At 52.8% G+C, this 57,671-nt stretch carries 56 protein-coding genes and 2 pseudogenes (1 of these 58 running past the window's edge); 8 read left to right on the top strand and 50 right to left on the bottom strand.

Translation table 11 applies throughout. The features are described 5' to 3' along the window. Both rlmD and ACI7RC_RS21925 read right to left on the bottom strand, forming a co-directional pair. Positions 1-1,046, bottom strand: the 5' portion of a protein-coding gene (gene rlmD, locus ACI7RC_RS21930) for a 23S rRNA (uracil(1939)-C(5))-methyltransferase RlmD (RefSeq protein ID WP_408110329.1). It extends 397 nt beyond the left edge of the window; 1,046 of the gene's 1,443 nt are visible here — the first part of the coding sequence; it begins with the start codon at positions 1,044-1,046; its stop codon lies off the left edge, out of view. Positions 1,047-1,083: 37 nt separating this feature from the next. After that, on the bottom strand, positions 1,084-1,974 hold the full coding sequence (locus ACI7RC_RS21925) for a diacylglycerol kinase (RefSeq protein WP_408110328.1): 891 nt from the start codon (positions 1,972-1,974) through the stop codon (positions 1,084-1,086). Positions 1,975-2,106: 132 nt separating this feature from the next. On the opposite strand from ACI7RC_RS21925, the gene ACI7RC_RS21920 reads away from it, so the two are divergent. After that, positions 2,107-3,096, top strand: coding sequence for an ROK family glucokinase (locus ACI7RC_RS21920; protein ID WP_408110327.1), 990 nt, complete (start codon positions 2,107-2,109; stop codon positions 3,094-3,096). Here the strand turns inward: ACI7RC_RS21920 and ACI7RC_RS21915 are convergent. From ACI7RC_RS21915 to ACI7RC_RS21900, 4 genes are all read right to left on the bottom strand, one after another. Beyond that, entirely contained in the window at positions 3,069-3,995 is a 927-nt protein-coding gene (locus ACI7RC_RS21915; RefSeq protein ID WP_408110326.1) for a DMT family transporter, read from the bottom strand. The genes ACI7RC_RS21920 and ACI7RC_RS21915 overlap by 28 nt on opposite strands. 143 nt (positions 3,996-4,138) lie before the next feature. Continuing rightward, positions 4,139-5,323, bottom strand: coding sequence for an ABC transporter permease (locus ACI7RC_RS21910; protein WP_408110325.1), 1,185 nt, complete (start codon positions 5,321-5,323; stop codon positions 4,139-4,141). A 1-nt stretch (position 5,324) separates the two neighbouring features. Further along, a complete protein-coding gene (locus ACI7RC_RS21905; RefSeq protein ID WP_408110324.1) occupies positions 5,325-6,050 on the bottom strand; it encodes an ABC transporter ATP-binding protein in 726 nt (241 codons plus the stop codon). A gap of 97 nt (positions 6,051-6,147) precedes the next feature. Next, the gene (locus tag ACI7RC_RS21900) at positions 6,148-6,897 is read right to left on the bottom strand and encodes a sirohydrochlorin chelatase (RefSeq protein WP_408110323.1); all 750 of its coding nucleotides are present in this window, start codon (positions 6,895-6,897) and stop codon (positions 6,148-6,150) included. A gap of 231 nt (positions 6,898-7,128) precedes the next feature. Between ACI7RC_RS21900 and ACI7RC_RS21895 the strand changes: the two genes are divergently transcribed. Beyond that, on the top strand, positions 7,129-8,001 hold the full coding sequence (locus ACI7RC_RS21895) for a MurR/RpiR family transcriptional regulator (protein WP_408110322.1): 873 nt from the start codon (positions 7,129-7,131) through the stop codon (positions 7,999-8,001). Between the two features lie 91 nt (positions 8,002-8,092). Here the strand turns inward: ACI7RC_RS21895 and ACI7RC_RS21890 are convergent, their stop codons facing one another. The 6 genes from ACI7RC_RS21890 to ACI7RC_RS21865 all read right to left on the bottom strand — a co-directional run bounded on the left by ACI7RC_RS21890 (position 8,093) and on the right by ACI7RC_RS21865 (position 15,358). Continuing rightward, positions 8,093-9,331, bottom strand: coding sequence for a dicarboxylate/amino acid:cation symporter (locus ACI7RC_RS21890; RefSeq protein ID WP_408110321.1), 1,239 nt, complete (start codon positions 9,329-9,331; stop codon positions 8,093-8,095). A gap of 15 nt (positions 9,332-9,346) precedes the next feature. Then, positions 9,347-10,633 (bottom strand): aminotransferase class V-fold PLP-dependent enzyme, encoded by a 1,287-nt coding sequence (locus ACI7RC_RS21885; RefSeq protein ID WP_408110320.1) that lies wholly within the window; start codon positions 10,631-10,633, stop codon positions 9,347-9,349. Between the two features lie 167 nt (positions 10,634-10,800). Next, on the bottom strand, positions 10,801-11,520 hold the full coding sequence (locus tag ACI7RC_RS21880) for a transaldolase (RefSeq protein ID WP_408110319.1): 720 nt from the start codon (positions 11,518-11,520) through the stop codon (positions 10,801-10,803). Positions 11,521-11,547: 27 nt separating this feature from the next. After that, positions 11,548-12,927 (bottom strand): PTS ascorbate transporter subunit IIC, encoded by a 1,380-nt coding sequence (gene ulaA, locus ACI7RC_RS21875; RefSeq protein ID WP_408110318.1) that lies wholly within the window; start codon positions 12,925-12,927, stop codon positions 11,548-11,550. Positions 12,928-12,962: 35 nt separating this feature from the next. Continuing rightward, a complete protein-coding gene (locus tag ACI7RC_RS21870; protein WP_408110317.1) occupies positions 12,963-13,244 on the bottom strand; it encodes a PTS sugar transporter subunit IIB in 282 nt (93 codons plus the stop codon). Between the two features lie 38 nt (positions 13,245-13,282). Further along, positions 13,283-15,358, bottom strand: a complete 2,076-nt coding sequence (locus ACI7RC_RS21865) for a BglG family transcription antiterminator (protein WP_408110316.1) — start codon at positions 15,356-15,358, stop codon at positions 13,283-13,285. 336 nt (positions 15,359-15,694) lie between these two features. On the opposite strand from ACI7RC_RS21865, the gene ACI7RC_RS21860 reads away from it, so the two are divergent. The 3 genes from ACI7RC_RS21860 to ACI7RC_RS21850 all read left to right on the top strand — a co-directional run bounded on the left by ACI7RC_RS21860 (position 15,695) and on the right by ACI7RC_RS21850 (position 18,517). Further along, positions 15,695-16,393, top strand: coding sequence for a GntR family transcriptional regulator (locus ACI7RC_RS21860; protein WP_408110315.1), 699 nt, complete (start codon positions 15,695-15,697; stop codon positions 16,391-16,393). A 61-nt stretch (positions 16,394-16,454) separates the two neighbouring features. Continuing rightward, positions 16,455-17,798 carry an MFS transporter gene (locus tag ACI7RC_RS21855; protein ID WP_408110314.1) on the top strand — a complete coding sequence of 448 codons (1,344 nt, stop codon included), beginning with the start codon at positions 16,455-16,457 and terminating at the stop codon, positions 17,796-17,798. Then, on the top strand, positions 17,795-18,517 hold the full coding sequence (locus ACI7RC_RS21850) for a maleate cis-trans isomerase family protein (protein WP_408110313.1): 723 nt from the start codon (positions 17,795-17,797) through the stop codon (positions 18,515-18,517). Before ACI7RC_RS21855 ends, ACI7RC_RS21850 begins: the two co-directional genes overlap by 4 nt. A gap of 96 nt (positions 18,518-18,613) precedes the next feature. On the opposite strand, the gene ACI7RC_RS21845 is transcribed toward ACI7RC_RS21850, so the two are convergent. The 38 genes and pseudogenes from ACI7RC_RS21845 to ACI7RC_RS21660 form a co-directional block, all read right to left on the bottom strand. Further along, the gene (locus tag ACI7RC_RS21845; protein WP_408110312.1) at positions 18,614-19,357 is read right to left on the bottom strand and encodes a hypothetical protein; all 744 of its coding nucleotides are present in this window, start codon (positions 19,355-19,357) and stop codon (positions 18,614-18,616) included. 29 nt (positions 19,358-19,386) lie between these two features. Next, positions 19,387-20,064 (bottom strand): bactofilin family protein, encoded by a 678-nt coding sequence (locus ACI7RC_RS21840; protein WP_408110311.1) that lies wholly within the window; start codon positions 20,062-20,064, stop codon positions 19,387-19,389. A gap of 17 nt (positions 20,065-20,081) precedes the next feature. Next, positions 20,082-20,705, bottom strand: a complete 624-nt coding sequence (locus ACI7RC_RS21835; RefSeq protein ID WP_408110310.1) for a YhbD family protein — start codon at positions 20,703-20,705, stop codon at positions 20,082-20,084. A gap of 193 nt (positions 20,706-20,898) precedes the next feature. Further along, the gene (locus tag ACI7RC_RS21830) at positions 20,899-21,936 is read right to left on the bottom strand and encodes an ATP-binding protein (protein WP_408110309.1); all 1,038 of its coding nucleotides are present in this window, start codon (positions 21,934-21,936) and stop codon (positions 20,899-20,901) included. Positions 21,937-21,940: 4 nt separating this feature from the next. Continuing rightward, entirely contained in the window at positions 21,941-22,609 is a 669-nt protein-coding gene (locus tag ACI7RC_RS21825) for a response regulator transcription factor (protein WP_408110308.1), read from the bottom strand. A gap of 36 nt (positions 22,610-22,645) precedes the next feature. Beyond that, the gene (locus ACI7RC_RS21820) at positions 22,646-24,814 is read right to left on the bottom strand and encodes an ABC transporter permease (RefSeq protein ID WP_408110307.1); all 2,169 of its coding nucleotides are present in this window, start codon (positions 24,812-24,814) and stop codon (positions 22,646-22,648) included. Further along, positions 24,804-25,583 carry an ABC transporter ATP-binding protein gene (locus ACI7RC_RS21815; protein ID WP_408110306.1) on the bottom strand — a complete coding sequence of 260 codons (780 nt, stop codon included), beginning with the start codon at positions 25,581-25,583 and terminating at the stop codon, positions 24,804-24,806. Before ACI7RC_RS21815 ends, ACI7RC_RS21820 begins: the two co-directional genes overlap by 11 nt. A gap of 257 nt (positions 25,584-25,840) precedes the next feature. Further along, on the bottom strand, positions 25,841-26,191 hold the full coding sequence (locus ACI7RC_RS21810; protein WP_408110305.1) for a hypothetical protein: 351 nt from the start codon (positions 26,189-26,191) through the stop codon (positions 25,841-25,843). Between the two features lie 105 nt (positions 26,192-26,296). Then, positions 26,297-27,409, bottom strand: a complete 1,113-nt coding sequence (locus tag ACI7RC_RS21805) for a mandelate racemase/muconate lactonizing enzyme family protein (RefSeq protein WP_408110304.1) — start codon at positions 27,407-27,409, stop codon at positions 26,297-26,299. Positions 27,410-27,429: 20 nt separating this feature from the next. Further along, positions 27,430-27,602, bottom strand: a pseudogene (locus tag ACI7RC_RS21800) (YfcC family protein); the annotation flags it as partial. A gap of 136 nt (positions 27,603-27,738) precedes the next feature. Beyond that, positions 27,739-29,433, bottom strand: a complete 1,695-nt coding sequence (locus ACI7RC_RS21795; protein ID WP_408110303.1) for an amidohydrolase — start codon at positions 29,431-29,433, stop codon at positions 27,739-27,741. A 171-nt stretch (positions 29,434-29,604) separates the two neighbouring features. After that, positions 29,605-30,324, bottom strand: coding sequence for an SDR family NAD(P)-dependent oxidoreductase (locus tag ACI7RC_RS21790; protein ID WP_408110302.1), 720 nt, complete (start codon positions 30,322-30,324; stop codon positions 29,605-29,607). Positions 30,325-30,378: 54 nt separating this feature from the next. Continuing rightward, on the bottom strand, positions 30,379-30,762 hold the full coding sequence (locus tag ACI7RC_RS21785; protein WP_408110301.1) for a hypothetical protein: 384 nt from the start codon (positions 30,760-30,762) through the stop codon (positions 30,379-30,381). Positions 30,763-30,914: 152 nt separating this feature from the next. Continuing rightward, positions 30,915-32,351, bottom strand: a complete 1,437-nt coding sequence (gene gatB / locus ACI7RC_RS21780) for an Asp-tRNA(Asn)/Glu-tRNA(Gln) amidotransferase subunit GatB (protein WP_408110300.1) — start codon at positions 32,349-32,351, stop codon at positions 30,915-30,917. Next, positions 32,348-33,829 carry an Asp-tRNA(Asn)/Glu-tRNA(Gln) amidotransferase subunit GatA gene (gatA, locus tag ACI7RC_RS21775; protein WP_408110299.1) on the bottom strand — a complete coding sequence of 494 codons (1,482 nt, stop codon included), beginning with the start codon at positions 33,827-33,829 and terminating at the stop codon, positions 32,348-32,350. The genes gatB and gatA overlap by 4 nt, the downstream gene beginning before the upstream one ends. A 23-nt stretch (positions 33,830-33,852) precedes the next feature. Beyond that, a complete protein-coding gene (gatC, locus tag ACI7RC_RS21770) occupies positions 33,853-34,143 on the bottom strand; it encodes an Asp-tRNA(Asn)/Glu-tRNA(Gln) amidotransferase subunit GatC (RefSeq protein WP_408110298.1) in 291 nt (96 codons plus the stop codon). Between the two features lie 120 nt (positions 34,144-34,263). Continuing rightward, complete coding sequence (locus ACI7RC_RS21765; RefSeq protein WP_408110297.1) at positions 34,264-34,683, bottom strand: Hsp20/alpha crystallin family protein; 420 nt, start codon at positions 34,681-34,683, stop codon at positions 34,264-34,266. 166 nt (positions 34,684-34,849) lie between these two features. Beyond that, a complete protein-coding gene (locus tag ACI7RC_RS21760) occupies positions 34,850-35,746 on the bottom strand; it encodes an HpcH/HpaI aldolase/citrate lyase family protein (protein ID WP_408110296.1) in 897 nt (298 codons plus the stop codon). A gap of 14 nt (positions 35,747-35,760) precedes the next feature. Further along, positions 35,761-36,366 carry a Fe-S-containing hydro-lyase gene (locus tag ACI7RC_RS21755; RefSeq protein WP_486303983.1) on the bottom strand — a complete coding sequence of 202 codons (606 nt, stop codon included), beginning with the start codon at positions 36,364-36,366 and terminating at the stop codon, positions 35,761-35,763. Continuing rightward, on the bottom strand, positions 36,330-37,172 hold the full coding sequence (locus tag ACI7RC_RS21750; protein WP_408110294.1) for a fumarate hydratase: 843 nt from the start codon (positions 37,170-37,172) through the stop codon (positions 36,330-36,332). Before ACI7RC_RS21750 ends, ACI7RC_RS21755 begins: the two co-directional genes overlap by 37 nt. After that, positions 37,169-37,912: a succinate dehydrogenase iron-sulfur subunit gene (gene sdhB, locus ACI7RC_RS21745; protein WP_408110293.1), complete on the bottom strand. Its 744-nt coding sequence runs from the start codon at positions 37,910-37,912 to the stop codon at positions 37,169-37,171. The genes ACI7RC_RS21750 and sdhB overlap by 4 nt, the downstream gene beginning before the upstream one ends. 19 nt (positions 37,913-37,931) lie before the next feature. Further along, positions 37,932-39,722 (bottom strand): succinate dehydrogenase flavoprotein subunit, encoded by a 1,791-nt coding sequence (gene sdhA, locus ACI7RC_RS21740; RefSeq protein WP_408110292.1) that lies wholly within the window; start codon positions 39,720-39,722, stop codon positions 37,932-37,934. Between the two features lie 14 nt (positions 39,723-39,736). Then, complete coding sequence (locus ACI7RC_RS21735; protein ID WP_408110291.1) at positions 39,737-40,360, bottom strand: succinate dehydrogenase cytochrome b558 subunit; 624 nt, start codon at positions 40,358-40,360, stop codon at positions 39,737-39,739. Then, complete coding sequence (locus ACI7RC_RS21730) at positions 40,357-41,709, bottom strand: MmgE/PrpD family protein (RefSeq protein ID WP_408110290.1); 1,353 nt, start codon at positions 41,707-41,709, stop codon at positions 40,357-40,359. Before ACI7RC_RS21730 ends, ACI7RC_RS21735 begins: the two co-directional genes overlap by 4 nt. A 1-nt stretch (position 41,710) precedes the next feature. Continuing rightward, positions 41,711-42,622, bottom strand: a complete 912-nt coding sequence (locus ACI7RC_RS21725; RefSeq protein WP_408110289.1) for a succinate--CoA ligase subunit alpha — start codon at positions 42,620-42,622, stop codon at positions 41,711-41,713. A gap of 25 nt (positions 42,623-42,647) precedes the next feature. Beyond that, positions 42,648-43,865 (bottom strand): succinate--CoA ligase subunit beta, encoded by a 1,218-nt coding sequence (locus tag ACI7RC_RS21720; RefSeq protein ID WP_408110288.1) that lies wholly within the window; start codon positions 43,863-43,865, stop codon positions 42,648-42,650. A 104-nt stretch (positions 43,866-43,969) separates the two neighbouring features. Continuing rightward, entirely contained in the window at positions 43,970-44,635 is a 666-nt protein-coding gene (locus ACI7RC_RS21715) for a GntR family transcriptional regulator (protein ID WP_408110287.1), read from the bottom strand. Between the two features lie 93 nt (positions 44,636-44,728). Beyond that, positions 44,729-46,003, bottom strand: coding sequence for a TRAP transporter large permease (locus tag ACI7RC_RS21710; RefSeq protein WP_408110286.1), 1,275 nt, complete (start codon positions 46,001-46,003; stop codon positions 44,729-44,731). Beyond that, positions 45,991-46,482, bottom strand: coding sequence for a TRAP transporter small permease (locus ACI7RC_RS21705; RefSeq protein ID WP_408110285.1), 492 nt, complete (start codon positions 46,480-46,482; stop codon positions 45,991-45,993). Before ACI7RC_RS21705 ends, ACI7RC_RS21710 begins: the two co-directional genes overlap by 13 nt. Positions 46,483-46,572: 90 nt before the next feature. Next, positions 46,573-47,610, bottom strand: coding sequence for a DctP family TRAP transporter solute-binding subunit (locus ACI7RC_RS21700; protein WP_408110284.1), 1,038 nt, complete (start codon positions 47,608-47,610; stop codon positions 46,573-46,575). Positions 47,611-47,722: 112 nt separating this feature from the next. After that, positions 47,723-48,238, bottom strand: coding sequence for a MaoC family dehydratase (locus tag ACI7RC_RS21695; RefSeq protein WP_408110283.1), 516 nt, complete (start codon positions 48,236-48,238; stop codon positions 47,723-47,725). A gap of 143 nt (positions 48,239-48,381) precedes the next feature. Further along, positions 48,382-49,854 carry an SLC13 family permease gene (locus tag ACI7RC_RS21690; protein WP_408110282.1) on the bottom strand — a complete coding sequence of 491 codons (1,473 nt, stop codon included), beginning with the start codon at positions 49,852-49,854 and terminating at the stop codon, positions 48,382-48,384. 133 nt (positions 49,855-49,987) lie between these two features. Continuing rightward, positions 49,988-50,506 (bottom strand): DinB family protein, encoded by a 519-nt coding sequence (locus ACI7RC_RS21685; protein WP_408110281.1) that lies wholly within the window; start codon positions 50,504-50,506, stop codon positions 49,988-49,990. Between the two features lie 76 nt (positions 50,507-50,582). Beyond that, positions 50,583-51,500: a helix-turn-helix transcriptional regulator gene (locus ACI7RC_RS21680; protein WP_408110280.1), complete on the bottom strand. Its 918-nt coding sequence runs from the start codon at positions 51,498-51,500 to the stop codon at positions 50,583-50,585. Between the two features lie 24 nt (positions 51,501-51,524). Continuing rightward, positions 51,525-52,376 carry an archaetidylserine decarboxylase gene (gene asd / locus ACI7RC_RS21675; RefSeq protein WP_408110279.1) on the bottom strand — a complete coding sequence of 284 codons (852 nt, stop codon included), beginning with the start codon at positions 52,374-52,376 and terminating at the stop codon, positions 51,525-51,527. A 144-nt stretch (positions 52,377-52,520) separates the two neighbouring features. Beyond that, on the bottom strand, positions 52,521-54,068 hold the full coding sequence (gene pruA / locus ACI7RC_RS21670; protein WP_408110278.1) for an L-glutamate gamma-semialdehyde dehydrogenase: 1,548 nt from the start codon (positions 54,066-54,068) through the stop codon (positions 52,521-52,523). Between the two features lie 220 nt (positions 54,069-54,288). Further along, on the bottom strand, positions 54,289-54,777 hold the full coding sequence (locus tag ACI7RC_RS21665) for a PaaI family thioesterase (RefSeq protein WP_408110277.1): 489 nt from the start codon (positions 54,775-54,777) through the stop codon (positions 54,289-54,291). 98 nt (positions 54,778-54,875) lie between these two features. Next, a pseudogene (locus tag ACI7RC_RS21660) lies at positions 54,876-56,202 on the bottom strand (APC family permease). A 91-nt stretch (positions 56,203-56,293) separates the two neighbouring features. Here ACI7RC_RS21660 and ACI7RC_RS21655 point away from each other — a divergent pair. The 3 genes from ACI7RC_RS21655 (at position 56,294) to ACI7RC_RS21645 (ending at position 57,556) form a co-directional block, all read left to right on the top strand. Beyond that, a complete protein-coding gene (locus ACI7RC_RS21655) occupies positions 56,294-56,500 on the top strand; it encodes a GntR family transcriptional regulator (protein ID WP_408110330.1) in 207 nt (68 codons plus the stop codon). A 369-nt stretch (positions 56,501-56,869) separates the two neighbouring features. Next, positions 56,870-57,328, top strand: a complete 459-nt coding sequence (locus ACI7RC_RS21650) for a GNAT family N-acetyltransferase (protein WP_408110276.1) — start codon at positions 56,870-56,872, stop codon at positions 57,326-57,328. A gap of 57 nt (positions 57,329-57,385) precedes the next feature. Beyond that, positions 57,386-57,556, top strand: a complete 171-nt coding sequence (locus ACI7RC_RS21645; RefSeq protein ID WP_408110275.1) for a hypothetical protein — start codon at positions 57,386-57,388, stop codon at positions 57,554-57,556. The last annotated feature ends 115 nt before the right edge of the window (positions 57,557-57,671 follow it).

Below are 57,671 nucleotides of genomic sequence, written 5' to 3'. Positions count from 1 at the left end.
AAAAGCGAGATCGTGCCGATGCCGCAGTAGGCGTCGATCACCGTCTGTTCTCCGGTCAGGCCGGCGTACTCCAGGGTTTTCTTGTACAGGACTTCCGTCTGCTGCGGATTTACCTGATAAAACGATCGGGCGGAGATGGCAAAGCGTACCGGTCCAATCGTGTCGTAGATTTCATCCTGGCCCCAGAGGGTGAACGTCTCGTCGCCGAAGATGACATTGGTCCGGTGCGGGTTGATGTTTTGCACGATGCTCTTGACTGCCGGCAGCTGCCGGCAGATGGCTTCGATCAGCAGCTCGCGTTGGGGGATAAACGCCTCCGTCGTGATCAGCACGACCATCACCTCGCCGGTATTCGCTCCGACGCGGGTGACGACATGGCGAAGCAAGCCGGTGTGGCGGTTCTCGTCGTAGGGCTGGATGCCCAGTCGGACGGCGATTCTCTTGACGGCGGCGACGGCCTCGTCGTTGGCTTCGTGCTGGATCAGGCAGTGATCGATGTCGATGATCGTGTGGGAACGCTCGGCGTAAAAGCCGCCGACCAATCCGCCTTCCTGCTCGCCGATTGGCACCTGCGCTTTATTGCGGTAACGCCAGGGATTGGCCATGCCGAGCGTGGGGTGGACGAGGACCGCCCCTTCCCCTTCCGTCGGGATGCCGCCGATGCGCCGAAGGTTGTCGACGACGACCTGGCGCTTGTGGCGAAGCTGCTCCTCGTATGCGAGGTGCTGCAGCGAACAGCCGCCGCAGCGGTCAAACACCGGGCAGGGCGGTTGGACGCGGTGCGGACTTTCCGCCAGCACGTCCAGCAAGCGGGCGAAGCCGTAATTCTTTTTGACGTGAACGACCTCGGCGCGGATGCGGTCGCCGGGCAGTGCTTGCGGTACGAAGAGCGTGTAGCCCTCGTACCTGCCTACCCCCGCCCCCTCATGCGTCAGTCCGCTGATCTCCAATTCCACCGTCTGATTCAGTTGCACCGGCAGGTCGGTTAGTGCGGCTGCCTTGTTTTGATTTTGTACGTGTTTTTTTCGCTTTGACGTCTTTGGCAATGAGACAAACTCCTTTATCATGATAGTTGTTGCGTCTTTATGGAACAAACACTTCCAGATGCCCTGGCAGCGCGATGCATTCGCACGGCAGCTGGCCTCCCAGCTCGCCGTCGAGATTGAGCTGGACTGTTTTGGCATCCAGCGAAGTCGCTTTTACGTAATTCGTCTGAAAGTAGATTACATTGGGGTCTTTGATATGGTCTCCCTTGAGGGCCATGGTTGCCAAACGAATAAATTCAGGCAAACTGGTCTTCTTCAGAACGATGCAGTCCAGTTTCCCGTCTGTGAGGTCTGCCTTCGGCGCGATCCGATTAAACCCTCCGACCGAATGGCTGTTGGCAATGAGAAACAGCATGATCTCCTCGTCGACGACGACCCGTTCCCTCGTCTCCATGCGCACATGGGTGGGGTGGATAAACGGAAGCTTCTCGATGCCTTTCACATAGTAAGCGAGCTGTCCGATCATCGTCTTCATTTTGATCGGCACTTCATAGGTAAGTTCCGTAAGCGAGCCGCCCCCGGCGATATTGATAAAATAGCGGTCGTTAATTTTCCCCAGGTCGATTTTCTTCGTTTTTCCGCTGGCGATAATCTCGCACGAGCGGGTGACCGACTTCGGAATGCCAACCGCACGGGCAAAATCGTTGCTCGTACCGCAGGGGATGATGCCTAGGGCCGGGCGATTTTTCTTCTCCGCAATACCGTTGATGACCTCGTAGATCGTGCCGTCGCCGCCGGCCGCAATCACCAGATCAAAGCCGCGGCGCACCGCCTGCTCCGCTTCCTCGCTGGCGTCATGTTCGCCGCGCGTAGCATGGGCAGAAGTCTCGTAGCCGGCTGTCTCCAATACCTCCAAAATATCCGCGAGGCGCCGACGCACATTCTCCCGACCTGATGTCGGGTTGTATATTAGACGAGCACGCTTCATGAGTGCCCTCCTTTCAGCCAACATGTCCTCCATGTATCTCTTCCATCATATCCTGTATCGCCCAATTTGAAAATTGCTATGCTTTGGATTCATACCGGAAGCATAGTACAGAATATTCTAACGGCAAGGAAGGTGTTTATCTTGGAGCAGAAGATTATTGCCGGAGTAGACGTAGGCGGCACGTCGATCAAAGCCGCTTTGTTCACGATGGAAGGGAAGATGATTCGGAAAAAAACAGCAACAACCCTGGTTGGGGCAGAGGCGGGCAGCGTCATCGCCCAGATGCGCGATCTGGTTGAGGCTCTGTTGGCTAAGACAGGCATCCCCAATTCAAAATTGCTGGGAATCGGCGCAGGAATACCGGGACCTGTCGATCCGGCTGCGGGGATTGTCCTTGAGGCGGTCAACCTCGGCTGGAAGCAGACGATGCTGGTTGACATCCTGGAACAGCAGGTCAACGTGCCGGTTTACGCAGAAAATGACGCAAATCTCGCTGCGCTCGGCGAGATGTGGCTGGGGGCGGGACGGGGTGCCAAAGACCTGGTGGCTCTCACGCTGGGAACCGGCATCGGCTGCGGCATCATCCTCAACGGGCAGATCGTGGGCGGCGCCAGCGGCGGCGGCGGGGAGATCGGCCACATGACGATGGAAACGAAAGGCGGCCCCGTATGCAGCTGCGGACGAACCGGCTGTTTGGAGACCTTCGCATCGGCGACCGCGATCATCCGGGAAGCCGAACGCGCTGCGAGAGCAGGCAGCAGCAAAATCCTCGCCGCCACACTCGCCACGCAGGGAAAACTGACGGCCAAAGACGTGTTTGCGGCGGCTTCGGCCCATGACGAGTCGGCGATCGCCGTCATCGACCGGGCGTCCTATTACCTGGGACTGGCCTGTTCCCACCTTGCCGTCCTCTTAAACCCCGCCAGGATCGTCTTCGGCGGCGGGGTCTCACAGGCAGGCCCCGAGCTTTTTGACCGGGTCCGGCATTATTTCTCCCGGTTTGCCCCCGCTTATGCCATCTGCGACATTCTCCCGGCCGCTTTGGGCAATGACGCCGGGATCATCGGCGGGGCATGGCTTGTCCGCTCTCGGCTCTACGGCATGGGTGCGCCGGGCTGCTGACCGTCGCGGGGCTGCTGCTTCTGACGTCCCTGCCCGACGACAATCCATATCGCCCCGGAGATCACGGCCAAAGCGCCGACCATTTGCAGCCCGGTGAGGCGTTCACCCAGCAGCAAGAACGCCATACTGATCGTCACGACAGGCTCAAGCATGCTGAGGATGGATGCCTTGGTGGAACCGATCAGCTCCAACCCGCGAAAAAAGGTGACCAGTGACAGAATCGTGCAGACGAGCGCTGTCGCTGCCACCGCCGCCCATCCCTGCCCAGACATCTGGAACGTAAGGCTGCCTGTAGACAACCCGATGAAGAAAAACGAAACCGTGGCGAACACAGTGATAAATGCCGTCGTCACGACCGGGGACAGTTGTTTGACCACGCGGTTGCCGATGACGATATACAAGGAGTAGCAGACTGCTGCCGACAGCGCCAGCACTACGCCGAGCGGATTGATTTCGCCGACGATTTTCCCCATCGCCAAAGCCAAGCCGACAATCGACAACACGATGGAAGCCAGTACGTGGACAGTCAGCCGTTCTTTATCGATCAAAAAGGAAAGCAGCGCGACAAAAATCGGAAAAGTATACAACAGCAAGGATGCAAGCCCACTGGGAATATATTGGACAGAAGAAAAAAAGGTGAGCGACTGCAGGGTGTACAGTACGCCGCCCAGGATAAACAGCGGAAAGTAGGGAATCTTGCTCCCGCTTTTCAAGCTGTGCTTTTTGCCGGCAAAAAGGTAGATCAGAAAAAACACTGCCGCAAGCAAAAACCGCAAAAACAGCAAAGTAAACACGCTTACCTCTGCCCGATACGCGAAGGTAGCGAAAATCGGAATCATCGCAAAACCGCTTGCCGACAGAAATACAAAGAATGCCCCCAGATAGAACCGGTTTACCATTGGCAACCACCTTTTTTCGTATATATGTTCTGTTCCCATTATAGTTGGAATATTTCATCAGAAAAAGGAAAATCATCCGACACGAAAACACCCCAAACCAGGTGCAGCGATCTGACCGTTTGGGGTGTTCCTTTTTAAGTTGACTAGCGCATGATCAGCGACTCTTTGCGGAAGAGGCGAGATGCGATGCCGATAGCCAGGCTGACGTAGACCAGCGAAGACAGGATCGCGACTAGCGCATGCCACGCGACCAGATCTCCGTAAAAAATCTCCTTGAAAATCGCGATGCCGTTGAAGATGGGCAGCACGTAATACAGAAACGGAACGTCGACCGGATTGAGCGGCATGATCATGTAGGCGGGGACCATCCCGACAAAGATAATCGGCGACATGTAGGTCTGCGCTTCCTTAAACGACTTGGCTGCAGTACTGATCGCCAGCTCCAGGCCGGCAAACATCGCTGCAAGCAGGAGAAGCATGACGATCAAGACGGCCAGCGAATCGGCGTGGAAAAAGCCAAGCGAGAAGGTGACATTGGCATTGCCCAGCGGCACGGCGGAAAAGATCAGGGTAAGGCTGACCAGCGAAGCGATCGCACTCACTCCGCTCATGATCATCACCGCCAGCAGCTTGGCCGTCAGTACATTGCTGCTGCCGATCGGCGCACTGATCAGCGATTCCAGCGTCCCGCGCTCTTTCTCCCCGGCGACCAGATCGGTGGCTGCCGGCATCCCGCCCGAGATCAGCGAAAGGATCAGCATCAGCGGAATGATCGTGGACAGCAGGCTGCCTGTCATCTTCTCATCGGACGCGATGCTGGAAAACTCGGCCGCGACCGGCTGGATCGCCTCGCGGGTAAGCCCGGCGGAGCGAAGGCGCTGGTCCACCAGCTTTGTTTCATACTCCTTCACCGCCTGCTCGATCACCTCGCGGGCGTAGGAAGACTTCTGGTTGGACGGATCGTAAAAGACAGTCAGCCGGGCCTGCTGCCCGCTCTTCACCCGCTGGTCAAAGTCCGCCGGAAACTGGATCACCGCCCGGACCTCCGCCTGTTTTAACGCAGTTATCGGATCGGCGGGATGCAGCAGGGCGACTCCCGGCAATGCCCGCAGCTGCGAAACGAGCGGGTGTTCCTGCGGTCCGGCCACAGCCAGCGGAATGTACGCCCGCGCTTCCTTCTCCACGCTGCTCATCGCTGAGCCCAGGATCAGAAAGACCAGCGGAATGACGACGATGGGAATGACAAGGGCACCGATCCAGGTCTTCCGGTCCCGCAGCAAATCCGTGAATTCTTTTTGAAATACAAGTCTGATATGGCGTCCGTTCACCTTAGCTCTCCTCTCCGATGGCCCGAATGAAGATATCGTCCAGATCATGCAATTCGTAGGTTTTCCGCAGCGCCGGGACCGTGCCTTCGAAGATCAGCCTGCCTTTGTGCATGATGATGATCCGGTCGCACAGCTTTTCGATTTCGCCCATGTTGTGACTGGAGAAGAGAATCGTTTTCCCCTCCGCCTTCAGGGAGTTGATGAGACGGCGAAAGATGCCGGCCGCACTTACGTCGAGACCGGTAGTCGGCTCGTCGAGCAGGATGACCTGGGGATCGTGCACCAGTGAACGGGCAATCGCCACCTTCTGCTTCATCCCGCGGGAAAACGGCCCCACCCGCCGATCGAGAAATTCTTCCATGCCTAAGGCACGGCTCAGCTGCTTTACACGCTCGGCCAATTGGCGCTCGCCAAGTCCGTACAGTCTTCCAAAGTAACTGATGTTTTCTCTCGCCGTCAATCTGTTGTACAGCCCTACCTCTCCGCCGAACAGCAGTCCCAGGCGGCGCCTGACCTCCATCGGCTGCTTCCTGACTGAAAAACCATCGATGCGAATATCCCCTTCCGAGGGCTCCAGCACCGTTGCCATGATCCGCATCGTCGTCGTTTTGCCGGCCCCGTTTTCCCCCAAGAGGCCAAGCACTTCCCCGGATTGTACGGTAAATGTGATGCCGTCTACGGCGACCACCTGCTTGAAGCGTTTGGTCACAGCCTCTACTTCGATCAATGTACTCCCCTGCCTTTACTACAAAATACCCGGCCAATCCTGCAAAAGGCACCCTGTTTCGCCATTGCGGAGGGTGCCTTCGATTCCTACGAAAATATTATGCTTTGCTCAGTTGATGAGTGATGACATCCTGCATCCAGCGCGCCACATAAGGATGCGGCAAGTAGGTCTTTCCATTATATACGTATTCCAGGCCTACAAGTTTAGCAGGGATCACCTTTTTTGTAAAGTAGCCTTCGCTGAGGAAAATGGGGACGACCAGCGTTCGATTCTTGTGGGTCATCTCCTGGGCTCGTTCACGGACATTGTCCGGATGCATCGTGCCGTAAGCTGCTTCACGGAACCCGCCCTGTTCGCGAATCGTCATCGCCAGCTTTTGCATGACATTTTCCCACTTGGCGTGGTACTTCCCTTCATCTGCTCCGTGTCCGACCAGAAAAACCGTTTCGGAAGCCGGATCCCGGGACAATTCCTTGACCCGCTCGAGCAAAATATCCACGATTAGCGGGTGATTGTCCATTGGATCGCAGTAGACGATGTCCGCGCCGGTCTCGATGCGCTCCAACTCTTCATCCAATTCGATCTTATCATAAACCCCCAACACGTATCCGATCTCATCTATATGCGTACTTCCTGAAGAGACGAACAGCGGTACGGCGATGATCCTTTCCACTCCCTGCCGCTCCAGTTCGCGAATGCCGTCTTTGATCAGCCGTCCTTCGACCATTTCCAGAAAACCGGCTACGACCGGCACCGGTACATCCAGCTGGCTGATCGCATCATCGACCAGTTCCACCCACGATTGGTCGCTGGACCCGTGCCCGATTACTAGCACACCTGTCTTCACTGGTGAAACCTCACTTTCAAGAGGTACTTTATAATAATTATTATAAATGAATCAGACTGAAAAAGGGGGGACATTTTTTTGGGGGACCGGAACCCTTACCAGCACTTGTCTCCTTTTATTGTTCATGATAGCCTTTTTTGGTAATGTACAGTATTTCCCTGTATAATTTATTACACGTCATTCCTTGTGTACGAACGTTAAGAAACCATCCGATTTATGGAGGTCTATCAAATGGACTCGTCTGTAAAGCCATTGAAGTCAATCATCAGCAATTCCCAATTAACCAAAAAGGAAGATTTGGTCGCAGAATATATTTTGGATAACCTGACAGATGCCTGTTTCATAACATCCACGGAGTTAGCCAACAGATTGCACGTGAGCAATGCGACGATCATCCGGTTTTCGAGAAAATTAGGGTTCGCGGGATACAGCGATTTTCAAAAATATCTACGAGAATTGTGCTATGAAAGCAGTCTGGCTATTTCTGACGATGTCACCATCCCTTCTGAAAGATTAAAACTGAGCTACGATAAAGTGAAGGATGCCGATCTGTTAAATGATAATTTAAAAATATTGGAAAAAAATATCCGTTCCATCTCGGAAAAAAACACATTAGATGAGTTAAATAAAACAACGAATTATATTATAAACGCACGGAGAGTTTACATAATCGGCAGCAGAGCCAGAACGGGTTTAACAGATATCATGGGATTATTACTCAATATGATCATCGATCATGTCGTGATAAACAGCAGCAATTCATTCACGCCATTTGATACTTTGGCCAACTGCCGCGAGGATGATTGTGTCATTATATTGTCATTCCCAAGGTATTCACATGTGGATTTTACTGCTGCAAAAATGGCAAGCGAAGCAAAAGCGAAAGTGATCATCATCACGGATAAAGCGACTGCTCCCATCGCCCAGTTTGCCGATGTACTGCTTTTAGTTTCCGTGGACAGCAATGCTTTTTATAACTCGTACACGCCGGTATTATTTCTAACAGAGTTGATTTGTTCTCATATAAACAGAGCAACGGGTATTCAAAACAAGGAAAAGCTTGAAAGAATCAATACATACATCAGTGATCTTGACATGTATTAACACAACCTTCCATAAAAAAAGAGAGGCTGCATGCGTGTTGCAACCTTTCTTTTGTCTCGGATTCGACCTTTTACAACTGCGACAGTTTTTGTCAGACAGCCTTATTTGCAGGCGTAAGATGTTCATTTTCAAACATATTTTCACTGCGCGCGATACATAATGTGCTGACTACGTCACCTGTAACATTCAAAGTGGTATGTCCCATGTCCAGTATTCTGTAGATACCCGCAATCATACCGACGATCTCCATGGGGAGCCCAAGCGACGTTAACAGCATGATGGTCATGACGATTCCGCCGCCGGGAATGCCAGGGGATCCGATGGAAACCAGCGTAGTCAAAACGACGACAAGCAGCTGCTGACTTAACGGCATATCGATTCCGTAGATTTGCGATACAAAGATAACGGCGGCAGAGTAATAAACAACCGCACCATTCATGTTCATGGTTGCCCCTATCGGCAGCGTAAATTGGGCCAATTCACTTTTTACCTTATAGTCGCTTTCCGTAACAGAAATCGTCACAGGCAATGTTCCCGAGCTGCTAGTTGTACTTGCTGTCACCAGCCAAATCTTGCCGATCGATTTGAAAAAGGCGGAAAGGGGGAATTTTGCCAAGAATTTTAACATACCTAAGTACATGAGTACGATGACCAAAATCAGTCCAACATAATCAACCAGGATGAATTTGCCAAGCGGTCCAAATATTTTTAAGCCATATTCTCCGATCGTACAAGCCATGAGTGCAGCGACACCTATCGGGGAAAAGCCCATAATAATCGCGGTCATCTTGTACATGGCTTCCGTCCCCTCATGAAATAACTTCTTCAGCGTTTCCGATTTGTGTCCAATTAACGTAATGGAAATACCCAGGAAGATCGAGAATATGATTATTTGCATGAGGTTGCCGTCAGCCAGGGCCTTTACAGGGTTGGCCGGAAAGATGCCTAATATCGTTTCCCCTAAGGTAGGGATATTGGAAGCTTCATATTGGGATGCAGCTCCGATATTGTCAATCACGACTCCATGGCCAGGCTTTAAGATGTTCGCAACCAAAAGACCGATTACACCGGCTGCCAAGGTGGTCACCACATAATACAACAATGTTTTTGTGCCGATTCTCTTGAGCTTTTGGATATCTCCGATACTTGAGATGCCGGATGTGATGGAGAAGAAAATGAGCGGAACGACGATCATCTTAATCAAGGTCAGGAAGATATCTCCAATGGGCTTCAGGACTAACGCTTTTTCTTTAAAGATGAGACCCAGAATAATTCCTGCGACAAACCCCATGAATACTTTTGAGCCGAGACCGAATTTTTTCTTCTTCATATGGACCCCCCTTGTTTATGAATGTGCAAGCTGTTTCGTTATAGCTAAAAATGTATCGATTTCATCTGCAGTATGGCAGTGGAAAGGGGAAACTCTGATCGCGCCGGTTATGCCAATCGCTTCAAGGATACGTTTGGAATAAACGCTCGTATTGACCCTTTCATAGACGGTGACGCCCCGATCCTGATACTCTTTTCTCAGCTGCTCAAAATCTTTTCCGTCAATCCCCATCGCAACAATCAGATCCCTTTTGGTCAGGTCCGGATCATCGGCAAAGACCTTTACTTTGTCCATATGCCTTAATCCTTCGATCTTATCGCTGCCCTCAAGAAGGCGATGCAGCAGGGCTCTTTCATGAAAAACGATCTTCTCCATGCCCTTTAGATATAAATCCCTTCTAGATAGATCGTCAGCCTCGCCGTTCCAGGAACCAAGCCAGCATACATAGTCCATCACGGCAGACATGGAGGCGTAAAGCGCGGGGGCGGGAGATCCAAGTTCCCAGACCTTGTCATCCTTGGCAAGGAGTTTCCTGTGCGGAAGTTTGGACAGTCTGTCCGAGACGTAGGCAAACCCTATTCCTCTTGATGCCATGAACTTATACGGCGCGAAGTTGGCTCCATCTATCCCGAGCTTTTCCACATCGAGGGTCCCGTGCGGCATGTGCTGTACGGCATCGACAATAATGTAGAGATCGGGCTTTTTTGCTCTTGCGGCTTTGATGATATTTTCCAGATCCATGATGTTGCCGGAGATGTTGCTTGAAGCAATCACACTTAATAAAATCGTGTTCTCATCGATTTTCTCGGCGATTGCTTCCGGGTCGACAAACCCCGTATGGCGGTTTGCTTCCGCAACCCTGAACTCCTTCTGATTCTTTTTGCAATAGAACTCTACCGCATCATACGAAGAAGGATGTTCAATATTCGTTGTGACAGCGTTTTCACCCGAGACATTCTCAATGACAGTTGCTACCATGTTGAACATGGTCTGAGACGCCGTTAATTCGGTAAGTAAAGAACCGGACTTGGCACCAAACATGACATGCAATACATCTTGGGTACATCTATCCATCATCTCATTAAAATCGTTGGCCCGCTGATGATACCTTTCCGGACAATCTGGAAGCAGGTCAATTTTTTCTTTCACGGTGACGGCATCTGTTAAGCGGAGAGAACCGCCGGAATTGTCAAAAAACAGTCTTTCCCCATAGTCAGGGTCAAAATCGAGAAAGGCAAATTTTTGACGCAGCTCTGCTAACAAGTTGTCGTCCATAAGTCTTCCCTGTTTGTAGTCATCCATAGTAGAACCTCCGGTAAAGTAAAATATTCTTCATTTTAAATTAAATATGAAGAATAATATTCTTTTTTAGATTGTACCATAAGTTTTTTGTATATTCAAAAGGGAAAAACAAAAAAACAGCACGCCGGTTATAAGCCAACGTGCTATTTTTCCCTATTTTTTTGGTTTCACCCGGCCCCCAGAATCGAATAACCCGACTGCTTGCTGTCCTTGGCAAACATCTGGACCGTCTCCAGCGAAATCTGCCAGAGATCTTTGCCGATCTGCGGCAGTTTGCCCAGGATATCCGGGGTGCAGGTGATGATGTCGCAGCCGCACTCCTGCGCCTGGAGGATATTCAGCAGCTCCCGCGAGCTGGCCCACAACAGTTCCGTCCCGGCTGCCGAATGACAGATCGCGGCGGCCTGTTTCATATACGGCACCGGATCGACTCCCGAGTCTGCGATCCTTCCTGCAAAGACAGAGACGATGTTCTTGGTCCCGGGCGCAAAGGCAGCCACTGTCTGTTCCACCTGCTCCGTCGTCAGGATCGCCGTGATGTTAAGCGAAAACCCTTCCGCGGACAGCTTGCGAATGAGCGGAAGGGAAGATTCTCCCCTCGCGTTCATCACGGGAATCTTGATGTACACCAGATCTCCCCAGCCTGCGATCTTTCGGGCTTCTTGCTCCATGATCTCAAAATCATCTGAAAACACTTCAAACGAGATCGGCATGTCGGGTATGCGGGCCACCGCTTCCTTGGCGAACGCTTCGTAATCGGCAATCCCGGCCTTTCGCATCAAGGAGGGGTTCGTCGTAAACCCTTTTACTACGCCTGAGCGGTAAGCCGCAACCATCTCATCCAATACGGCGCCGTCGGCAAATAACTTGATCGTCAACTGATTCATCGTTTTTCCCCCGTTTCTATCCCTTGTTCACATGCTTTCTTCGTAATTGTTGAGCGCGGATGACTTCGTCCGGACAAAGTTAGGGATGACCAGGGCGATCAGCATGACAGCCGCCAACAGGTAAACGCCGAACGAGCCGATCAGATTGGCCGCCTGGCCGAACAAAATGCCCAGCACGCCAAAGTCTGCATCCCCAAAGGTCGTGTTCTCAAACCCTAACTGACCTAGCACGGGCAGCAGCAGAGCCGGCAGGAAGCTGATCGCCAATCCGTTGACGAAGGCGCCTACGATCGCTCCTTTCCTTCCGCCGGTGGCGTTGCCGTAGATGCCTGCCGTCGCTCCGCAGAAGAAGTGGGGAACCAGGCCGGGGATGATCAGCACGCCGCCCAAAGCGCCCAGGATGAACATGCCGATCAGCCCGCCGACGAAGCTGCTGACAAAGCCGATGATGACCGCCGTCGGAGCATACGTGAAGAATACCGCGCAATCGACTGCAGGGATCGCGTTCGGGATGATCTTGGTGGCGATCCCCTGAAAGGCCGGGATCAGATCGGCCAGGATCATGCGAACGCCGGAGTAGACCACGGCGACTCCGATAGCAAACTTGAGAGCAGTCATCACTGCGAACAAGTAGGCCGATGTGCCGCCAGAGAGCGTCGCCACAAAGGCAGGTCCGGCAGCGATCGCCGCGATCAGGTAAAAAATCACCATGACCAACGCGGTTGAGATCGTCGTATCCCTGAGAAAGCGCCACTTTTCCGGGATCTCCACCTTCTCTGTGCTCTCCTCCGGCTTCCCGACGAATTTTCCGACCCATGCCGACAGGTAATAGCCGATGCTGCCGAAGTGACCCATCGCCAGTTCATCGCCGTCGGTTACCTTCAGGGTGCTTTTTTGGCCGATCGCCGGGGAGATCGCGCTCCAAGCCCCGAGGATAAATCCACCTACCAGTACCAGTTCCGCCCCGGCCATTCCGGAGGTTTTCAACACGGCAGAGAGCAAGCACGCCATAAAAAAACTATGATGTCCGGTCAAAAAAACGTACTTATACTTGGTAAAACGGGCAATCAACAGGTTGAAGACGAGTCCCGTGACCAGGATCGACATCGTTTCCACGCCCAGCACTTTTTGCGCGACAGAGACGATCGCCTCGTTGTTCGGCACCACACCCGTGATGTGAAATCCCGTCTCGATCATTTTGCCTAGCGGATCGAGACTGGCTACGATCACATCCGCTCCGGCGCCCAGCATGAGGTACCCCAGGATCGGCCCGAGGGTCCCGGTCAGGATTTTATGCCCGGGCCTGCGCAGCGCGACCAGCCCGATAAAAGCCATCAGACCGATCAGCAGGGCAGGCTGGCTCAGCACATCCCGAAGAAATTGCAGCAAACCGGTTAATGCAGACATTCACGATCCCCCATTTCCATCCATTTGATCGCTGCTTACTTGGCAGCGGACAACTGTTTGATGATCTCCAGTACATCCTCTTCGATTTTCTTTTTGTTGACATAGCTTCTGACCACGGCGACCCGCCGATTTTCAAATTGCGACGCCAGCTCTTTGATCGTAATGATCAGATCGCACGTCTTGCTTTTGGCCGCGTTGAAGTCCGAAGAGTCTACGCTCACCGCAATGCCGTGTTCATCGCAGATCTCCTCCACCTTCATCTTCAGCATCAGGCTGCTGCCAATCCCGTTTCCACATACTGTGATAATGCTTAACATGCCAACCCCTCCATTCCATTTTTTCAACCGAACTTGATTTACTGCCGGCTGTAGTGCTCGACCATTTGCAAAATTTCCTCTTTTTGCTTCGCGGCGATCAGCTTGTCGACGTTGTCCGTCTCCGAGATCAACTCTGTCAGCTGTCCGAGTGCCCGCAAGTGGGTTTCGCTGTCGATGGCGGCGAGGACGAAGATCAGATTGGCTCTGCGGTCGCTCTCTTCCGAAAAGGCCACCTCCTCGGACAGCTTCAACAGACTGATGCCGACTTTCTTGACGCCGTCTTCCGGCCGGGCGTGCGGAACGGCGACGCGGGGCGTGAGGACGATGTACGGCCCCAAACGGCGGATGTTCTGGATCATCGCCTCCACATAACGCGCTTCAATCGCATGGATGCCGATCAGGGGCTGTGATGCAAGCGTAATGGCCTCTTCCCAATCCTTAACTCTTTCGTGAAGTTGAATCATATCTTCTGTGAGCAGTTCCTTTAGCACGGGTTTGTACCTCCTGATATTTTCAGCCATCGAGCCGGTTAACGCCGTCGTCAGCGCGCTGCGCAGCCCATCTTCATCGGCGACGACGGCAAACCGCTTGACTGTCTGCATGATGTCCTGCACGCTCGGCGCAACCCGGCTTTTGCCGTGTACGATCGTATAGACTTCGCGCAGAATCGTCGCCTTGTCCAGACTGGACAAGATCGGGTTGACGACAATGACCGGTTTTTCGGTTTGAATGAAGACTGTGGAAAAAATCAAATCGCACTGTGTTTCATGTTCCTCCTGAAATTCGCGCAGTGAAATGGCCGCCGTGATCGAGATCTCCGGAACCAGCTTTTCGATCTGTTCCTTCAGCATGTTGGAGGTCCCAACGCCGTTTGGACAGATGATGATCGCCTGCTTGCGCCGAATGTGCAACCCGCCCTGCGCTTCCAGCAGCGCCCCGAAGTGAAGGGTCAAATAGGCGATTTCGTCCTCAGGAAGGGGGATGCCGACAACATGTTCAAAACGCTCCCACGCCTTTTTCACAAGCGTAAACAAATCGAAATGCTCCGTTTTGATTTGCTGCAAAAACGGATTGGTGATCGGAATTTGAAACACGATTCGGTAATAGGCTGGTTTCATATGGAGAAACAAGGTTTCGATCACCTTTTTTCGATCAGCAAAGGCGACACAGGCAAGCAGTTCAAATTCTTCCACAACGGCCAAAATAAGCTGGTAGAGCATCTGCATGTGCTTGGAGTCGATCTGATAGTCCGAACGCTTCAAGCTGATGCTCAATAGCAGCAGTGCGATATAGCAGACTTCCAATTCGTCGTCGTCCTGGCCGCACCTGGCGATCAGGAGCTTGGCGGCATCAAATTCGCGCGTTTGCCTGAGCAGCATTTGTTCTTCCTGACTAAAATCAACGTGCTGCCGCTCATCCCCCCGACTGAACAGAATCGCCAAAAATACAGCTATCGCGTTGACTTTTTCCTCGACGTAGACCAGCTGCAGCGCATCTTCCGCCTCCTTTAGCGCCGAACACGCACATGCGAACCGCGCCGGAAAAACGGATTCCTTTTGCTTGTCCGCCAACACCCGCTCCAGGATCCGCATCCCGTTCACTTGATGGAGCAGGCGCGAGATGCATTTCATCACCAAAGAGCGTTTGTTCCGCTCCTCGCCCGCCAGATGATACCCTTTCCCCCGCGTATAGACGACAGCAACTTGAAAGCTCCCGGCATATTGATTTGCCCTTTGGATGTCCGCCAAGGCGGTATTGCGGCTGGTTTTGAAGCGCGAAGTAAAATGAAAGAGCGAGATGTGCTCGTCGCGAACGAACAACTGGATGATGATGCAAAAGACCCGTTCTTCTTTTGACAATAGATACGTTGAAAATTTCACCTGCGGGGGAGAGCGCAGCACAAACTCTCGAACCGCGGTGTCCGCCGTCAAGCCACGGGCCCGCTGATTGGCGATCAGGGGGAGTCCCTGGCTGTTCAACCACTGATTGATCTTGGCCAGGTCGTAGACGATTTGACGCCTGGTGCAGCTCATCTGCTGCGTCAGCTCTTTGAACGTGGCTGTCCGGCTGGAGGTGATCAGTTTTAATAAGGTTGATGAGCGCTCATCCAACATATTCTCTCCCCTCCTTGTGTAAGATTATAGTATAAAGCGCTTTCATTCTTGCCTGTGATTGGTTCCATCTTTCGTCTCCTTGCTTTGTACATGATTGGACTGTTTCGGAATATTGTATTTTTAATTTTCGGAATATTTAGTTGATATTAATCGCCTTATCGTGTTATATTGATGAAAACAAAAATAGAACCATCGTTTCTTAATAAGAAACAAATCGGTCGAGTTGAAATCAGCCGTAACTTCGTGCTGACCGTACTTTCTTTTGGATGGAATTGTATACAATCCAGCATCCAATTCTCCATACAATCGCTTGTATGCAAAGGAGGCCAAACCGGGATGACACAAGTAGCCGAACAAGAAATCTACAAAGCGATCAAACAGGCGATCATTCAGCAAAAGCTGGCTCCCAACACGCAGTTGGTAGAGGATATCCTGGCAGAATCGTTTGGCGTAAGCAGGACTCCGATCCGCAACGTTTTGCGCAGACTGGCCCATGAGAAGCTAGTGACCATCATTCCCCATAAAGGGACGTTCGTCGCCTGTCCCAGTGTGGATCAGGCTAGGGAAGTCTTTGAGATGCGCAAAACCCTGGAGGCTGCGGCGACTCGGCAAGCCTGCAAGCATCTTACCCAGGACCACATCCGCCAGCTCAAAGCGATGATTTCTGAAGAGCGGCGGGCAAGCACAGAAGGGGACCTGTTTGAAGCGCTGCAAATCTCCTGCGACTTTCACTTAAAAATCGCAGAACTGGCCGGCAATTCCTTCGGATACCGCTATATTGAAGAATTGATCAGCTTAAATTACGTCATCATGGCCTATTACGGCCACAGGCAGTTGAAGCTGTGCGGTTCACTGGAACACGATCAGATCGTCAACGCCATGATTGAAGGAAATGAACAACTGGCAGAACGCCTCATGTCGGAACATCTGAAAGAGATCGAAAACTGTCTCGATTTTGACGGGATTCCCAAATATCCCCTGTCCTTAAGCGAGGTTTTCCAGACCAGCCAGGAAGATCTAAGTCCGCGGAGGTGATGCCCGGTTCACCATCTGTTAGAGGTTTTCAAACCAAATCGAGCGTAAAGGGGGTATTCCGATGGAAGTGAAGCGACAAGGAAATGCAGGTCCGTATGCCGGCCTTGATCCCGGCAGACCTACCAGGGTGCGTTGGCAAGTGTTTCTCATGCTGCTATTGCTCGTTACCATCAACTACGTCGACCGCGCTGTCCTCTCGATTGCCATGCCGGCAATCCAAAAGGATTTGGACTTGGACCCCAGGATTGTCGGACTCATTCTCAGCTCATTTTTCTGGGGGTATGCACTGATGCAGATCCCGTCCGGGTGGCTCGCGGACCGCTACCGGCCGGATAAAGTGGTGGTCGGGGCAGCCGTTGCCTGGGGGATTGTCCAGACACTGACAGGGTTTATTCACAGCAGTAAAACACTGATCTTCCTGCGCGTGCTGCTCGGAATCACGGAGGCCCCTGTCTACCCGGGCGGAGCCAAGCTGCAGTCAGTCTGGTTGACTTCTGCCGAAAGAGGGCGCGGAGCCACCATCTTAGACAGCGGCGCCCCTTTGGGCACAGCGATTGGCGGACCGATCATTGTAGCCTTTATGGCGTGGTTTGGCGGATGGCGCGGGGCATTGATCGGCGCCGGCATTTTGACGCTGATTTGCGCCTGGCTGGCCTGGCTGGTCATCAGAGGAACCCCTTCAACCCATCGCCGGATAAACGAAGCCGAACGCCAGTATATCCAAACCTCGCTTGCAGCCGAATATGAACTGGCCAAAAGCCAGGCGAACGGAAAGGCCGGCATAAAGGATTACCTGAAGGCACGCAATTTCTGGTGCATGTGCCTGGGCTGGTTTTCCTTCAACACCGTCTTTTACGGCTTGATGACCTGGGGACCGTCTTACCTGGCCAAGACCCAAAACGTCAACATCAGTACCATCGGCGGGTCAGTCTTGATCATTTTCGGTGCCGGATTCGTCGGGGAAATCATCGGCGGATGGATTGCCGATGCCTGGCGGGCCAGGGGAGGAGGCCATAATACGGTGATGCGGACGCTTTTGGCGATCGCCGGAATCATGACCTCCCTGTCCATTTTCTTCCTGAGCAAAACCACTTCTCTCCCCATGGCCATTGCACTGCTGTCTACTGCGCTGTTTTTCTTACGCTGGGGCGGACTGTACTGGAGCGTGCCGGCGGCCATCTCCAGGCGCGAACACGTCGGCATCGTCGGCGGATGCATGAATTTTTCCGGAAATATCGCTGGTGTCACTACCCCGATCTACGTCGGCTTTATCGTTTCGGCCACCGGAGCGTATTTCCTCGTCCTGATGATCTTTGCGATCGCCGGACTGCTGCTGGCAGGAGCATCGTCGCTGATCGACCACACGAAAAAAGTAGGAAGTCATGGAAAGGAGAATTCACGATGAAAGAACCCAAAAAAATCGGCATGCTCACTCCGTCATCCAACACAATCCTGGAGCCCGTCTGCTCGCGAATGCTGAACGATCTGCCGGAGGTAACCTGCCATTTTTCCCGATTTGAAGTGACGAAGATCTCGCTGGAGCAAGATGCCCTGCGGCAGTTTGACTTCGAGCCGATGCTGCGGGCTGCCGAGCTGTTGGCTCATGCCGAGGTAGACGTGATTGCCTGGAACGGAACCTCTGGCGGCTGGCTGGGCTTCGATGTAGACAGAGAGCTGTGTTCGCAGATTACAAAAGTAACCGGAATCCCTGCCACCACCTCCATGCTCGCCCAGTTGGAGGCGTTTGCCGAAAACGATGTAAAAACATGTCACCTCGTCACCCCTTACATTCCGGAAATCAATGAACGGATCGCCAAACAGTACCGGGAACACGGCATCGAAGTACTCCGCATGGAAGGATGCAGCCAGACGGTCAATCGCTCCTTCAGCCTCGTCGATTACGACAGGATCGAGGGCATGATCAAATCCGTATCCGCACTGCCGGCCGACGCCCTCAGCATCGTCTGCACCAACTTCCCCGCAATCAATCGGGCGGAGTACTATGAGCAAACCTATCATATGACACTGTACGATACGATCGCGGTCGTACTCTGGCAAGCGTTGAAAATGGTCGACATCAATCCGCGGTCCATAAAGGGCTGGGGCAGACTGTTTACCGGATAAACCGGCCCGATTATCACAAAAAAAGCGGTACGGCTCCAAATGCCGTTTACCGCTTTTTTAAAATGAACTTACACATTTCCGTTCTTTTCACTTCCCTTATATCTCCTTGCTGTCGTGCACCTGCGTGTCTTTTGCCTGCTGGAAGCTTCGCTTGTATTCAACCAGTTCGATCTCGCAGCCGGGACCGATGGTAATATGGTTTCCCCTGACGATTTTTGCTTCGGTGTGTTCCAGATAGATTTCGTCGCCCTCGATGACATCGGCGGTAAGCTTCGGCTGAGGCGGGTCGGACTGAAACAGCCCCCAGATAGACTTCAGCATGTTTTTCAGCGAAGCCGATTTTTTTACCGTGATCCGCTCTCCCCCGATCTCCGCCGCCTGGCAGGGCCAATACATCTGCACGTCGATATTGCCGGCGTTCAGCAGTCCCTGGGTGGTAAAACCGCCTTTGACGAGAAAACGTTCAGTCTCGCAGTTTCCCTGGACGGATACGTTTCCCCAGACTCTTACTTCTTCGCTTATGAGGTTCTTTTTGAGGTTGGCCACGCCGTTACACCTCATTTCCTTTACGGATACCTCTCCGTCAAAATCCGCCTCACCGTTGATAACTGTTTTATCTGCTTGCGTATTTCCCGCAACCGTCATGACCCCTCGAACAGATACGTCCGCCGCCTGGAAGTTCCCTTTGATGTCGGCGACACCTGTACAGCTAAATTCGAGGCATTCCAGGTCATCCTCCACATAGCCTTCTCCCGTGATCTTTACTTTTCCAAAGACGCCGCCCGCCGAATTGGACGTGCCGGTAATCTTTAAATCAGGCAGCTGTTGATGATTTTCCATACATGTTTCCTCCCGATTGTTCAGGTTCGTTACATCTTTTCATGAGATCCTACTCTCGCTCCCTTATCCTGCTGAAACTCCTCTCTGTATTCGACCCGTTCGATCTCACAGCCAGGGCCGATGGTGACATGGTTACCCCTGACGATCCTCGCCTGAGTCGCCTCCAGGTAGATCTCGTCGCCTTCGATGGTATCCACGGTAAGCTTGGAGGTGAAGGATACGAAGGGAAAAGTAGGCAAGGGGGAAAACCGTTTGCTTCCTTTTTTGACCTGGATGGCCTCGCCGCCTATTTCCTTCACCCGGGAGTTGCCGTATAGTTTGAGCTGAATCGTCCCGGCGTTCAAGAGTCCGCTTATGGTAACCCCCCCGTTAATCACACATGTTTCCGCCTGGCAGTTTTCCGCTACAGAGAGGTAGCCCTCCACCTCAAGCTCTTCACCGCTGAAGCCGCCGCCGATACTCGCGTAGCCATCGATCGTCAGCTTATCCGCCGACATGCTGCCCGCAATGGTCGCCATGCCGTCGATGTCGGCCACTCCCGCTTTTACGTTTCCTTTGATCGTGCACTTCCCGTCCATTTTGAGATCGTTGCAATCCAGATCGCCGTGCACTTTTCCAATCCCTTCGATTTTCGCCTTATCATAGGCACCGCCGGACGCATTTGCGATCCCCGATACCTTCAGGTCGCGCCCCTTTTGCTTTTCCATAAAGGCAAGTCCCTCCGTTACGATATTTTTATCTTTAACTCCTCGATGCTGCTTGCCAGGTTGAGCCGGGTTACCACCTTTACCCCTGGTTCGAAGTAGATGTCAGCCGGGGTCGACAGCAAAAAGAACGCGGAAACCCCCATCTTGCGAATGAAGACCAATTCACCGTTTTTGCTCTGAAACTTCGGGTAGTGGTCATCCAAGACCCGCAGCAGCATTTTCCCTTCTTCCAGGCTGATATCCCCTGTTCGGAGCAGCTGATCCAAGATGTAGACGTACAGAATTTTTTCAAAGGGAAACACCTTTGCATCACCCAGCTGCTCTGTGTACAAATGAAGCGATTCACTTGAAACAATGTTACGTTTGATCAATTCCTCCTTCATAACAGCCAGTTCAGCCAGGTTGGGCGAAAACACATCGGCCAATTCATCCAACGACAGATCGTCTTTCATGTGGATGATCTTATCGATTCTGGCGAGAATTTTCTCTCTGGGGAAAAACGTCTCCTGGCCGGTAAACGTAGACTTGCGGATAAACCAGTCCTCTGGAATCAAATTTTTCCGCTTCCATCTGTAAAGCTGGCCGTATGAAATGCCTGTCAGTTCAAGCAGCTCCTTTTTCGAGATAAGGTCCTGTTCCATATAGCGTGCACCACCTTCGGAAATGAGTGTAACATAACAATGTTACGCTGTAAAGAAAAAACATGGCCTTCATTCTCTAAGCATAAGAAAAGGGGCAATCGTTTCGGACGAACGATTACCCCTTTGAACTTCAAGCACCTGTTCAGGAAAATTTCATTATCTAAGCATTAACTCATTCATGTATGGTTATAGCTTACTGTTTCACATTGGGAAATAGTAGCGATATGATCAACCCCGAACCAGGCTCTGATTTTGCATCCAACTGAATGGCCAAATCATAAGCCATCTTGCTCACCAAGAAGAGTCCCATACCTGTTGCTTGTCTTGTATAAGTACCTCTCCTTCCGGTAAAGCCCTTATCAAAAATAAATGGTAAATCTTCTTCAGATACACCAGGTCCATTATCACTAATATGTAAGATGATCTGATCACTCACTTTGTCATAAACCGTTTCAAATTTCAAAATTGGACGATCCTGATTCTGTGCAACGTATTTCGTACTATTAGCGATTATTTGTTCTACTATAAAAGCTAATCCTTTACGGTCAGAAAAAACTGCCATCTCTTCCCCTATGAACTGTATTTGAAAGCCAGATTCCTCTAGTAGGGTTTGATGGTCTTCGATTGTCTGTTTGCAAAATGCCAGTAAGTTTATAGACTCAAAAATATAATCTTTATGAGCAGCCCCAAGTCTTGCAAAATACAAAATTCGCTCCACGTCTCCAAGCATTTGATCTCTGACATGAAACATACGCTGTCTAACAAGCGGAGACATTTCGTCACTGCGGTTATCTAATACCAATGTCAATAATGACAGAGGCTTTTTAATTTCGTGAACCCATCCTTCTATATAGTTTTCATAATCGGTCAACTGGGTGACTTTACCTTTAAGTTCCGACTGATATGATCTTATGACACTTCCCATTCTACGGATAAAGGACCAATGTGTCTTAGGAGATACCCCGCATAATATTTCTTCGTTCGTCTCATTCGGTTCTAACAAAAAATCTTGAAAGGCAGCTTCTATTATTTTTTGCTTTCGAATGACAATGAATACAGCCAACGATATCATCGCTAAGGTAAAAACCATCATGAGTCCTACTAACACCGTAAAGGTTTCAGGGTAAGCCAACCAAGCTAAAAAACCAAAAAGGAGGCTTGCAGCCATCAACATAAGAAACCATAGCTTATACGCATGAAAACAATCATAGATTTGCTTTATCCACTTCATGGTTTCACCTCCCTCTAAGTCGATAACCCTGACCCCTTATTGTCTCAATTTGATTCTCCAAGTTTAATTGCCGCAGTGTTTTTCGTAAGCGAGTGAGATTTACTTGAAGGGCATTTTCGTCTATATATTGGTCTGTTCCCCATACAAGTTCACTCAGTGTTGACTTGGATACGATCTCAGGTTGATTCTGTACTAAAGCCAATAAAATTTTTCCTTCATTAGCTGATAGTAATAGCGACTCGGATCCCTTATACAAAGTAAAGGTATTTGGGTCTAGCGAAAAACTGCCACCATTTATCAAGCCCGGTTGTCCTTCATATCTTCTTAGCAGGTTCTGAATGCGCGCTAACAATCGATCTCGATTACACGGTTTTGTGAGATAATCATCTGCACCTAAATGAAGACCATGTAATTCATCTTGTAACTTATCTCTAGATGTAAGAATCAATATTGGACCAATCCCCTTTGATTTTAGACTTTTGCATATGTCAAATCCTGATTGTTCCGGTAAATTGATGTCTAATAAGACCAAGTCTGGTGCCAAAGTGGCTATTTGAAGAGCTATATCATGAAAATCTGTAATGGCTGCTGCTTCATAACCAGCTTTTTGCAATATATCCATTAACTCTTCTCTCATCCATGAATCATCTTCAACAATTGCAATCCTCGCCACTTCAGCACCTCCTTCGATGAAAAATGTAACGGCTTCTTAATCTATATTCGGCTTCCAACGCAATTTATCTATCTCATGATCTGCTGAACGGGCGACCGCTAATCCATAAATCGCCAAAATTACGATTATAATACAGGCAAAGGTAAGGGCAATTGGATACAGCAACGCTTGGTTTTCGATGTAAATAACAACAGATGAAATCATAGCCCTTATGCCAACAGCTCCACTCACGCAGGCAAGAGACATAGGCAACAGAAAGGTCCACAACACCTGTCTATGCATAGATTTTTTCATTTGGTTCCGTTTTGCGCCCAACATGGAAAGCGTTACATAGCGTTGTCCTGTCTGCTTCATCTGTGTCAAAAATTGTAAAGCTAATACCGTACAGGCAATAATCAGGAATAAGAATCCCATATACAGAATCGTATAACTTCCGGCAACGACGTAGAAAAGTTTGCGTCCAAAGTTTTGTAAATAACTTTCAAACGCGAGGCCTGAAGATTTTAAGAGATCTCTCGCCTCCATCATCGGGGTCATTAATCCTTGTTGCTCTTGCATCTTTTGCGGGATTCGGAAATTCCAATACGACATATAGGTTTCTGTATCTAATAATTGTTCAAACATATGATCCGGGACGATAAATGCTGAAAAAATTTGTACTGAACGATCTGCTACTAGTCCTCTCATCGGAATTGACGGACGTATATATATTGCCTGATCATGAATGCTCATCAAAGATTGCCCTTCTTTAGCAGCCTTTTCAAGAATATGATCTAGTACAGGCAAACGATCCAGATGATCCATAGGCATAAAATCCGGATTAAAGTATAAAGCAATTTCATCTGAATGCAGGTTCAGCGGTTTTTCCCCAATAGCTTCCAAAAGTCCGTTATAAGATGATTCAGGAATGAGGTATGGTGTTGTTGTATCCATCTCCAGGACCCCAAACAGATTAAGTGCTTCAGGGTTTTCCGAACTGATGCTGTACCCCTGCATTTCTCCAGATAAAACTTGCTCTTTATAGTTGCTTGGCAGAGCCATAATAATTTGCTCTCTTAATTTAGACCAATCAACGAATGACAACGGCATACCATCTTCCAGGCGCTCGCCCTGATGTTTCATCCTTCCCATTTCCAGGAGGTTCAAGTCCTCTACATATGGTGCCATTTTTTTTGAAGTAAGAAAATCCTCGACCTTTTGGCTATTTCCGTTAACAGTAAAATCATATACCGAGGAATTTCTATTATATAAATTACTTCCTGAACTCAAAATAGTTGAAGCACCATTTGCTATCAAAATGATAGACAACGTGATGAGAATCGATGTTACTGCAACAGAGGCAGATCTATTAGCGATGTTCTCTTGAAACTGCCTTAATGTAAATATGCGCAGTCCTTTGGTAGATTTACGCTCGGACAAGCCTGCCAATAAGCCTAGTAATTTTCCAAATCCCCTCATAAAAAGGATCGTCCCTAAACTTCCGAGACCCAATGCCACAAACAGAAGGAGTCCTGCAAAGTCCATAAAATGATACAAAACAATCCAATAGGAAGCACCCAGCAAGACCGAACCTGCTAAAATATTGAGTACATTGCCTTTAAAATGCCCCATATCTTGTTTCTTATCCATTTGCTCATAAAGTAATTGATGTACCTCTTGATGGAATAGTCTTCCACCAAGAATGACTAATGCTATAAACTGGATGAATAAAAAACCGATTATGGTAAAGAAAATCGCACCAACCGACAAGCTTATTTGATGGCCGATAATTCCCTGACCGACTAATTTAGAAACCGTCAAGCTGATGATTTCTGCTAAAAATCCGCCTATTAAAATGCCTCCAATGAGTGCCAAAATAGAAGTAATGAGCCCCTCTGCTAAAAGTTGGAGGACAAGGCGTTCCTTTCGCATTCCTAACATGAGAAAAAGCCCAAATTCTTTACTTCTGCGATTTAATTGGTACCGATTAGCAAATAAAATCAAGAAAAACAATAAAAATAACGCAAATCCATAGACAATTGGCATTAGAGCTAAGAGTTTATCAATCGAATTGCTTTCAAACTCCCTTAAGAATAATATAACATCTTGTTTCCCCAGCGAAAGAATGATATAAAACGAGGCTACTGCTGTTACAAGGGTTGCAAAGTAGATGAAATTCTCCTTGCGACTTCGTTTCGCATTCCGATAGATAAGCCTAGAGAACATTTGCGCTTCCTCCCCCAAGCTGAGCTAATAACTTTAAAATTCTTTCATAAAATTTCTCGCGAGACTCATCTTGTTTGTGGCGCAGTTCATGAAATATGACACCATCTTGAATAAACAGGATTCTTGAGCAAAAGCTTGCTGCATTAGGGTCGTGGGTAACCATTAAAATCGTTCTTCCAGTACTTTTATTAATACCTTCCAACTTATTCATTAAAGTTTTTGCAGAGCGTGTGTCCAATGCCCCTGTCGGTTCATCCGCAAGAACGATATCTGGATCAGAAATCAAACTGCGTGCAGCGGCTACCCTTTGCTTTTGTCCCCCAGACATCTGAGATGGGAATTTGTTAAGAATATCTGTAATTTCTAAAAAACCTGCTAGCTCATCTAATTTAGCTCGTGCTTTTGCAAAATCCATTCCATGAATAGATAATGGTAAGAGTATATTTTCTTGTCCGGTGAGATTATCCAGTAATGCGAAGTCTTGAAACAAATACCCAATTCGACTGCCGCGATACTCCGCTAAATCCTTACTGTCAAAAGCACTGATGTTTTTCCCATTTAAAAGTACACGCCCGGATGTTGGTTTTATTATGGTTGCAATGCAGTTTAATAATGTAGTTTTACCAGATCCGCTTGGTCCCATTATTCCTAAGAATTCTCCTGGGAGAATATCAAAACTAACACCGTTTAAAGCTTTTGTTATGTTGTTTTTCTTTCCGTAGTTTTTTTGTAAGTCTTGAACCTCTAGTAATTTTCCTTGTCTGACCACTGTATAAGCTCCTTTCTTTTTATCATTTTCCGAAATTATTATCGAATTGAGCTATACACATTGTAACCAGTATAAAAGACTAGAAACACTTACAAATGATGTAAGGAAAAATGAATGATGCTGTTCTGAAATCTGAAATAAAGGGCATCAGACATTAGGCAAGTTTGCTTAATAAAAGCTCCTTCCCTATGTCTGATGCCCTTACTACTATGTTTTGCTTTTGCTTTGTCAATGCTCTGGGCTCCACCCCTTCATGCTCAGGCAGTGATCGCCGTTCCGTGCTTTTCCTTGAAGGCCGCCAGCGAAAAACCGTCAAACAATACGAGGAAGCTCGCTTCGTCGTTGAAGTACTGGCGGCTCGTTTTCACATCGGGATGTTTCTCCAAAAAAAGCGCCGCCGCCAATTGGTTGACCGGTACGCCTTCTGCCTCCTGGTCGTAGATGCCCTTCTCGGCCAACACTTTTTCAAAGTATTTTGGATATGTCACGGTAAGCGTTTTCGTTTCATTGCCTGCCTCATAGGTGGCGACGGAGCGAGTAAAGGTATCTGCCGGCGAACCGCCTTTGCCCGGCGGTATTTGTTCACCGGTTACTGACTGGATCTTCATCGTTTTTCCCCCTCGTTACATTCTCTCTTCATTATAGGCCAGCCTGGCGGTTTCTTACAAATAGTTGATGAAAGCCGCAGCTTCATCCGGCTGCGGCTTTTCATCCTAGATGCTGATTTTCTCTGTCATCACGGCAAGTTCCCTGACGGCTGCATCGTCCACGTCCAGCCCCAATCCCGGCTTCTCCCCGAGGTACAGCCTGCTGCCCTGATAATTCATCACAGCCACGTCACGGGAGAACATCAGCGGACCGACCATTTCGTTGGCGATGATGTTGCGCTTGGCACTGGCGAGGTGAGCACCGGCTGCCGTAGCGACAGCCGATTCGACCATCGAACCGACCATGCACTCGATGCCCGCCATCTCCGCCTGGCTGACCAGCCTTAATGCCGGGTAGAGACCTCCGCACTTCATCAGCTTGATGTTCAGCTTATCGGCGGCCTGTTTGGCGATGACCTCACGCATCTCCCGGTCGCCATGCACGCCTTCATCCACCATGACGGGAATGTGCGTCTGCCTGCGAACCTCCGCCAAGGCAGTGATGTCATCCGCGAGCACCGGCTGCTCGATCCAGTCCATCATGCAGTCCTCCACCTGTTTGAGGACGAACATCGCGGATGCCCTGTTTTTCCAGCCCTGATTGGCGTCCACACGCATGGGAACACTGTCGCCGATAGCCTGCCTGACCGCTCGAATGCGCTCAATGTCAACGACAGGGTCGGTGCCCACTTTTGCCTTGATCGTCGTGTAGCCTGCCTTCACCGCATCGGCCGCTTCTCGGGCCATGGCCTCTGGATCGAGGATGCTGATCACATAAGGGACGGCAAGCGAGTCATGATACTTTCCCCCTAGTAGGTTGTAAACGGGCTGGTTGGAGGCTTTTCCCATCAGATCGTAGCAGGCGATGTCGATTGCCGCTTTTGCCGCCGGACAGCCGTAGACGGCCGCGGACATCTTCTCGTGAATCCGCTCGATCTGAAATGGACTTTCCCCGAGGATGGCAGGAGCCAGCCTGTATTGCAGGACCGTACAGGTGCTCTCCCAAGTCTCCCCTGTCACATGTTCGTCCGGCGTCGCCTCGCCGTATCCGAACTGGCCGTCATCTGTCTCCACCTTGACCAGAATCGTCGGCATATCGCGGTAGGTATCGTAGGATACGATAAACGGCCGGATCAGCGGCAGCCTGATGGCATAGATGCTGACGGATGAAATCTTCATGCTTACCTCTCCTTTTTACATCAAGAATCCCCAATCAAATGAGAGCAATTGTCACGAAAACAGCCCCCAACACATACTGAATGATGATCAACGGAAGAATCCACTTAGCCCATTTGACCCAGGAGATTCCGGCCAAAGCCAAGCCTGCCATGAAGTGTCCTGATGTTGGAGTGAAGATATTGGAAATACCGTCGTTAATTTTAATTAATTTAAAATATACGAATAATTTGTCCAATCGTCAATATTTCTTTTCTTTTATTGGCCCCCATGCAAACAGGCCCCAAACGAGTTGATCACTCGTTTGGGGCTCTGCTGTCATACAACTCAAATCATTTCTGATAGACTACTTCTCCGCCGACTACGGTTGTCAGCACGGTAATATCTTTTAATTCCTCTTGCGGGCAAGTCATCAAATCCCGGTCGATGACGATGAAGTCGGCCAGTTTTCCCGCCTCCAGCGACCCTTTGATGCTCTCTTCAAACGATCCTTCGGCCGCCCAGATGGTGAATGCTTTGAGCGCTTCCGTTCTGGTCATCTTCTCTTCCGGATACCAGCCCCCGGCCGGAGTTCCTTCGCGATCCATGCGGGTCACGGCCGCATATATGCCGTGGAAGGGATTTACCAGCTCTACCGGAGCATCCGATCCGCCGATGATATGGGTGCCGGCATCCAGCGTCTTGCGCCAGGCGTAGGCGTATTTGATGCGCTCCGGCCCCACCCGATTCTCAGCCATATTTTTGTCGGAAGTGGCATGCGTCGGCTGCATCGAGGGAATGATGCCGAGGTCGGCAATGCGCTGAATTTCGCTGGCGTTGGCCACTTGAAAATGTTCAATTCTCCAGCGGTGATCGGGAAGCGGATTCTCTTTCAGCACCTTTTCATACGTATTGATCGCCTGCAGGATCGCCCCGTCGCCGATCGCGTGGGTCGCTACTTGCCAACCGTGCTGGCGGGCTTCCTTGACCAAGCGGTATAATTCTTCATCTGTAAAACGGTAGTTGCCTTTATGGCCCGGACGGTCGCTGTAGTCCGCCAACAGAGCCGCGCTGCGGGAACCGAGCGATCCGTCTCCGATGAGTTTGACCGAACTGACGTTTAAGCGGTCTTGGAACAAGCCCCTCTCCGGACCGTTTTTATAATAGTATTCGAGACTTTCACCTGTTGCGCCGCCCTCGCCGTTGGCTACCATGACGTTCAGCCTGACTTTTAGCTCGCCTTTTTCGTAGAGCTTTTTCATATCGTTGATGTAACTCAGATGCGTCCCTGCATCAGTCGCACTCGTAATGCCGTTGGAGAACAGTTCCTGCTGCGCCTTGAGCAGCCCTTCTTGAACCCGCTCATCGCTGTAGTCCGGCACTTTTGCCTGCACAGGTCCGCCAGCGGTATCAATCAGGACGCCCGTAGGCTCTGCCTTGCTGTCGCGGATGATCTCGCCCCCTTGGGGATCGGCCGTATCCTTTGTGATGCCGCCGATCTCCAAAGCTTTGGAGTTGACCCAAATGGAATGCCCGTCTACCCTGTCAAGCAATACCGGGTTGTTGGGAGCCGCGGCATCAAGCTCCTGCCTGGTCGGAAATTTCTTGTCCGGCCACAGTTCATGGTTCCAGCCATACCCCAAAATCCACTCGCCCGGCTGACGGCGTGCCGCTTCTTCCTTCACAAGCTTCAGGATTTCCTCCTTGGGCTTGTTAAACCCGTTAATTTGAAGCAGATTGATTCCGATGGACGGGAAATGCAAGTGTCCGTCATTTAATCCCGGAATGACTGTTTTCCCCTGCAAATCGATGACCTTGGTATTGGGTCCGATGTAATTCTTGGCGGTCCCATGTTTTCCGACAAAGATGAGCTTCTGTCCTTTGATCGCCATTTCGCTGGCCTTTTCACTGCGGTTGTCCACTGTGTAAATATTGCCGTTTACATAGACAGTGTCAGCTATTTCCTTGGAGTCAACGGCAAAACCGGATCCCGCAAAAACGCTGAAAAGGAGCATCACTGACAACAACATCATCAGTATCTTTTTCACTGCTTCGTTCGCCTCCTGCGAAAGAAATTGGCTCAGCCTGTTTGTTTTGCCCATATGTAGAATCCGGCACTGCAGGGACAGACGCCGGACCATGTTCATCATACGTGATAAAATCTACCAATGTCAATAAATATTCTGAAATTACCAAATATTTTACTCAAGTGATTTCGCTTACGCGTTTGTATCAGTCATTGCCGGAATATCGATCTCTTTTACACAGGAGACTTTTGACAGGCTGACTATGCATTTGACCAACGATACGATGTCCTGCACCGGGATTCGCGTGCCTTCGTATGCAGAAATGGCTTTTTCAGCCCCCGCTTCGTAGGGGACTTCCGCAGCAAGCTCACCCGGGTTGATGCAGGTGACACCGATGCCGTACCTCCGCGCGTGTTCCCGCAAGGAATGGCCGATCCCGCGCAATCCGAATTTGGACGCGACGAACGACACCTGGCTGTTGTTGGTATTTTCCAGACCGGCGCTGGAGCCAATCAGGAAGATGTTGGCCTTCTCCGACTTTTTCAGATTGGGCAGCAGCTTTTGGATGCACAGTATCGGCGAGGTAACATTGACATGGATAAGATTGGAAATCTCTTGCGGATCGTCCTGTTCAAAGTCGTAGTCAGCCGAAAAGCCCTTGCTCTCCCAAATTCCGACGTTGTAGATCAGCACATCCAGCTTCTCCCCTTGCAGGGCTGCTGCAATCTGACCGCTTGCGGCATCATCGGACAGATCGGCTTCGACCCAGTATCTTTGGACACCGTCTTCCCGCTCCAGGCTCCTGGGACGGCTCCGCGAAACGATCCAGACCTTGTCGCCTGGTTCAGGCAGCCCTTTTGCCAAGGCGTCCCCCAATCCTTTGCTCGCCCCGAATACGATAAAGTGCTTCATTTTATCCCCCTCCATGCAGTTTGGTCAAAGCCAACTTCTATACTTCCTTCCAAATTAAAAAGGTTTTTTCTCCAATAAACTTGTAAAGTTTTTTCTGTAACAAAACAATAAGTAACCTTGCATGATGACAAGAATTACTGCTAATGGAAGTAAAGAATGATCGAGGAATAAATGAAGCAAGAAAATGTTGGCCACAATTGGTGATAATATTGCAAGTACTAATGGGACAAACCGATTAACCAATAGTAAAATACCACATAAAATTTCTAATGACTTTTCAAAGACTAGCAGATATTGAAATTCGAATAACGCCATTGCATCAGGACTAGTTGCTATAAATGGTTCAAGACCTAAGATGACAAAATAGCCATTTATACCGGCAACGAGGAAAATAAAGCCAAACAAAAACCTTGATATGTGTAAAAATGTTTTGGACAATCTACACACCACCTATACAATAGTCACACTAATTATAATGAATAAAAAGTGAATTCTATAGCTAATTTGTTGGGTGGCTCTGTCCATTTGGTAATAGAAAACAACCCAAGCCCGCATGAACATCGGACTCAGGTTGCTTATAATGACAGGAATTACAGTTGTTCTATCGCCTCTACGAGCAGCTTGTTGACCATCGGCGGGTTGGCCTTGCCCTTGGTCTGCTTCATGACTTGTCCGACCAGGTAGCCGACCGCCTGCTTTTTCCCTGCCTTGTAGTCTTCGACAGATTGCGGGTTGGCGGCGATGACTTCGTCGACGATGCGCTTCAGTTCGCCCTCGTCGCTGATCTGCACCAATCCCTGCTCCTCGACGATCTTGGCCGGCTCTTTGCCGGTCTCGACCATCTCCTTGAAGACGACTTTGGCGATCTTGGTCGAGATCGTGCCCTTCTCGATCAGTTTGATCATCTCGCCCAGCCCTTGCGGCGTGATCTTTACATCCGCCAGTTCGAGGTTGTTGGCATTCAGGTAGCCGAACAGATCGCCCATCAGCCAGTTGGCGACCGCTTTGGGGTCTGCGCCGGTCTTGACCGCCTCGTCGAAGAAGTCGGCAGAGTCTTTGGAGATCGTGATGACCCCGGCGTCTTCACGAGACAGGCCGTATTCGTCGATGTAGCGGGCCTGCCGTGCGTCTGGCAGTTCAGGGATCGTCGCTTTGACCGCCTCGATCCACTCTTCGGAGATCTGCATCCGCACCAGGTCGGGATCAGGGAAGTAGCGGTAGTCGTGCGCTTCCTCTTTAGAGCGCATGACGATTGTCTTTTTGCCTGCCTCATCCCAGCGTCGCGTCTCCTGGGTCACTTTGCCTCCAGATGTGACCACTTCCCGCTGCCGTTCCACTTCGTACTCCAGTCCCAACTGCACGTTGCGGAAGGAGTTCATGTTCTTCAGCTCTGTCTTGGTGCCCAGCTCTTTTTGTCCGACTGGGCGGATGGAGACGTTGGCGTCGCAGCGAAGCGAACCTTGTTCCATTCTCACATCCGAGACTTCCGTGTATTGCAGGATCGCCTTCAGCTTTTCCAGATACGCCTTGGCTTCTTCCGGCGAGCTGATATCCGGCTCGGAGACGATCTCCACCAGCGGAACGCCAACGCGGTTGTAGTCCACCAGCGTGCCGCCGCCGTACTCGGCATGGGTCAGCTTCCCGGCGTCTTCCTCCAGGTGCAGGCGGTTAATCCCGATTCGCTTCTTTTCGCCGTTCACTTCAATGTCGATCCAGCCGTTTTTGCCGATCGGCTGGTCGTACTGCGAGATTTGGTACGCCTTGGGCAAGTCTGGATAAAAGTAATTTTTTCGGTCAAATTTAGTTTCGCGGGAAATCTCGCAGTTGAGTGCGAGGGCCGCTTTCATCGCAAACTCTACCGCCTGCTTGTTCGTCACCGGCAGGACGCCCGGATGGCCCAAACAGATCGGGCAGGTATGCGTATTGGGCGGTGCGCCAAACGTCGTCGGGCAGCCGCAAAAGATTTTGCTATTCGTAGACAGCTCGGCGTGTACTTCCAAGCCGATTACCGTTTCAAATTGGCTCATCTCGTTTCCCCCCTCACCAGTTCCGGCTTCTTGAGATGATGGGTAGTCGCCTGTTCGTAGGCGTGGGCCACGCGCAAGATGGTAGACTCGTCAAACGCCTTCCCAACGATCTGCATGCCGATCGGCAGGCCCTTGGACGAAAACCCGCAGGGAACGCTGATCGCCGGCAGCCCGGCTAGGTTGACAGGTACCGTACAAATGTCTTCCAGGTACATTTTTACCGGATCGTCGATGTGATCGCCCAGTTTAAACGCAGTCGTCGGCGTCGTCGGATGGAGAATCACGTCAAAATCGGCGAATACCTCAGTGAAGTCGCGGATGATCAGCGTCCGCACCTGCTGCGCCTTTTTGTAGTAAGCGTCGTAATAGCCGGAGGACAGCGCGTACGTTCCGAGCATAATCCGCCGCTTTACCTCCGGGCCAAAGCCCTGGCTGCGGGACTCCTTGTACATTTCAATCAGGTTGTCGGCATTGTCGGCCCGTACGCCGTACCTCACGCCGTCAAAGCGGGCCAGATTGGAAGAAGCCTCCGATGAGGACAGCAAGTAGTAGGCCGGAACCGCGTACTCGGTATGACGCATCGACACCTCGCTCCAGGTGGCCCCCATGCTCTCCAATTGTTTTAAGGCAGCGAGGACGGCATCGCGGACTTCGCTGTCGATGCCTTCGCCGATCAGTTCTTTCGGCACTCCGATGCGCAGCCCCTTGACGTCTCCGCTCAGGGCCGACAAAAAGTCCGGCACCTCCACCTTTGCGGACGTGGAGTCGTACTCGTCGTAGCCGGCAATCGCTTGCAGGACGTATGCGGCATCCTCCACGTTCTTGGTGATCGGGCCGATCTGGTCGAGCGACGAAGCGAACGCGACCAGACCAAACCGGGAGACCCGGCCGTACGTCGGTTTCAGTCCGACAACACCGCAAAAGGCGGCCGGCTGGCGAATCGAACCGCCCGTATCCGAACCCAGGGTGAAGAAGAACTCCCGCGCTGCCATCGCAGCCGCCGAGCCGCCGCTGGAACCGCCCGGTACGTACGCTGGATTCCACGGATTTTTCGTCTCGTAAAAACCGGAATTTTCTGTGGACCCCCCCATGGCAAACTCGTCCATGTTGCATTTGGCTACGATCACGGCATCGGCCGCTTTCAGCTTTTTGCTGACGGTAGCATCGTAGATCGGGTCGTAATTAGTGAGAAACTTGCTGGCACAGGTTGTCCGCACTCCATGTGTGACGATGTTGTCCTTTACTCCTGCGGGCAGGGCAAATAACAGCCCCTGCTCGGTCTTTTCCCTAGCCAGACGCTCGTCCAACGCTTTTGCCTGGCGGAGAGCCCCTTCCTCATCCACGGTCAACACAGCCTTGACTTCTCCGTCCACTTCCTTGATTCGCGTCAAGCTGGCCTCGACCAAATCGCTTGCGGACAGCTGTTTGCTGCGCAGTTCGCTATGTATTTCAGACAGTTTTTTATCGAACAAAGACACGTTGTCTCCTCCTTCCGCTGCTCTTATTCAAATACCGCAGGCACTTTCAACTGCCCGTCTTCCTGATCGGGAGCATTGCGCAGCGCCTCTTCCCGGGGAAGCGACGGCCTGTTGACGTCTTCGCGCATGACGTTCTTCACGTCTGTCGCATGGCTCGTCGGCTCCACATCGGATGTGTCCAGCTCATTCAGCTTCGCGGCAAACGCCAGGATCGCATCCAGGTCTTTCGTATATCGGCTGATCTCGTCCTCAGTCAACTGCAACCGGGCCAAATCAGCTACGTGTTCTACCTCTTTTCGAGAGATTGCACTCATCTGTTCCACCTCCGCAAACATCTGCAAACCGTGTTCAACCTATTTTTCCACATCATATTGATGATACTGTACGCGGCAGTGTTCGTCAATTTTGGCCTGGTCGGCCTTCTCTTATTCTATCTATATATATATTGCATGCCAGCTTCCGTGGACAGGCCTCTGCTGCTTGCGATACACGAGGATGAGCCGCTCTCCTTCATGCCGTACCGACGAAGGCCGATCTTTCACATTTGCGGGCAGCAGCACGGTTTGTTCCAGTCGCTGTGTTTTCCTTTTACTGTAAAACTCCCCTCCATCTCTGCGTACAGTCTGTTCTTCCTGCAGTTCACCCTTCAAAGAAAGGCTTTGTCCGACAACACGCGCCTGCCATTTGAATTGATCGGGCTTGTGACCGGGAACCTTTGCGATGATCTGGACGGCATCCCCTTGATCCTTGACTCCAACCTGATGCCATTCGGCAAAAAGCGGCTGCAAACGTAAAGGGTCATGCCAAAACCGGCGTTCAAACTCTCTGAACAGGCCGGGAAACAGCTCACTCATCCATATCCACCTCCGTAAAATTTGATATAGCATACGCTGAAGCGGGATATGGCGTGTGGGCTTCTGTCGTGCTTGCCCGGCAGTTTCTGTTTTGAATACAAATAGGCCCTGCACCTTGATGGAAACAGGGCTTGCATGTATTTATAGTTTTAGTGAGATCGCTGGTTCAGCTTTTCAATTTCCGTTTGGGGCGGTCCGGTTCATTTATCTCCCTCGCCTGTTCCAGCACCCGCTTCGCCCGCGCCGCCACCGGGTAGTCGACCAGTTTGCCATTCACCTGAATCGCCGCGCTGCCGGACGTGACGGCTTCGTCAAAAGCGGCGGCGATGGCCTGCGCCTCTGCGATTTCCTCCGCTGTCGGCGAAAATGCCTGATGGATGACCGGAAGCTGGTCGGGGTGGATCGCCAGCTTGCCCTGAAAGCCGAGCTGCCTGGCCAACAAGGCATCCCGTTTCAGCCCATCTGCGTCCTTCACCTGGACAAACACGGCATCGATCGGCGGCTCGATCTCTGCCGCCCGGGAGATGACCACCAACTGCGAACGGGCGTACAAGATCTCTTTGCCCTCTGCGGTCAGCTGCGCGCCGATATCGAGGGTAAAATCCACCGAGCCAAAAGCCAGCCGCTTCACCCTGCTGCTGGCAGTAGCGATCTCATAGGCGCGGTAGAGTCCGGCGGCCGACTCGATCAACGGGACGATTTCCGTTACGCCAGTCGGCAGGTTGTGCTGTGCTTCTACCAAGGCAAGCTGGCTGCAGGCGGCCAGTATCTGCTCCTTGCCCGCCGCTTTGGGCAGCACGATCCCGGCGGTTTCCGGACTGACGACGCCGCCGATGTCGCTCAGGAAAAACGGCGTGGACGGGTCATTGACCCGAACGTACTGCACGCGGCCTTTGTTTTCCTCTAGTGCCTGCCGCACCAGCTGCCTGGCCTGCTCCTTCTCTGTCAACGGCACAGCGTCTTCCAGATCGTAGATCAAAACGTCTGCCGCCAGTTCCCCCGCCTTGGCCAACCGGCGCGGCTGGTTGCCGGGGATGAACATCCACGAACGAAACAACGTCATGGTTGAAATCCTCCTCACTCCTGTTTGTACTGCTGTGCACCCTGCAGGTACAGGTCTTGGCCGTACATGTCGTTGATCACCACTGCCGGGAAGTTCTCGATGACCAACCGTCGGATTGCTTCCGGGCCGAGGTCCTCATACGCCACCAGTTCTTGTGATTTGATCGCCTTCGCCAGCAGCGCCCCCGAGCCGCCGACCGCTGCGAAGTAGACAGCCCTGTTCTGAACGATCGCGTCCTTTACCTCCTGATTGCGGTATCCTTTGCCGATCATCCCCTTCAAGCCCAGTTCCAGCAGGCGCGGGGCGTATTTGTCCATCCGTCCGCTCGTGGTCGGTCCCGCCGACCCGATCACCTGTCCCGGCTTTGCCGGTGTCGGGCCGACGTAGTATATCACTTGGCCTTTGATGTCAAACGGCAAGGTTTCTCCTCTGTCCAGCGCTTCGATCATCCGCTTGTGGGCGGCGTCCCGCGCCGTGTAGACGACGCCGCTGATCAACACCCGGTCACCCGCGCGCAGATTGGCTGCCGTCTCGTCGGTCAGCGGGGCGGATATGTGTTTGGCCTCCATCGTCCCTCTCCTCCTTACAGTACGGCATGCTTGTGGCGGCTGGCGTGGCAGTTGATGTTGACCGCGACAGGCAGGGCGGCGATGTGGCACGGGTAGATCTCAATCTTCACGTCCAGCGCCGTCGTCCGGCCGCCCATCCCCTGCGGTCCGATGCCCAGTTTGTTGCACGCCTGCATCAGTTCTTCCTCAAGAGCGGCAAGCTCCGGACGCGGACTGCGTTCGCCAATGGGGCGGAACAGCGACTTTTTCGCCAGGTAGGCCGCCTTTTCAAACGTGCCGCCGATACCCACGCCGACGACCATCGGCGGACAGGCGTTGGGGCCGGCGTTCCGAACCGTATCGAGAATAAACGCCTTGACCCCGTCCAGTCCGTCTGACGGCTTCAGCATTTTCAGCGCGCTCATGTTTTCGCTGCCGCCGCCCTTGGCTGAAAAGTGAATCGCCATTCGATCCCCGGCGACCAATTCCACGTGTATCACGGCCGGGGCGTTATCGCCTGTGTTGACGCGTTCCAGCGGATGACCGACGATGGAATTGCGCAGATACCCTTCACCGTATCCCTTGCGCACTCCCGCGTTGATCGCGTCGTACAAGCTCCCCCCGACGATGCGGCAGTCCTGTCCCAACTCCACCAAAAAGACGGCAATCCCGGTATCCTGACACATCGGCACCCGCTCGGCAGAAGCGATCTCGGCATTTTCGATCAATTGGGACAGCACGTCGCGCCCCGTCTCCGAGACCTCGGTTCGCAATGCCCGCTTGAAGGCCTCCACCACATCTTCGCCCAGGTCGTAGTTGGCCTTCTGGCATAGATCTGCCACCGCTTCCACAATCTCGTCGTAGTGAACTTCTCTCATGAGCGAAACCACCTCTTCCAGACATGCCGGTTGGCATCCCGATTTAATTCGCCCAAGGCCTTCGTCAGCGGAATCTCCTTGGGACAGACCTGCACGCAGTTTTGCGAGCTGCCGCAGTTGGCGATCCCGCCGTCCCCAGCAGCCACATCCAGTCTCTGCTGCCGCATCATCGCCCCGGTGGGGTGGGCGTTGAAGTAGCGGATCTGCGCCATCGCCTGCGGTCCCAGGTAAGGCGAGTGGTCGTTTACATTGGGGCACGCTTCCAGACAGCAGCCGCAGGTCATGCAGGTGGCATAGGCGTATGACTCCTGCTGCTGCTCCTGCGACATCCGCGGTCCCGCTCCCAGTGCGTACGTGCCGTCGATCGTGATCCAGCCCTTGATGCTCCTCAGCGCGTCAAACATCCGTTTGCGGTTGACTGCCAGGTCTTTTTCGACGGGAAACGTGCCCATCGGCTCCAGGGTGATCGGCTGTTCCAGCTTGTCGACCAGCGCTGAGCACGCTTGCCTGACCCTGCCGTTGATTACCATGCTGCACGCCCCGCAGACCTCTTCGAGACAGTTGGACTCCCAGGCGACAGACCGCACTTTTTGGCCCATCGCGTTGACCGGTTTTTTTTGTATCTCCATCAGCGCTGAGATCACGTTCATATTGGGCCGGTAGGCAACGACAAACTCTTCCCAATACGGCTCGCTCTCCGGGCTGTCCTGCCGCTTCACTTTCAGTTGCACCGTCTTCATCTTCCCAACTCCTCCCCGGTTATTGGCGGGCTGCCGCGGCATCTCCGGCCGTCGCCGAACCCGCCGCCTCTTTAACGACGTCGTACCGGCGGGGACGCGGCTTGATATGGGCGAGGTCGACCGGCTCATAGCGGAACAGCGGCCCCTCCGGCGTATAAGCGGCAATCGTTGTCTTCAGCCAGTTCTCGTCGTCGCGCTCCGGAAATTCCGGCTTGTAGTGGGCCCCCCGGCTTTCGTTGCGGTTCAGCGCCCCAAGCGTAATGACCCGGGCCAGCTCCAGCATGTTCCACAGCTGCCGGACGAAGGTCACGGTCCGATTGTTGTAGCCGGAAGTGTCATCGAGGCTGATCCGCTGCCAGCGTTCCATCAGCTCCTGCAGCTTTTCGTCCGTCTTCTGCAGGCGGTCGTTATACCGAACTACAGTTACATTTTCTACCATCCAATCGCTCATCTCCACGTGAAGCTGATACGGATTTTCATACCCGTCCATGCGCGTAATGCGCTGCAGGTACTCCTCTTGCCGCTTTTGCTCGGCGGTCAGCAGGCTGGAGGGAAGGTCTTTGACTGACTGCTTCAGGCCGGCAGCGTATTCGACAGCTTTCGGTCCCGCGACCAAGCCTCCGTAGATGGCTGACACCAGCGAATTGGCGCCCAGCCGGTTGGCCCCATGGTACTGGTACTCGCACTCGCCGCAGGCGAACAGCCCGGGGATGTTGGTCATCTGGTTGTAGTCCACCCACAGCCCGCCCATCGAATAGTGCATCGCCGGGAAGATTTTCATCGGCACCTTGCGCGGGTCGTCGCCGACGAACTTTTCGTAGATGCTGAGAATCCCGCCCAGCTTCTGTTCAAGCTGTGTCTTCGGGAGGTGGGACAGGTCGAGGTACACCATGTTTTCTCCGTTCAGTCCCAGCTTGAGATCGACGCAGACGTGAAAGATCTCCCGCGTGGCGATGTCGCGCGGCACCAGATTGCCGTAGGCCGGGTACTTCTCCTCCAGAAAATACCACGGCTTCCCGTCCTTGTAGACCCAGATTCGCCCGCCCTCTCCGCGCGCCGACTCAGACATCAGCCTGAGTTTATCGTCGCCGGGAATGGCCGTCGGATGTATCTGGATGAATTCCCCGTTGGCGTAGTAGACGCCCTGCTGGTAGGCGATGCTGTGGGCGCTGCCCGTATTGATCAGCGAGTTGGTGCTCTTGCGGTAGATCATCCCGATGCCCCCGGTCGCCAGGATGACGGCATCGGCGGGAAACGTGCGAATTTCCATCGACTTCAAATCCTGGGCGACGATCCCCCGGCACACTCCCTCTTCATCCTTGATCAGCGACAGCATCTCCCAGTATTCGAACTTCTCCACCCGTCCTTCCGATTCGTACCGGCGCACCTGCTCATCCAGGGCGTAGAGGATCTGCTGTCCGGTCGTCGCGCCGGCAAACGCTGTCCGGGAGTACTTGGCTCCGCCGAGACGTCGAAAGTCGATCAGTCCTTCCGGCGTCCGGTTGAACGGCACGCCCATGCGGTCCAGCAGGTAGATGATCTCTGGCGCCGCCTCGCACATCGCTTTGACCGGCGGCTGGTTGGCCAGGAAATCCCCGCCGAAGATCGTATCGTCGAAGTGTTCCCAGGTGGAATCCCCTTCTCCCTTGGTATTGACCGCTCCGTTGATCCCCCCCTGCGCACAGACGGAGTGCGAGCGGCGCACCGGCACGACGGAGAACAGCTTGACCGCGCCGCCCGCCTCGGCGATTTTGATCACGCTCATCAGGCCGGCCAGTCCGCCGCCGACGACGATGATGTTTTCATTCATCTCAGATCCCCCCTCTACCAAAATGAAATCAGCGTGCCCAGGCCGACTCCCGCCAGCACGAGGAACAGCGCAGTGCGAACGGCGGAAGAGATCCGCTGCATCCGCGGCCCGGTGGTGATTCCCCAGGTGATCAGACCCGTCCACAGCCCGTTGGAAAAGTGGAAGGTCGTGGAGATCACGCCCAGCACGTAAAAGCCGAAAATCACCGGCTGCTGCAGATGGGCCTGCACCGCCTCGTAATTGACCGGCGTGCCCAGAAACAAACTGGACAGGCGGAATGCCCAGAGGTGGTACAGGACAAACACCAGTGTGACCAGCCCGCTCACCCGCTGTGCGTAAAACAGCCAGTTTTGCCGGTAGGAGTAGCGGTACGGGTTGTTCTTCGCCATCATGCCGATGTAGATCCCGTACCCGGCGTGGTACAACAGCGGCAGGGCAATGAAGAGGATCTCGATCACCGGTAAAAAGGGGATCCCTAAGAGCGCCGCCACCTGCCGGTCGTACGCCTCTTTTCCCAGCATCGCAACAGCATTGGAGTACAGGTGCTCCAGTAAAAACAGGCCAAGCGGCACCAGGCCGGCCAGGGAGTGGAGCCGCCCCAGCAAAAAGCGTCGACTGGACAATTCCAATTCGCTCACGACACCCGGCTCCCTTCGTTCCAGAACTGGGTCAAGTCAGACACTCCCTCCAGCCCCATGACGAGGTCGACGTAGCGCTGCCGCTCTTCCTTTGGCAGATGGGCTGACAGGAGATGAAACTTTTCCGTCAAATCGGCAGCCGTCACGGCGTTTTCAGGATCGCCCTTCGGGTAGTCGGCGACAAGCTGCAGCTTCTCGCCCTGCTCCGTCTCCACTTCCATCGAGGAGCCCCAGCGGTCGGGATACGCCGCGTCGACAGCGGGATCGAGCGCAAGCTCCACCCGCTCCATCAGCGAGCGAATCTCAGGATCGTGCAGAATCTCTTCGGAAAAGTCGGCCAATCCTGCCCTGCCTTTGACCAGCGCGAGCGCGACGCAGAACTGCAGGCTGAACTTCGCCGCATAAACCGTCTGTGGATCGGGATTGTCCGTGATCGACAGCACGGATTGGTAGCCCCCGACGCGGATTCTCCTCACCTCCTGCGGCCCGATCCCGCGCTCGCGGCGCAGCTTCAGGGCGAGGTCGACCGCCGGATGGGTGTGGCGGCACGAAGCGTGAATCTTAAAAGAATTTTCCATAATTTTGAAAGTGCTGCCGAGCCCGTCGACGATCCGCGTCTCGTCGCAGGACTCCGCCATCGCCCGGAAAAAGCCGCGCTCCCCTTCGAGAATCCTGGACGGCCCGGTAAAACCCTTCTGCGCCAACAGGGCGGCCAACAGCCCGTTCATCGCCGCCTTGCCGGTATGCAGCTGCTTGGACATCGCCCCGTCGACGATGAACTCCCACAAGCCTGCCGCCTGTGTACCCGCGTTGCCGAGGGCGTGGACGATTTGCTGTTCATCCAGCTCCAGCAGCTTGGCTGCGGCCGCGGCCGCGCCAAACGTACCGCAGGTAGCGGTGTTGTGCCAGTAGCGGTAATGGGACGGGCTGACCGCTTCGCCGATGCGAAAACAGACGTCATAGCCGATCGCAACCGCGGTGATCAGTTCTTTTCCGCTTTTCCGCTTCCATTCGGCGACAGCCAGCGCCGCCGGAATGACGACAGTAGCAGCGTGGATGATCGACGCTTTATGGATGTCGTCCAGTTCGACGACGTGGGAGGCCGCTCCGTTGACGAGAGCGGCGTGGGTGACCGAAGAGACGCCGCCGGTGACCAGGGTCGCCTGGCCGCTGCCCCCCAGCTCTTTAGCCAGCTCGTCGATCATCCGCACCGGAAGTGTGACTGTGCCGGCCAGCGCTGAGCCGAGCCAATCCAGAATACACAGCTTGGTGAACGCCGCCACTTCGTCCGGAAGGTCCTCGTAGCGGGTCCTGACGATAAAATCAGCCAGTTGTCTGCTGTAGGACATGCTACTTCGCCTCCTTTGCCGCCAGTACATGCTGCAGCACTTCGATCAGCTCATCGTAGCGGTCGACAACGTGGGCACCCGCTTCGCGCAGCCTGGCCGCTTTGCCCGAGGGACGCCCGACCGAGCCTGAGATCAGCGCTCCGGCATGGCCGAAGACAGTTCCCTCCGGCATCTGCTCCGTAAACCGCCCGGCGATGTACGAGATCAGCGGCTTGGTAAAACCGCCGCTTTTGACAAAGTCAGCCGCCTGCTCCTCGAACATGGTCCCCGGTTCGGAAAAGGTGACGACCGCATGCGTATCGGGATCGCGTTCAAACAATTCCAACAAATCGCGAATCGTCATGCCGATCAAGGCATCGCCGCCAATCCCTACGCTGGTGCTGACGCCAAATCCGGCCCGCTTGACCATCCACGATGTCTCCGCGGTCATCCCACCGCTGCGAGAGATGACGCCGACATGTCCCGGCACAAAACAGCGGTCTGGATTGTCGCCGCCAATCGAGCCCAGCTTCACCCGGTCCTTCGGGTTGATCATCCCCACGGTATTGGGACCGATGATGCGAACGTCGTGCAGCCTGGCCAGGCGCAGCATCTTGACCGTATCAAGCTGGGGGATGTTTTCCGTCGTCACCACGATCACCTTGATGCCGTTGTCGATCGCTTCCCGCACGGCATCCAGCGCAAAGGCCGGCGGAACGACGATCAGACTGGTGTTGACCTGATGTGCTTCCACTGCTTCCCGCACTGTGTTGTAAACGGGCACGCCATGCACGTCCTGCCCTTTTTTTCCGGGAGTTACCCCGGCCAATACCTGGGTGCCGTACTGAAGCGTATGCTGCGTTACCATCGACGCTTCCCTTCCCGTTATTCCCTGGATGACGATACGGGAGTCCTGCCCGATCAAAATAGCCATGCTTTTTCCTCCTTTCTTGTCTCCATCAGTGCAAATCCGGATAGGCTGAGCGCATCCGCTGAATCATCCTTGCCGCCGCTTCGCAGATCGTCACGTCCTCGCCATAGTACTCCACGCCTGCTTCCGTGAAGATCTGTTTGCCCAAAGCGTCATTGACTCCCGCTTCGCGGACGACCACCGGAAAAGTCTTGGGATCGACGCCCATCTCGGCGATCGCCCGGACGATCCCCTTGGCCATCACATCGATTTGCGTGTTGTTGGTGATGTTGTGGGCGACAAACAGTCCTTTGACCCCGGGCTTGGAGAGAATTCCTCTGGTCAGGCCGTACACTTTTTCCTCGGACGGATTGCCGCCCGTCTCCGTGTAGTTGGCCGGACGTCCGCCCAGATCGACCAGCGCGTCAAAGCTGAGCAGGCTGCCTCCGCCTCCGCCGCACATAAAGCCGATCTCTCCGCCGTCCATCTCTGTGTAGCGGGCGGTTCCCCGGTAGTCGGCGTCGTTGACCGCGATCATCTGCCGCTCCAGCTCCGTCAGCGGACGCCAGGCCCGCTCGCTGCCTACTTCCACCTTGCCTTCCAGCTGCTGCTGACGGAACATCGCCGAGTCGTCGACTGCCATCACCGTGGCTGCCGCCATCACCTCTCCCGACTTGGTGATGACCAGCGGGTTCACTTCCAGCAGGTAGCAATCGTAGCGCAAAAACGCCTCGTACAGCTTGCCTGTGACATCGCCCGCCCGCAGCAGCAGCCTGTTGTCCAGGCCGAGACGGCTCCAGATTTCTTTCGTTTTGTAGCCGGCCAATCCGTGCAGCGGGTCGACGTGCTCGATCACCACCTTGTCCGGATGCTCTGCGGCAAGCGTCTCGATTTCCACACCGCCCTCGGTTGAAGCGATGATGACAGGCATCTGCCTGTTTTTGTCGATTGTGATGGAAATGTACAGCTCCTTGGCAATCTCCAGTTTTTCTTCGACCAGGATCTGCTCGACGGGAAAATGGCTGACCGTCATCTTGAGCAGGGCCTGTGCCTGCTCCCTGGCTTCCTCCGCCGAGTCGGCAAATTTGACCGCCCCCGCCTTGCCCCTTTTTCCGACCGGTACCAGCGCCTTCAGCACAACCGGTTTGCTAAGTTGTTCGCAGAGCTCAGCTGCCTGCTCGGGCGTCCGGGCCACCCCGTTTTTTGGTACGGATACGCCCGCCTGCCCAATCAACTGTTTGCTGTGATGTTCCAAAATTTTACCCACTAAGGCCCCTCCTCTTCCTAACCAATTGTACGGATACAGGATATTGGATCCAATTCTGTGCAGCAAAGGACTGATTACTCAATCCCTACGCTATTTTCACTGCTTTATTCCTGATGGATCAAATGTTCTTTAAACGCCTGGCCCGTTCGCATGATGTGTTTGCGGATGACCTGGGACAGACGCTCAGCGTCACCTGCCTCGATCAACTGGAGCATTTCCTGATGTTCCTTCAAGGAGTGCTCCATCTGACCGGGCAGCATGCCGGGCGTATGCGGCGGAAAGCCGTGCCACAGCATCTCCAAAATCATATTTGCCCTCCGCCAGTGGCAGCCTTTTCGCAGCAGACGGTGAAACTCCGCATTTTTGGCGATGAACTGTTCCGCGTTCCCGTTCCTTACGGCCGTTTCCATCTCTTTGTTCAACTGGTGCAGCGCTTGCTTGTCTTCGCTGCTCAAATTGGCTAAAAAACGCTCGACTACGGCTGCCTCCAGGACAGATCGCAAGTAGTAAATCTCTTCGATGTCGTCGGCGGTTACCTGCGTCACAATCGCCCCTTTATGCGGCTCCAGCGTGACCAGACCTTCCTTTTCCAACTGGCGAAGCGCCTCCCGAATCGGCATCCGGCTGACACCCATGGCCTCTGCCAGCTCCTCCTGAACGAGCCGTTCTCCCGGCTGAAACTCCCGCTGTAAGATCGCCTCCCGCAATCGGGATACTACGCGCTCAAGCAGGGTGGAACGGTCATCTAATCGCAAGCGGCTTCGATTCATGGGTGCATCATCTCCTGAACATCGGGTTCTCAATTTTTTGTGATTTCATCTCCCACCATTGTTGCAGAATCGGCTGCAGCAAGTCAATGCCGCTTACCTGGACATCTGCACCGGCAGCCAGAGCGACAATTCCGGCCACACGACGATGACGACCAACACGATGATCATCAGGCCGATAAACGGTATGACTCCCTTGACCACCTCTTCCAGCTTTGCCCGCGAGATGCCGCTGACCACAAACAGGTTCAATCCGACAGGCGGCGTAATCATCCCCAACTCCATGTTTACCGTCATGATGATCGCAAAGTGGATGACGTCAATCCCCAACAGCTTCAGGATCGGCAGGAAGATCGGCAGGGTGATCAGGATGATCGACGTAGGCTCCAGGAACATGCCCATGATGAAGAACAGGACGTTGGACGCGAACAAAAACATCCATTTGTTTACATCGCCTTCCATGATCCAACTGGCGATATTCTGCGGCACCTGTTGGTTCGTCAGGTACAGACCGAACACCGTAGCGCCGGCGATGATGAAGAAGATCATCGAGCTGGTGTTGACCGTCTCCCGCAAAATGGTCCGGGTGTCCTTCCACGTAATCTGCCGGTAGACGAACACGGCGACCAACAGCGAGTAGACACAGGCTACGACAGAGGCCTCCGTCGGCGTCACCACCCCGAGGTAAATCGAGCCCAGGATCAAAAACGGCAGGAAGGCGGCGGGCAGCGCCTTTACACTAAGCTTGATCCGTTCGTTCCAGTCCGTCTTGGGCAGGCGTCCGAAATTTTTTACTTTGGCGTAGATGATCGCGACGACGACCAGTACAGCGGTTAAGAACAGCCCGGGAAGAAAGCCTGCCATAAACAGTTTGCCGATCGATTCCTCCGCGACGGTTCCGTACACGATGAGCGGAATCGACGGCGGGATGAGAATCCCCAGCGTGCCGGAGGCGGCCACCAGCCCCATCGCATAGCGCTTGCTGTACCCGGCCTCTATCATCCCCGGGATCATGATCGCCCCAACAGCCGCAGCGGTAGCCGGACTTGATCCGGAGATCGCCGCAAACACCGCACAGGCGAGGATCGTAACTACTGACAAACCGCCGGCATAATGGCCCACCCAGGCCCGCAGCGCGTCGATCAGCGCCTTGGAGATTCCGCCGCGTGCCATCAGTACGCCGGCGAGGATAAATCCGGGAATCGCCATCAGCGTAGCGACGTTCAGGGAAGAGAAGATTTTTTGCGGCAGCACGTCCAGGTTGAACCCGCTGTCAAGGAGCGCCAGCGCAGCCGATACTACCAGCGAGATGGCCACGGGAACGCGAAGCAGTAGCAGTACGAAGAAGACGAGAAAGACTATCCATTCCACTCGGCCTTCACCTCTTTTTTCAAACTGGACAACAGGTTATCAATGAAGCGAAATCCCAGCATCAGTCCGCTGAGCGGGATGACAAGATAGACGATCCAGAGGTAGATCCCCACATCCGTCGATTTTTGCTGTGTCACCCAGTAAAGCGACAACAGCTTGCCTCCAAAAAAAATGAAGAAAAAGCAAAACAGGACGCCAAGAGCGTTGGAAAACACGTTAAACGCCTTCTGGAAAAAAGGGGGGACACGGTCGAACAGAATGTCCACTTGAATGTGATGCCCTTCCCGCAGCGCCACTCCAAGTCCTGTCAGCGTTCCCCAGACGACGCAGTAGGTAGAGATTTCATCCACCCATGCTTTCGGGCTGTTGAATACGTAGCGGCAGACCACTCCGTAAAAGATCAGGAACACGCCGACAGCGATTAGCGTCCCAGCGAAGTAATCCTCAAATGCGGCATATCTTTCCCGCCATTTTGCCATCGATCCACACTCCTTGTTTAGATGATTGCAGGAGAGGCACCGTCCCCCGGGAGGGTGCCTCTTACGTTCCAGCGGAGCAGTCTTCGTCCCTTACAGTTGTCTGGCGCCGTCGATAATATCCTTGCCGACAGTCTCGGCGAATTCGCTGTACACCGATTCCATCACATTGACGAATTTTTCCCGGTCCGCGTCGCCCAGATCGATGACCTTCATCTTTCCGGAGCCCCTCAGCTTGTCTTCCGAACCCTTGTCCAGTTGAACCGCCAATTCGCGCTCATATTTGGTCGCTTCTGTCATCGATTCGTCAAACGCCTTGCGGATGTCCTCAGGAAGCTCGCTGTACCACTTTTTATTGGTCAAGACGATGTAGTCGATCCGGCCGTGGTTGGAGACGAGCAGGTTCTTCTGCACTTCCTCGTACTTTTGCGTATCGATGTTGTTCCAGGTATTCTCCTGTCCGTCGACCGTCCCTTGCTGCAGAGCGGTGTAGGTTTCCCCGAACGGTATGGTGGCAGCTCCCGCACCCAGCGCTTTAAACTGGGCCTCCAGTACCTTTCCGGCCTGTGTCCGGAACTTTTGTCCGTTGAATTCTTCCGGGGTTCCGATCGGCTTGTTCGAGGTAAATACTTTAAAGCCGTTTTCCCACATGGCGAGACCTTGCAGGTTTTTGTCCTCCAGTGAACTCATCAGCTTCTTGCCAAGATCGCCGTCCCAGAATTTGATGACGGAATCGTGATTTTTAAACAGGAATGGCATGTCGACGATCTGAAAAGCCGGATTAAACCCGACCAGCTTTGTCGCAGAAGGTGCGATGAGTTGGACGTTGCCCGCCTGAAGCGCTTCCAGCTCGTCCTTGTCTCCATATAGCTGCGAAGACGGATACACCTCTACCTTCACCCTGCCGTCCGTCTTCTCTGCCATCAGCTCGGCAAATTTATCCGCCGCCTTGCCTTTTGGGCTGTCTGCCGTGGTCACGTGAGAAAACTTGATCGTCAGCGGTTTCTCTTTCGTATAGGCCGAGCCGTCCTGCGTTTTGGCACCGCCGCCGCCACCTCCGCCGCATCCCGCTGCCGCAAGCAGCAGAATGGACAGTCCGCCCGCCATCAGCATTTTCCAACCTTTTTTCATGAAAAGCCCCCCTTGGCCGCAATAAATTTTTGCGTGATCAGATAACGAATTTACCAACCAGTCCCAATCTTCAGTTAACGATTGCAGCGCTCCCCCCTTTCACCGCTCATGCTCACTGCTCTCCAAGCATCTGCCGGACACGGCTGGAAAGCGGTTCCGGGCCGTGCCCCCGCTTGTACACCATGAATGTGCGTGTAAACTCGATCACCACTTTGTTGTCCTGGTTGTACCCGACTGTCTTTACCCGGACGATTCCGACGTGGGGACGCGACTTGGATTCCCGCTTCTCCAGTATCTCGCTGTAGGAGTAAATCGTATCTCCTTCGAACACCGGGTTGGGCAGCCTGACTTCATCCCAGCCGAGGTTGGCCATCACGTTTTGCGAGACGTCAGAGACCGATTGGCCAGTCACCAGGGCCAGCGTAAAAGTGGAGTCCACCAGTGGGCGTCCGAAGTCCGTCTTGGCGGCGTACTCTGCGTCAAAGTGAATCGGATTGGTGTTTTGCGTAAGCAGGGTAAACCAGATGTTGTCGGTCTGTGTCACGGTCCTGCCAAGCGGATGGGGATAGACGTCCCCCACTTCAAAATCCTCGTAAAAACGACCTGTCCATCCTTCCTTGATCCCCATGTCTCCTCCTTTTTCGACCTGATTTGCCAAATTACCGAAATGGATATTGGATCCATGTTTGAATTATCATAGTATTCCTTATACTTTCTTGTCAATTATTTTTTTAAGCGCTTTCATTCACGCGCTTTCATTCAAAGAAAAACTTACAAGTAACCCAACCAGGACCACCAGGTTACCGCCATTAGATACGTAACAGCCGTCGTTGCCAGCGTCAGCCAAAAGCCAGGTTTGAAGTAGTCCTGCTGCGTCACCCAGCCGGTGCCGTGCACCATGACACCAGGGATCGTCTCCACCACCAAAATAAACCCGAACAGACAGGTTAATCCGGCTACAAAGGCAAGCAGCAGCGCCGGAGCGTTCGGCGAGTGGGCAGAGAGCGCCACGACGACCGGGACTGTGGCGATGACAGCCGTCGATACGTTGGACGTCACTTTGTGGATCAACTGCGTGAGGACAGCCACGGTCAAAACCGCCAGAGCAGGATTGGAAAAGAGGTATAAGGTCAGATCGTTTTCCATCCACCTGGAAAGATAGTTGGTCACCCCGGTCTCGTACAGCGCCCGTCCCAATGACAAGGTGACGCCGAGCATGATCAGCGGCGCAAATTTCACGTCGAGGATCTTGTCCCAGTCTGCGATCTTGATCCCCGGCCAGGCCATCAGCACGGCGCCGATCAGCGCGGGAATCACCGGCGGCCATCCGTGAATTCCTTCGAGTGCCCACATGAGACAGACGGCAACCAGAATGGCAAGCAGCCGCTTCTCCTCCCGGGTAACGGGTCCAAGCTCGCCGATCATCGCCTTCATTTTGACTTTTAACCCGCCGGGGATTTCATTCTTTACGGGAAAACAGCGGTGCAGCACCCACCAGGAGACGGGAATCAGGATCAGCCACATCGGAAAGGCGAGGATCAGCCAATCGACGTATGTCACGTGCTGATGCAGGTATGTATGGATCAAATCAACCGTGATGACGTTGCCAATCGCCGCCGGCAATATGGCTACACCGCTTATGCCGCAGCTCACAACCACGCCCATCATCAGTTTTTTGCCCATCACATCGCCTTGTTTGATCCCCAGGATAGAGGCGATGGAAAAGACGATCGGCAGAAGCATGGCAGTCCTGACGGCAGCCGCCGGGATGAAGAAGGCCATGACCTGCGGAATCAGGATAATGCCGGCCAGCACACCGCCCTTTTTGTCCCCCAGCCAATAGAGCAGTTGATACGCCAGCCGCTTGCCAAGTGACGTCTGTTCTACAGCGCTGGCGATCATCATGCCTGCCACGATGAGAAAAATAGCCGGTGAAGCAAACCCGGACAGGATCAGATCGGTTGAAACGGCGCCCGATATCGGCAGCAAAAACAAAACCAGTACGGCGGTCATGGAGAAAGGAATCGGCTCCAGCACCCAGAGTACGATGACAGCCAGCGTGATCGCTAACGTCACTCTCGGCGCATACTCCATGTAATCCTGCAAGCCAAAATAGATCAGAACGAAGGCGAGTGTTGACAGTGCAAACCAGAGCGGTTTTTTTAGCGAAAGCCAAAGCCCTTTGTGATGCGGCTTGGTGGCGACACTCTCCCTCTTAGTCTGCGGATTGCTAATCGTAGACATAGACGTTCCCCCAATATCCGTTCTATTTTTAGGATATTGTATCCAATACTATTTGTCCATCTATTTTGACTATTTTTACAAGAAAAAAGACCGGCGCCGATCACATGCCGGCAGCCGGTGATAACATGCGGCATCACGTAGCCGCTTTCGGTTCGTCCTGATACCAGAAGAGAGCGTATTCCGTCATCACAGAGGCGTGGCCCATTTGGCGCAGCATTGCCGAAACATTGCCCCGGTGATACGTACCGTGGTTCACGACTTGCATGATGATTTCCGACAAGCGCGTGTCCCGAATCCAGGCATACGGATTATCCAGCACGATCGCCTTCTCCAAATCCGCTTGTTGACGGAAGAACGCCCGGTAGCGGTCGGCCAGGTCGCTGTACATCGCTTCCAATTCTTCGATGGTTTTTGCTTCCGCTTCATCTTGATGCTGCTGCCAGAAGGCCAACGCTTCCCTCATGCTTGTGCCGGAAAGCACCTGCAGCCAATTGTCATCGACCATGTATATATGCGCCATCGCCTTTGCAATGGAAGAGAATATACTTTGAACCTCCTGTTTGTAAACGGCGGGCGGCAGTTCTTTCAGCCGCGCAAACATCCTTTTGTTGGCCCATACATGATAATCGTACATCGCTATGCAATCCGTCATCGTCTCTTTCCTCCCTGCACCTTTTCAGATTAACTTCTTATGCACAGTATAAAAAAGAAAGTATGACAACAGACTGTCATACTTCGGAATAAAGGGCTAAGATTTTTTTAAGCTTATCTTTCATGACCTGTCTCATTTCAACCGGCGCAACAATCTCGACGTTGTCGCCAAAGCTCAGCAGGATGGACCATAACCACTCGGATTCGGCAGGATCAGCAAGCTTTAAAGCAACCGTGAGCGAACCGTCGTCATGGAACCTTTTCTCCGCAGCGTACAAGCGATCCATCGCCCTGGCCAACACGTGCACCGAGAAATGAAGCACGACGTCGACCAGATTGTCCTGTGCGGGCCTGTCATAGGAACACTCTGTTTGCTCCATGACGTGGTAGGTATGAAAAACCTCCGGCGTCGAAGCCAAATTCGCCATTCTGGTGATTCGAAACTCGCGATAATCGCTGCGTGTCCTGCAGTATCCGTATAGATACCATGTCTCGTGTTTATACATCAGACGAACCGGCTCTACGATGCGATTTGCCCTTTCATTCTTGGCGTTGACATACTCGAAACGGATGACGCACCGGTCGGTTATCGCCTTTCGAATCAGGCGAAGCGATTCGTTAAAATCACGCCATCCCCCGATATCCATGGACAAGCTTGGCCCTCTGTTCTCGTGCTGAATCGTCTGCAACCGGTTGATCGTTCCCAAGACATGCTCATCGTCGAAAACGGTAGACATGCTGTGCAGAATTGTGATCAGCGACTCGACATCGTAGGAGCCCAGCAAGCTTTTATCCAGCTTGTATTCCTCCATGATGCCGTAACCGCCGTTGACGCCTTGATACGATACGACGGGTATGCCGGCTGCACAGATTGCATCGATATCCCGGTAGATGGTTCTTTGCGACACGTTGTACTTCTTCGCCAACGCAGACGCCGAAAGCACTTCATTATTGAGCAGCATATAGATCATCGAGATCAGACGCTCCAGCTTCATCGCGATCACCCAATCATTGTTTCCCTATGACAAATCGGCCCGTTTGGCAGCCAATCGCTGCCCCATGAACAGCGAGCGGCCTTCTTTGATTCCATCTGTCCACTCGATTCGCCCCGGTTCGAACAGCAGAATCACCGTCGAACCGAATTCAAACCACCCCAGTTCCCGGCCTTTCTCGTACTGGGGCTGGCCGGCAATGGCTTTGCTGATCTGCCGCCCGTTGCGGACATTTGTCGTCGCCGTTCCATAGGCTACCTTTACGCTCCCGACAAACAGCGCCCCTACTTTGATCAAGGCCACGTGCCCAAACTGCTGGGAATCGATATAGGTGATCAAGCGTTCATTGCGGGCAAACAATTTTTCAACATGTTCCACGCCAAGCTGGTTGACGGGGTAGAGCCTGCCCGGGAGGTATGTATACCGCTCCAGCCTGCCGTCTACCGGCATGTGAATCCGGTGGTAATCGCGCGGACTGAGATAGATGGTGATAAACTGGCCGCCGCAAAAACGGGCTGCCGCCTCGCTGTCGTCGCCCAAAAGTTCCGCGACGCTGTACACTTTTCCCTTCGCCTGGAATAGCGTTCCCTGCTCAATTTTGCCCAGTTGGGAGACAGTGCCGTCGACCGGACTTACGACTACATCTGCTCCTTGAGCGATCGGCCGGGCTTCCGGCTTCAGCCGGCGGGTAAAGAAGTCTTTTAATGAGCGGTACTCCTTCAGCGGCTTCTCCACTGCCGAGAGGTCAATCCGATAGTGTTTGACGTATCTGTTAATGGCCAGCCGGCTTAGGCGGGAAGCGGTAATCTTCCCCATCGTCCGTGACATGGTATTTTGCGGCAGGCGGTGGATCAATCCGCGAATGAACCGTTTATTCATAATTTCTCCTCATAACTTCCGACAAAATTTCCGTTCTGACTGACGCTGATTACTCTAGATTATCACAGGTGCAAGCAAAAAAGCAAAAGCTGCCCGCTCATGAGAGGAGGCAGCTTTTTATCATTTTCAGCTTCGAAATGCTGTTTACAAAACCTCAGACACCAGTTTTGCCTGCGTAAACAACAACAGATAGTCAGGACCGCCCGCTTTGGAGTCCGTTCCCGACATGTTGAAGCCGCCAAACGGATGTACGCCTACCAAAGCCCCGGTGCACTTGCGGTTGAAGTAGAGATTGCCGACGTGGAATTCAGTCCGGGCTTTCTCCAAATGCGCCCGATTGCGGCTGATCACGGAGCCTGTCAGGCCGTATTCCGTGTTGTTGGCAATTTCCAGCGCTTCGTCAAAGTCCTTCGCCTTGCAGAAGGCCACGACCGGCCCAAAGATCTCTTCCTGCATGATCCGGGCATCAGGAGCGACATCAGCAAACACGGTCGGCATGATGTAGTAGCCATTGTCTGGCCCCTTTTCGCCGCCAGCCATCAGCTTGCCCTCTTTTTTCCCGATCTCGATGTACTCGAGAATCTTGTTGTAGGCTTTCTCATCGACGACCGGACCCGTGTAAAAGTCGTTGCGGACGACATCGCCTACAGTCAAAGCTTTGGTCAGTTCTACGACGCGGGACAGTACCTGATCGTACACGTCTTGATGGACGATAGCGCGCGAGCAAGCCGAACACTTCTGCCCGGAGAAGCCAAACGCCGAAGTGACGATCATCTGCGCTGCCAGTTCCAGGTCTGCATCGCTGTCTACGACAATCGAGTCCTTGCCGCCCATCTCTGCGATCAGCCGCTTCATCCACTTCTGGCCCGGACGGTGTTTTGCCGCCAGCTCGTTTATGCGCAGCCCGACGTCACGGGAGCCCGTAAAGCTGATAAACCGGGTAAGCGGGTGCTCGACGAGGAAATCTCCCACTTCACCGCCGCTGCCCGGCAGGAAGTTGACTACGCCCTTCGGTACGCCGGCGTCCTCCAGAATTTCCATGAACTTGGCAGCGATGACCGGAGTGGTAGAAGCCGGTTTCAAGACCACTGTATTGCCAGATACTAATGCGGCTGTGGTCATACCGACCATGATCGCCAGCGGGAAGTTCCAGGGCGGGATCACGACCCCGACGCCAAGCGGAATGTAGTACAGCTCGTTGTCCTCGCCCGGAATGCGGGGAAGCTCTTGACGCTGGGACAGCTTATCCATTTGCCGGCCGTAGTACTCCATAAAATCGATTGCCTCGGCGGTATCAGCATCAGCCTCCGCCCAACTCTTGCCGGCTTCCTTTACCAGCCACGCGGAGAATTCATGCTTTCTCCGGCGAAGAATCGCAGCCGCTTTGTACAGATAGCGGGCACGGGCATCGCCCGATACAGCCTTCCATGCTTCAAATGTTTGCGCCGCAGTCTGAATCGCCTTCTCCGCCAGTGCCTGGTCAGCCTGTGACACGATGCCGACGACCTGCTCCTTGTTGGAAGGGTTGATCGAGCGAATCTTTTTCTCGGTTTTGATGCGTTCTCCGCCGATGATCAGGTCGTACTCGCGACCCAGTTCGCTCTCTACTTTTGCCAATGCTTCTTCAAACGCTTGTTTGTTCTCGGGCAGACGGAAATTGGTAAACGGTTCGTTTTTGAATTCGATTAGCATGCAGTTCACCCTCCTGCTTGTTATTTCAAAAAACAATACAATGCAAGTAGCATACCAACTCACCAAAAGCTTATTCCAGCAGTAGTGTTTGCATTCCGGTGCTAATCAAATCGTTTTACAACACGGACATATTTGTTCAATTTGTGTTCAACTGAACAAATGTGTCCATAAAAACTGTATTGTTTGGCCAATCGCCTCCGGCAAATTACGTCTGTTCTAATTAGTCACCCTTTTTTTGAAACGTGCTCGGCATCACCACAGCCACGACCTCTCCGCGGGCACAGAGATTGCCCTTAGCGAACACCTCCGCTTCCACCCGCCACTTTTTCGGGTGGATCTCCTGCACGGTTCCGACTGCCCGCAGCGGTACGCCATGAGGAGTCGGCTTCACGAAATCCACATGCAGCGAGGCCGTAACAAAACGTGGCGTCTCCGTTCCGTCCCCCGGTTCATGCCCGTTTTTTCGGTGCAGGGCAAGCGCCGCTGAACCAGTACCATGGCAGTCGACAAGCGATGCGATCAATCCTCCGTAGACGAAACCGGGCAGGGCCGTATGCTCCGGGCGGGGGGTATAAATTGTTACGGTCTGCTCGCCCTGCCAGCCGGTACGAAAATGGTGCCCGTCCTGATTCAGCCGGCCGCATCCATAACACCAGGCAAAATCATCGGGATAATCGTCCTGGATTGCTTTTAACACTTTTTCTTCCATAAGTTTCACTCGCTTTCGGGGTGGATTTGCCGTTTCGGTTCTTCTCAGGTTGCAACAAAACCATTTCTTTATTTGCGTCCAGTCGTACTTGCGGGTGCTTATGCAGCAGAGGATGGCGGGCCAGAATGATTTACATCCCTCGTTCTTCTATTTTTCCAGACAGTTAGGATCGTTGCAATTGCGAAAGGATAGAAAGCAGGCCAGCCCAAAAAAGGATACAAGCCAAGCGTGACGATCAGCGAGACCCAAGACGCTGCCCTGCCTAATCTATTGCCGCGCAGCAGACGGACGCCGGCCATGCAACCGCCGATGTAGGTAGCAATGAAGGTGGCATTGGGCAATGCAATCATCTGGGAAAGCGAGACAACACCGCTGTACAATGCTGCCAACCCGATGACGTTCCCAATCGCTATAAAACCGAGACCGCCGATCGGAGTGTGGTATTTGATGCAGAATCCCTAACCATTTCGGCGCTGCACCTTCCTGGGCAAGGGAGCAGGCAACCCGAGAAGCGGCGCTTGAATAAGCGTTGTGAGCAGCAAAACAGATAAACAGTGCAGCGACAGCCACCATCCAGCCCCCGACCTGCCCCAGCGAAAGCTGCACCATCGCGCTTAACGAAGCAGCTGACAAGTCGCCGCCTTAGCTGTTGGTCGCCACTGTCATGAATGCGACCGTGAAGTAGAGTATGGCAACGATTCCAGCGCTCCACAGTACGCCGCAAATTGCGTTTTTTTGCGGATCGACAAACTCGGCAGATAGATGGGTAACCGCTTCCCATCCGATGAAACACCAGAACATCAGTCCCGCCGCCCGCAACACACTTAGCCAGCCGTTCGGCATAAAAGGCGAGAAATGGGCTGAGGAGTAATGAGGAATGGAGGCCCCGATCGCAAGGAGCAAAATCGCAAGAATCAACAAAATGACAACCGTCTGCACTCTTCCCGCCATATGTAAGCCGAAGATGTTCATCACAAGCGGTATGATCAAGATCAATGCGGCGATGACGTAGGTCTGCAAGTCATCCAACTGCAAGAATACGGCCACGTATTTTGCCCCTGTGACCGCCACAACCGGCCCGCCGATCGGTACGGAGAGAAGAAAAAACCAGCCGACGAGATTGCCGTAATGCGCCCCAAAAGCTAGCCGTACAAAGTGAGAAACCCCTCCTGAGTTGGGATATTTTGCGGCTAAAAGCCCCATTGTAATCGCCATCGGTATGACGAGGATCGACATCACCAGCCAGGCGATAATCGAGGCTGGCCCAGCCAGCTCGGCAGCAAGTCCGGGAACCAGCAAGATGCCGGAGCCGATAACCGATCCAATATAGAGCGCAACGATTTGAGGAAGCGATAAGATCTCACGAAGTCCCGGTTCGTTCATTTGCCCACATCCTCCGACCTGTTTGTTTTGCTTGGACACCATCGGCCTCACCTGTCACTGCTGGGGATTGATGGAAACCTTGACAACACCTTATAATAAAACTAGCCTCTAAAAAAGGGTCAGTTTTGGAGCAATTTCAGAAGTCAGTTATGTAATCCTCAATCAAATTCGCAGCGGCACCATCCCAAATGGTATACGTCTACCCTCAGTCAGATCACTGCAACAGCATTTGAACATCAGCAAAACTACCATTGAGACGGCTTACCACATGCTCTTGTCCGAGGGATATGTAATCAGCAAGCCGCGCTCCGGACTATTTGTGGTAAATCCCATGGGATAATGCTCTCTCAGCCAATCCCCCAGGGTGAATTTTCGTTTTGCAAGGTTTTGGCTGAATACTTGCAATATTCGAGAGGTGTCGTATGCTTGCCCGAGCACGTACATCATTGAAGATGATTATGACGGGGAAATTGATTAACAGCCATTTTGGCGACCGGGTTGAAATCACCGGGCATAGTGCGAAGCTGCATATTCAGGTGACGGTTAAGACCCGGCAGCCTCAGAGTTGTTGGTTAAAGAATCGGCATTCGGTTGTTAAGTAAAGCTTGGGCAGGGATTTTAGATAAGGAGGGAGTATCCATATTTTAACATCCCTGATGATAAGGCTCAACATAGCATCGCCAGTAATTGCTTGGAGGATGGATAAAGCATGGGTGACAAGGTAACCGTCAGACAATCAACGATTCAAGACCTGGCTAAGCTCGTTCCCGTCTTCGATTCATATCGCGAGTATTTTGGTCAGGAAAAGAACCCCGCTGCGGCAGAAAAATTCCTGTTTGAAAAGTACGAACATCGCGAATCCATTGTCTTCATTGCCGAGCAACAGAGTCAAATTGTCGGCTTCGCCCAGCTTTACCCGTCGTTTTCTTCTCTGTCTCTGCAGCGTATTTGGATTCTGAACGATTTTTTCATCATGGAAAACGATCGCGGCAAAGGAATAGGGAAGCAGCTTATCGGAGCTGTCATCGAATACGCATCGCTGACCAAGGCAAAAGGGATTGAACTGTCGGTGGAACACACTAATACAAAGGCGTGGATGTATTGGGAAAAACAAGGTTTTCACTTGGATGAGGAATTTCGCTATTACATGTATAAGCTGAGGTCATAAAACACGGGGCTATTTCTCGGTATCGGTCCAAGAGAAAAGAAATAGGAGGCTGGAGACATGGAAGTATACATCTGGGCGGGCATGTTTTACGTTGTCCTAGTACTCGCTGCCGTCTCTACCATAAGGATGATCGTAAACCGTTCAACCGGAGAAGTACGTACACAGCTCCGGCAGCTGCAAGCCCAAGTAAAGCGTCTGGAAGATGAACTAAAAAACAAAAGCGGATAACCGGAGACAAAAACAGGCACAGCTCTCTTGCAGCGCTGTGCCTGGTCTTTAATTCAGATGTTATCTTCTAAGATGTGCATGAACGGTTCTCCATCTGTAGGACGAACGTACACCG

It is taken from the genome of Brevibacillus sp. B_LB10_24 (assembly GCF_046036945.1).
GTDB lineage: Bacteria > Bacillota > Bacilli > Brevibacillales > Brevibacillaceae > Brevibacillus_C.
This window is presented reverse-complemented; position numbering and strand designations above follow the sequence as displayed.

Bases quoted from the DNA above. Each gene is read 5' to 3' on its own strand.
- ACI7RC_RS21925 (WP_408110328.1), bottom strand. From the start codon at position 1,974: ATGAAGCGTGCTCGTCTAATATACAACCCGACATCAGGTCGGGAGAAT.
- ACI7RC_RS21915 (WP_408110326.1), bottom strand. From the start codon at position 3,995: ATGGTAAACCGGTTCTATCTGGGGGCATTCTTTGTATTTCTGTCGGCA.
- ACI7RC_RS21895 (WP_408110322.1), top strand. From the start codon at position 7,129: ATGGACTCGTCTGTAAAGCCATTGAAGTCAATCATCAGCAATTCCCAA.
- ACI7RC_RS21890 (WP_408110321.1), bottom strand. From the start codon at position 9,331: ATGAAGAAGAAAAAATTCGGTCTCGGCTCAAAAGTATTCATGGGGTTT.
- ACI7RC_RS21885 (WP_408110320.1), bottom strand. From the start codon at position 10,633: ATGGATGACTACAAACAGGGAAGACTTATGGACGACAACTTGTTAGCA.
- ACI7RC_RS21880 (WP_408110319.1), bottom strand. From the start codon at position 11,520: ATGAATCAGTTGACGATCAAGTTATTTGCCGACGGCGCCGTATTGGAT.
- ulaA (WP_408110318.1), bottom strand. From the start codon at position 12,927: ATGTCTGCATTAACCGGTTTGCTGCAATTTCTTCGGGATGTGCTGAGC.
- ACI7RC_RS21870 (WP_408110317.1), bottom strand. From the start codon at position 13,244: ATGTTAAGCATTATCACAGTATGTGGAAACGGGATTGGCAGCAGCCTG.
- ACI7RC_RS21865 (WP_408110316.1), bottom strand. From the start codon at position 15,358: ATGTTGGATGAGCGCTCATCAACCTTATTAAAACTGATCACCTCCAGC.
- ACI7RC_RS21860 (WP_408110315.1), top strand. From the start codon at position 15,695: ATGACACAAGTAGCCGAACAAGAAATCTACAAAGCGATCAAACAGGCG.
- ACI7RC_RS21855 (WP_408110314.1), top strand. From the start codon at position 16,455: ATGGAAGTGAAGCGACAAGGAAATGCAGGTCCGTATGCCGGCCTTGAT.
- ACI7RC_RS21850 (WP_408110313.1), top strand. From the start codon at position 17,795: ATGAAAGAACCCAAAAAAATCGGCATGCTCACTCCGTCATCCAACACA.
- ACI7RC_RS21845 (WP_408110312.1), bottom strand. From the start codon at position 19,357: ATGGAAAATCATCAACAGCTGCCTGATTTAAAGATTACCGGCACGTCC.
- ACI7RC_RS21840 (WP_408110311.1), bottom strand. From the start codon at position 20,064: ATGGAAAAGCAAAAGGGGCGCGACCTGAAGGTATCGGGGATCGCAAAT.
- ACI7RC_RS21835 (WP_408110310.1), bottom strand. From the start codon at position 20,705: ATGGAACAGGACCTTATCTCGAAAAAGGAGCTGCTTGAACTGACAGGC.
- ACI7RC_RS21830 (WP_408110309.1), bottom strand. From the start codon at position 21,936: ATGAAGTGGATAAAGCAAATCTATGATTGTTTTCATGCGTATAAGCTA.
- ACI7RC_RS21820 (WP_408110307.1), bottom strand. From the start codon at position 24,814: ATGTTCTCTAGGCTTATCTATCGGAATGCGAAACGAAGTCGCAAGGAG.
- ACI7RC_RS21810 (WP_408110305.1), bottom strand. From the start codon at position 26,191: ATGAAGATCCAGTCAGTAACCGGTGAACAAATACCGCCGGGCAAAGGC.
- ACI7RC_RS21805 (WP_408110304.1), bottom strand. From the start codon at position 27,409: ATGAAGATTTCATCCGTCAGCATCTATGCCATCAGGCTGCCGCTGATC.
- ACI7RC_RS21790 (WP_408110302.1), bottom strand. From the start codon at position 30,324: ATGAAGCACTTTATCGTATTCGGGGCGAGCAAAGGATTGGGGGACGCC.
- gatB (WP_408110300.1), bottom strand. From the start codon at position 32,351: ATGAGCCAATTTGAAACGGTAATCGGCTTGGAAGTACACGCCGAGCTG.
- gatC (WP_408110298.1), bottom strand. From the start codon at position 34,143: ATGAGTGCAATCTCTCGAAAAGAGGTAGAACACGTAGCTGATTTGGCC.
- ACI7RC_RS21765 (WP_408110297.1), bottom strand. From the start codon at position 34,683: ATGAGTGAGCTGTTTCCCGGCCTGTTCAGAGAGTTTGAACGCCGGTTT.
- ACI7RC_RS21760 (WP_408110296.1), bottom strand. From the start codon at position 35,746: ATGACGTTGTTTCGTTCGTGGATGTTCATCCCCGGCAACCAGCCGCGC.
- ACI7RC_RS21750 (WP_408110294.1), bottom strand. From the start codon at position 37,172: ATGAGAGAAGTTCACTACGACGAGATTGTGGAAGCGGTGGCAGATCTA.
- sdhB (WP_408110293.1), bottom strand. From the start codon at position 37,912: ATGAAGACGGTGCAACTGAAAGTGAAGCGGCAGGACAGCCCGGAGAGC.
- sdhA (WP_408110292.1), bottom strand. From the start codon at position 39,722: ATGAATGAAAACATCATCGTCGTCGGCGGCGGACTGGCCGGCCTGATG.
- ACI7RC_RS21730 (WP_408110290.1), bottom strand. From the start codon at position 41,709: ATGTCCTACAGCAGACAACTGGCTGATTTTATCGTCAGGACCCGCTAC.
- ACI7RC_RS21725 (WP_408110289.1), bottom strand. From the start codon at position 42,622: ATGGCTATTTTGATCGGGCAGGACTCCCGTATCGTCATCCAGGGAATA.
- ACI7RC_RS21715 (WP_408110287.1), bottom strand. From the start codon at position 44,635: ATGAATCGAAGCCGCTTGCGATTAGATGACCGTTCCACCCTGCTTGAG.
- ACI7RC_RS21705 (WP_408110285.1), bottom strand. From the start codon at position 46,482: ATGGCAAAATGGCGGGAAAGATATGCCGCATTTGAGGATTACTTCGCT.
- ACI7RC_RS21700 (WP_408110284.1), bottom strand. From the start codon at position 47,610: ATGAAAAAAGGTTGGAAAATGCTGATGGCGGGCGGACTGTCCATTCTG.
- ACI7RC_RS21695 (WP_408110283.1), bottom strand. From the start codon at position 48,238: ATGGGGATCAAGGAAGGATGGACAGGTCGTTTTTACGAGGATTTTGAA.
- ACI7RC_RS21690 (WP_408110282.1), bottom strand. From the start codon at position 49,854: ATGTCTACGATTAGCAATCCGCAGACTAAGAGGGAGAGTGTCGCCACC.
- ACI7RC_RS21685 (WP_408110281.1), bottom strand. From the start codon at position 50,506: ATGACGGATTGCATAGCGATGTACGATTATCATGTATGGGCCAACAAA.
- ACI7RC_RS21680 (WP_408110280.1), bottom strand. From the start codon at position 51,500: ATGAAGCTGGAGCGTCTGATCTCGATGATCTATATGCTGCTCAATAAT.
- asd (WP_408110279.1), bottom strand. From the start codon at position 52,376: ATGAATAAACGGTTCATTCGCGGATTGATCCACCGCCTGCCGCAAAAT.
- pruA (WP_408110278.1), bottom strand. From the start codon at position 54,068: ATGCTAATCGAATTCAAAAACGAACCGTTTACCAATTTCCGTCTGCCC.
- ACI7RC_RS21665 (WP_408110277.1), bottom strand. From the start codon at position 54,777: ATGGAAGAAAAAGTGTTAAAAGCAATCCAGGACGATTATCCCGATGAT.
- ACI7RC_RS21650 (WP_408110276.1), top strand. From the start codon at position 56,870: ATGGGTGACAAGGTAACCGTCAGACAATCAACGATTCAAGACCTGGCT.
- ACI7RC_RS21645 (WP_408110275.1), top strand. From the start codon at position 57,386: ATGGAAGTATACATCTGGGCGGGCATGTTTTACGTTGTCCTAGTACTC.